The 54,174-nt window shown below is 61.7% G+C and carries 58 protein-coding genes (1 of these 58 cut by a window edge); 49 read left to right on the forward strand and 9 right to left on the reverse strand.

Going from position 1 to position 54,174, the window contains the following annotated elements:
* On the reverse strand, nucleotides 1-164 hold a 164-nt coding region (locus tag ACOVRJ_RS08875; protein WP_422043564.1), incomplete at its 3' end, for a deoxyribodipyrimidine photo-lyase.
* Nucleotides 165-245: 81 nt separating this feature from the next.
* Here ACOVRJ_RS08875 and ACOVRJ_RS08880 point away from each other — a divergent pair.
* From ACOVRJ_RS08880 to ACOVRJ_RS08920, 9 genes are all read left to right on the forward strand, one after another.
* Entirely contained in the window at nucleotides 246-824 is a 579-nt protein-coding gene (locus ACOVRJ_RS08880) for a YqgE/AlgH family protein (protein ID WP_263537830.1), read from the forward strand.
* Nucleotides 821-1,234 carry a Holliday junction resolvase RuvX gene (ruvX, locus tag ACOVRJ_RS08885; protein ID WP_422043496.1) on the forward strand — a complete coding sequence of 138 codons (414 nt, stop codon included), beginning with the start codon at nucleotides 821-823 and terminating at the stop codon, nucleotides 1,232-1,234. The genes ACOVRJ_RS08880 and ruvX overlap by 4 nt, the downstream gene beginning before the upstream one ends.
* Nucleotides 1,234-1,734 (forward strand): bifunctional pyr operon transcriptional regulator/uracil phosphoribosyltransferase PyrR, encoded by a 501-nt coding sequence (gene pyrR / locus ACOVRJ_RS08890; protein WP_339597443.1) that lies wholly within the window; start codon nucleotides 1,234-1,236, stop codon nucleotides 1,732-1,734. Before ruvX ends, pyrR begins: the two co-directional genes overlap by 1 nt.
* Nucleotides 1,735-1,737: 3 nt before the next feature.
* On the forward strand, nucleotides 1,738-2,700 hold the full coding sequence (locus ACOVRJ_RS08895; RefSeq protein WP_339597444.1) for an aspartate carbamoyltransferase catalytic subunit: 963 nt from the start codon (nucleotides 1,738-1,740) through the stop codon (nucleotides 2,698-2,700).
* Nucleotides 2,701-2,845: 145 nt separating this feature from the next.
* Nucleotides 2,846-4,174 (forward strand): dihydroorotase, encoded by a 1,329-nt coding sequence (locus ACOVRJ_RS08900; protein ID WP_422043497.1) that lies wholly within the window; start codon nucleotides 2,846-2,848, stop codon nucleotides 4,172-4,174.
* Complete coding sequence (locus ACOVRJ_RS08905) at nucleotides 4,174-4,920, forward strand: lysophospholipid acyltransferase family protein (protein ID WP_422043498.1); 747 nt, start codon at nucleotides 4,174-4,176, stop codon at nucleotides 4,918-4,920. The genes ACOVRJ_RS08900 and ACOVRJ_RS08905 overlap by 1 nt, the downstream gene beginning before the upstream one ends.
* A 171-nt stretch (nucleotides 4,921-5,091) precedes the next feature.
* Nucleotides 5,092-5,598, forward strand: coding sequence for a hypothetical protein (locus ACOVRJ_RS08910; RefSeq protein ID WP_422043499.1), 507 nt, complete (start codon nucleotides 5,092-5,094; stop codon nucleotides 5,596-5,598).
* Between the two features lie 105 nt (nucleotides 5,599-5,703).
* Entirely contained in the window at nucleotides 5,704-7,278 is a 1,575-nt protein-coding gene (locus ACOVRJ_RS08915; protein WP_422043500.1) for a thymidine phosphorylase family protein, read from the forward strand.
* Nucleotides 7,279-7,299: 21 nt separating this feature from the next.
* The gene (locus tag ACOVRJ_RS08920; RefSeq protein WP_422043501.1) at nucleotides 7,300-8,187 is read left to right on the forward strand and encodes a ribose-phosphate diphosphokinase; all 888 of its coding nucleotides are present in this window, start codon (nucleotides 7,300-7,302) and stop codon (nucleotides 8,185-8,187) included.
* A gap of 39 nt (nucleotides 8,188-8,226) precedes the next feature.
* On the opposite strand, the gene otnI is transcribed toward ACOVRJ_RS08920, so the two are convergent.
* Nucleotides 8,227-9,021 carry a 2-oxo-tetronate isomerase gene (gene otnI / locus ACOVRJ_RS08925; RefSeq protein WP_422043502.1) on the reverse strand — a complete coding sequence of 265 codons (795 nt, stop codon included), beginning with the start codon at nucleotides 9,019-9,021 and terminating at the stop codon, nucleotides 8,227-8,229.
* 94 nt (nucleotides 9,022-9,115) lie between these two features.
* Between otnI and ACOVRJ_RS08930 the strand changes: the two genes are divergently transcribed.
* From ACOVRJ_RS08930 to ACOVRJ_RS08970, 9 genes are all read left to right on the forward strand, one after another.
* A complete protein-coding gene (locus ACOVRJ_RS08930; RefSeq protein WP_422043503.1) occupies nucleotides 9,116-10,741 on the forward strand; it encodes a sensor histidine kinase in 1,626 nt (541 codons plus the stop codon).
* The gene (locus tag ACOVRJ_RS08935; RefSeq protein ID WP_422043504.1) at nucleotides 10,738-11,427 is read left to right on the forward strand and encodes a response regulator transcription factor; all 690 of its coding nucleotides are present in this window, start codon (nucleotides 10,738-10,740) and stop codon (nucleotides 11,425-11,427) included. Before ACOVRJ_RS08930 ends, ACOVRJ_RS08935 begins: the two co-directional genes overlap by 4 nt.
* Before the next feature lie 447 nt (nucleotides 11,428-11,874).
* On the forward strand, nucleotides 11,875-13,122 hold the full coding sequence (locus ACOVRJ_RS08940; RefSeq protein WP_422043505.1) for a porin: 1,248 nt from the start codon (nucleotides 11,875-11,877) through the stop codon (nucleotides 13,120-13,122).
* 14 nt (nucleotides 13,123-13,136) lie between these two features.
* Entirely contained in the window at nucleotides 13,137-13,571 is a 435-nt protein-coding gene (locus ACOVRJ_RS08945) for a hypothetical protein (protein WP_422043506.1), read from the forward strand.
* A 59-nt stretch (nucleotides 13,572-13,630) separates the two neighbouring features.
* The gene (locus ACOVRJ_RS08950; RefSeq protein WP_422043507.1) at nucleotides 13,631-15,142 is read left to right on the forward strand and encodes a methyl-accepting chemotaxis protein; all 1,512 of its coding nucleotides are present in this window, start codon (nucleotides 13,631-13,633) and stop codon (nucleotides 15,140-15,142) included.
* A 113-nt stretch (nucleotides 15,143-15,255) separates the two neighbouring features.
* The gene (locus ACOVRJ_RS08955) at nucleotides 15,256-15,669 is read left to right on the forward strand and encodes a rhodanese-like domain-containing protein (RefSeq protein WP_422043565.1); all 414 of its coding nucleotides are present in this window, start codon (nucleotides 15,256-15,258) and stop codon (nucleotides 15,667-15,669) included.
* A gap of 44 nt (nucleotides 15,670-15,713) precedes the next feature.
* The gene (gene grxC, locus ACOVRJ_RS08960) at nucleotides 15,714-15,974 is read left to right on the forward strand and encodes a glutaredoxin 3 (RefSeq protein WP_422043508.1); all 261 of its coding nucleotides are present in this window, start codon (nucleotides 15,714-15,716) and stop codon (nucleotides 15,972-15,974) included.
* Between the two features lie 121 nt (nucleotides 15,975-16,095).
* Nucleotides 16,096-16,563, forward strand: coding sequence for a protein-export chaperone SecB (gene secB, locus ACOVRJ_RS08965; protein WP_422043509.1), 468 nt, complete (start codon nucleotides 16,096-16,098; stop codon nucleotides 16,561-16,563).
* 73 nt (nucleotides 16,564-16,636) lie between these two features.
* On the forward strand, nucleotides 16,637-17,659 hold the full coding sequence (locus ACOVRJ_RS08970; protein WP_422043510.1) for an NAD(P)H-dependent glycerol-3-phosphate dehydrogenase: 1,023 nt from the start codon (nucleotides 16,637-16,639) through the stop codon (nucleotides 17,657-17,659).
* 40 nt (nucleotides 17,660-17,699) lie between these two features.
* Here the strand turns inward: ACOVRJ_RS08970 and ACOVRJ_RS08975 are convergent, their stop codons facing one another.
* Together ACOVRJ_RS08975 and ACOVRJ_RS08980 are read right to left on the reverse strand one after the other, a co-directional pair.
* Nucleotides 17,700-18,170 (reverse strand): tRNA (cytidine(34)-2'-O)-methyltransferase, encoded by a 471-nt coding sequence (locus ACOVRJ_RS08975; protein WP_422043511.1) that lies wholly within the window; start codon nucleotides 18,168-18,170, stop codon nucleotides 17,700-17,702.
* Between the two features lie 48 nt (nucleotides 18,171-18,218).
* Complete coding sequence (locus tag ACOVRJ_RS08980; RefSeq protein ID WP_422043512.1) at nucleotides 18,219-18,974, reverse strand: ComF family protein; 756 nt, start codon at nucleotides 18,972-18,974, stop codon at nucleotides 18,219-18,221.
* A 21-nt stretch (nucleotides 18,975-18,995) separates the two neighbouring features.
* Between ACOVRJ_RS08980 and ACOVRJ_RS08985 the strand changes: the two genes are divergently transcribed.
* The 7 genes from ACOVRJ_RS08985 (at nucleotide 18,996) to ACOVRJ_RS09015 (ending at nucleotide 25,005) form a co-directional block, all read left to right on the forward strand.
* A complete protein-coding gene (locus ACOVRJ_RS08985; protein WP_422043513.1) occupies nucleotides 18,996-19,943 on the forward strand; it encodes a biotin synthase in 948 nt (315 codons plus the stop codon).
* Nucleotides 19,944-20,214: 271 nt separating this feature from the next.
* Nucleotides 20,215-21,402: a cytochrome c oxidase subunit II gene (gene coxB / locus ACOVRJ_RS08990; RefSeq protein WP_422043514.1), complete on the forward strand. Its 1,188-nt coding sequence runs from the start codon at nucleotides 20,215-20,217 to the stop codon at nucleotides 21,400-21,402.
* A gap of 58 nt (nucleotides 21,403-21,460) precedes the next feature.
* Nucleotides 21,461-23,086, forward strand: a complete 1,626-nt coding sequence (gene ctaD / locus ACOVRJ_RS08995; protein ID WP_422043515.1) for a cytochrome c oxidase subunit I — start codon at nucleotides 21,461-21,463, stop codon at nucleotides 23,084-23,086.
* A 4-nt stretch (nucleotides 23,087-23,090) separates the two neighbouring features.
* Nucleotides 23,091-23,207: a cytochrome oxidase small assembly protein gene (locus tag ACOVRJ_RS09000; RefSeq protein WP_422043516.1), complete on the forward strand. Its 117-nt coding sequence runs from the start codon at nucleotides 23,091-23,093 to the stop codon at nucleotides 23,205-23,207.
* A 7-nt stretch (nucleotides 23,208-23,214) separates the two neighbouring features.
* Complete coding sequence (locus tag ACOVRJ_RS09005) at nucleotides 23,215-23,826, forward strand: cytochrome c oxidase assembly protein (RefSeq protein WP_422043517.1); 612 nt, start codon at nucleotides 23,215-23,217, stop codon at nucleotides 23,824-23,826.
* On the forward strand, nucleotides 23,823-24,062 hold the full coding sequence (locus ACOVRJ_RS09010; RefSeq protein WP_422043518.1) for a DUF2970 domain-containing protein: 240 nt from the start codon (nucleotides 23,823-23,825) through the stop codon (nucleotides 24,060-24,062). The genes ACOVRJ_RS09005 and ACOVRJ_RS09010 overlap by 4 nt, the downstream gene beginning before the upstream one ends.
* Nucleotides 24,063-24,120: 58 nt before the next feature.
* Entirely contained in the window at nucleotides 24,121-25,005 is an 885-nt protein-coding gene (locus ACOVRJ_RS09015; protein WP_422043519.1) for a cytochrome c oxidase subunit 3, read from the forward strand.
* 75 nt (nucleotides 25,006-25,080) lie between these two features.
* Here the strand turns inward: ACOVRJ_RS09015 and ACOVRJ_RS09020 are convergent, their stop codons facing one another.
* Nucleotides 25,081-25,305: a DUF2909 domain-containing protein gene (locus ACOVRJ_RS09020; protein WP_422043520.1), complete on the reverse strand. Its 225-nt coding sequence runs from the start codon at nucleotides 25,303-25,305 to the stop codon at nucleotides 25,081-25,083.
* A gap of 42 nt (nucleotides 25,306-25,347) precedes the next feature.
* On the opposite strand from ACOVRJ_RS09020, the gene ACOVRJ_RS09025 reads away from it, so the two are divergent.
* The 5 genes from ACOVRJ_RS09025 to ACOVRJ_RS09045 all read left to right on the forward strand — a co-directional run bounded on the left by ACOVRJ_RS09025 (nucleotide 25,348) and on the right by ACOVRJ_RS09045 (nucleotide 29,521).
* Nucleotides 25,348-26,103, forward strand: coding sequence for an SURF1 family protein (locus ACOVRJ_RS09025; RefSeq protein ID WP_422043521.1), 756 nt, complete (start codon nucleotides 25,348-25,350; stop codon nucleotides 26,101-26,103).
* Entirely contained in the window at nucleotides 26,096-26,815 is a 720-nt protein-coding gene (locus ACOVRJ_RS09030) for an SCO family protein (RefSeq protein WP_422043522.1), read from the forward strand. Before ACOVRJ_RS09025 ends, ACOVRJ_RS09030 begins: the two co-directional genes overlap by 8 nt.
* Nucleotides 26,816-26,820: 5 nt before the next feature.
* Nucleotides 26,821-27,951, forward strand: a complete 1,131-nt coding sequence (locus tag ACOVRJ_RS09035) for a COX15/CtaA family protein (RefSeq protein ID WP_422043523.1) — start codon at nucleotides 26,821-26,823, stop codon at nucleotides 27,949-27,951.
* A 28-nt stretch (nucleotides 27,952-27,979) separates the two neighbouring features.
* Nucleotides 27,980-28,900 carry a heme o synthase gene (gene cyoE, locus ACOVRJ_RS09040; RefSeq protein WP_422043524.1) on the forward strand — a complete coding sequence of 307 codons (921 nt, stop codon included), beginning with the start codon at nucleotides 27,980-27,982 and terminating at the stop codon, nucleotides 28,898-28,900.
* Nucleotides 28,901-28,984: 84 nt separating this feature from the next.
* The gene (locus ACOVRJ_RS09045; protein WP_422043525.1) at nucleotides 28,985-29,521 is read left to right on the forward strand and encodes an SCO family protein; all 537 of its coding nucleotides are present in this window, start codon (nucleotides 28,985-28,987) and stop codon (nucleotides 29,519-29,521) included.
* Nucleotides 29,522-29,631: 110 nt separating this feature from the next.
* On the opposite strand, the gene rpoH is transcribed toward ACOVRJ_RS09045, so the two are convergent.
* Both rpoH and ACOVRJ_RS09055 read right to left on the reverse strand, forming a co-directional pair.
* On the reverse strand, nucleotides 29,632-30,555 hold the full coding sequence (rpoH, locus tag ACOVRJ_RS09050) for an RNA polymerase sigma factor RpoH (RefSeq protein ID WP_422043526.1): 924 nt from the start codon (nucleotides 30,553-30,555) through the stop codon (nucleotides 29,632-29,634).
* A 154-nt stretch (nucleotides 30,556-30,709) separates the two neighbouring features.
* Entirely contained in the window at nucleotides 30,710-31,219 is a 510-nt protein-coding gene (locus ACOVRJ_RS09055) for a chemotaxis protein CheW (protein ID WP_422043527.1), read from the reverse strand.
* Nucleotides 31,220-31,557: 338 nt separating this feature from the next.
* Between ACOVRJ_RS09055 and ACOVRJ_RS09060 the strand changes: the two genes are divergently transcribed.
* Nucleotides 31,558-32,328, forward strand: a complete 771-nt coding sequence (locus ACOVRJ_RS09060; protein ID WP_422043528.1) for a DUF3047 domain-containing protein — start codon at nucleotides 31,558-31,560, stop codon at nucleotides 32,326-32,328.
* Nucleotides 32,328-33,878 carry a phospholipase D family protein gene (locus ACOVRJ_RS09065; RefSeq protein ID WP_422043529.1) on the forward strand — a complete coding sequence of 517 codons (1,551 nt, stop codon included), beginning with the start codon at nucleotides 32,328-32,330 and terminating at the stop codon, nucleotides 33,876-33,878. The genes ACOVRJ_RS09060 and ACOVRJ_RS09065 overlap by 1 nt, the downstream gene beginning before the upstream one ends.
* Nucleotides 33,879-33,984: 106 nt before the next feature.
* Here ACOVRJ_RS09065 and ychF read toward each other — a convergent pair whose 3' ends face one another.
* Nucleotides 33,985-35,076, reverse strand: coding sequence for a redox-regulated ATPase YchF (ychF, locus tag ACOVRJ_RS09070; protein WP_422043530.1), 1,092 nt, complete (start codon nucleotides 35,074-35,076; stop codon nucleotides 33,985-33,987).
* A 112-nt stretch (nucleotides 35,077-35,188) separates the two neighbouring features.
* On the opposite strand from ychF, the gene ACOVRJ_RS09075 reads away from it, so the two are divergent.
* The 6 genes from ACOVRJ_RS09075 to ACOVRJ_RS09100 all read left to right on the forward strand — a co-directional run bounded on the left by ACOVRJ_RS09075 (nucleotide 35,189) and on the right by ACOVRJ_RS09100 (nucleotide 41,499).
* Nucleotides 35,189-36,301 (forward strand): FAD-dependent monooxygenase, encoded by a 1,113-nt coding sequence (locus ACOVRJ_RS09075; protein ID WP_422043531.1) that lies wholly within the window; start codon nucleotides 35,189-35,191, stop codon nucleotides 36,299-36,301.
* Between the two features lie 21 nt (nucleotides 36,302-36,322).
* Nucleotides 36,323-37,054: a DsbC family protein gene (locus ACOVRJ_RS09080; protein WP_422043532.1), complete on the forward strand. Its 732-nt coding sequence runs from the start codon at nucleotides 36,323-36,325 to the stop codon at nucleotides 37,052-37,054.
* A 108-nt stretch (nucleotides 37,055-37,162) separates the two neighbouring features.
* Nucleotides 37,163-37,630, forward strand: coding sequence for a DUF3429 domain-containing protein (locus tag ACOVRJ_RS09085; RefSeq protein WP_422043533.1), 468 nt, complete (start codon nucleotides 37,163-37,165; stop codon nucleotides 37,628-37,630).
* 34 nt (nucleotides 37,631-37,664) lie between these two features.
* Nucleotides 37,665-39,461 (forward strand): M61 family metallopeptidase, encoded by a 1,797-nt coding sequence (locus tag ACOVRJ_RS09090; RefSeq protein ID WP_422043534.1) that lies wholly within the window; start codon nucleotides 37,665-37,667, stop codon nucleotides 39,459-39,461.
* Nucleotides 39,446-40,708 (forward strand): DUF3108 domain-containing protein, encoded by a 1,263-nt coding sequence (locus tag ACOVRJ_RS09095; protein WP_422043535.1) that lies wholly within the window; start codon nucleotides 39,446-39,448, stop codon nucleotides 40,706-40,708. The genes ACOVRJ_RS09090 and ACOVRJ_RS09095 overlap by 16 nt, the downstream gene beginning before the upstream one ends.
* Nucleotides 40,705-41,499 (forward strand): enoyl-CoA hydratase, encoded by a 795-nt coding sequence (locus ACOVRJ_RS09100; protein ID WP_422043536.1) that lies wholly within the window; start codon nucleotides 40,705-40,707, stop codon nucleotides 41,497-41,499. Before ACOVRJ_RS09095 ends, ACOVRJ_RS09100 begins: the two co-directional genes overlap by 4 nt.
* Nucleotides 41,500-41,567: 68 nt before the next feature.
* Here the strand turns inward: ACOVRJ_RS09100 and lysS are convergent, their stop codons facing one another.
* Nucleotides 41,568-43,094, reverse strand: coding sequence for a lysine--tRNA ligase (gene lysS, locus ACOVRJ_RS09105; protein WP_422043537.1), 1,527 nt, complete (start codon nucleotides 43,092-43,094; stop codon nucleotides 41,568-41,570).
* 107 nt (nucleotides 43,095-43,201) lie between these two features.
* Here lysS and ACOVRJ_RS09110 point away from each other — a divergent pair, with 107 nt between their 5' ends.
* The 11 genes in view from ACOVRJ_RS09110 to ACOVRJ_RS09160 are tightly spaced (at most 27 nt apart) and all read left to right on the forward strand, a layout consistent with a single transcriptional unit that may run on beyond the window.
* Nucleotides 43,202-44,275: a Gfo/Idh/MocA family protein gene (locus ACOVRJ_RS09110; protein WP_422043538.1), complete on the forward strand. Its 1,074-nt coding sequence runs from the start codon at nucleotides 43,202-43,204 to the stop codon at nucleotides 44,273-44,275.
* Between the two features lie 2 nt (nucleotides 44,276-44,277).
* The gene (locus ACOVRJ_RS09115; RefSeq protein ID WP_422043539.1) at nucleotides 44,278-44,871 is read left to right on the forward strand and encodes an acyltransferase; all 594 of its coding nucleotides are present in this window, start codon (nucleotides 44,278-44,280) and stop codon (nucleotides 44,869-44,871) included.
* A gap of 20 nt (nucleotides 44,872-44,891) precedes the next feature.
* A complete protein-coding gene (locus tag ACOVRJ_RS09120) occupies nucleotides 44,892-45,986 on the forward strand; it encodes a DegT/DnrJ/EryC1/StrS family aminotransferase (RefSeq protein ID WP_422043566.1) in 1,095 nt (364 codons plus the stop codon).
* Between the two features lie 24 nt (nucleotides 45,987-46,010).
* Nucleotides 46,011-47,270 carry a lipopolysaccharide biosynthesis protein gene (locus ACOVRJ_RS09125; RefSeq protein WP_422043540.1) on the forward strand — a complete coding sequence of 420 codons (1,260 nt, stop codon included), beginning with the start codon at nucleotides 46,011-46,013 and terminating at the stop codon, nucleotides 47,268-47,270.
* A 24-nt stretch (nucleotides 47,271-47,294) separates the two neighbouring features.
* Nucleotides 47,295-47,906 (forward strand): acyltransferase, encoded by a 612-nt coding sequence (locus ACOVRJ_RS09130; RefSeq protein WP_422043567.1) that lies wholly within the window; start codon nucleotides 47,295-47,297, stop codon nucleotides 47,904-47,906.
* Nucleotides 47,903-49,015 (forward strand): glycosyltransferase, encoded by a 1,113-nt coding sequence (locus ACOVRJ_RS09135; RefSeq protein WP_422043541.1) that lies wholly within the window; start codon nucleotides 47,903-47,905, stop codon nucleotides 49,013-49,015. Before ACOVRJ_RS09130 ends, ACOVRJ_RS09135 begins: the two co-directional genes overlap by 4 nt.
* A complete protein-coding gene (locus ACOVRJ_RS09140; RefSeq protein ID WP_422043542.1) occupies nucleotides 49,012-50,238 on the forward strand; it encodes a glycosyltransferase family 4 protein in 1,227 nt (408 codons plus the stop codon). Before ACOVRJ_RS09135 ends, ACOVRJ_RS09140 begins: the two co-directional genes overlap by 4 nt.
* A gap of 6 nt (nucleotides 50,239-50,244) precedes the next feature.
* Nucleotides 50,245-50,952, forward strand: a complete 708-nt coding sequence (locus tag ACOVRJ_RS09145; RefSeq protein WP_422043543.1) for a class I SAM-dependent methyltransferase — start codon at nucleotides 50,245-50,247, stop codon at nucleotides 50,950-50,952.
* Complete coding sequence (locus ACOVRJ_RS09150) at nucleotides 50,949-52,127, forward strand: DegT/DnrJ/EryC1/StrS family aminotransferase (RefSeq protein WP_422043544.1); 1,179 nt, start codon at nucleotides 50,949-50,951, stop codon at nucleotides 52,125-52,127. The genes ACOVRJ_RS09145 and ACOVRJ_RS09150 overlap by 4 nt, the downstream gene beginning before the upstream one ends.
* A 27-nt stretch (nucleotides 52,128-52,154) precedes the next feature.
* On the forward strand, nucleotides 52,155-52,781 hold the full coding sequence (locus tag ACOVRJ_RS09155) for a sugar transferase (protein ID WP_422043545.1): 627 nt from the start codon (nucleotides 52,155-52,157) through the stop codon (nucleotides 52,779-52,781).
* Nucleotides 52,782-52,790: 9 nt separating this feature from the next.
* On the forward strand, nucleotides 52,791-54,174 hold the 5' portion of the coding sequence (locus tag ACOVRJ_RS09160) for a polysaccharide biosynthesis protein (RefSeq protein ID WP_422043546.1). Its footprint extends 503 nt past the window's final position; only the first 1,384 of its 1,887 coding nucleotides appear in the window; it begins with the start codon at nucleotides 52,791-52,793; the stop codon falls past the right edge of the window.

A 54,174-nucleotide genomic window follows, 5' to 3' on the forward strand; every position in this document is an offset into this window, starting at 1 on the left:
TCGACGCGGCGGTCTTGGCGGGGCAGGGGGCTGAGGATGTCGCTGTCGAACACAAAGGCGCAAAACACCTGTTCGGACAGCTTCAGGGCCTGATACAGCGCCGCTTGATCTTGCACCCGCAGGTCGCGACGAAACCACAGCAGGGCGGACTTGTACTTCTTCATTCGCACAGTGTCGCAGCGCCGCGCTTTCTCTGTGAGTTGCAGGGGCATGGTGCCGGGCGCGGCCTCGCCTAAAATGCCGCCATGTCACAAGATCGGATCGTCCTCACCAACCAGTTTCTGATCGCCATGCCTGGCATGGCCGACGAGGCTTTCGCCGGCAGCGTGGTCTATATGTGCGAGCACAACGAAAAAGGCGCGCTCGGCCTGGTCATCAACAAACCGATCTCGATGACCTTGGGCAATTTGTTCGAGAAAGTCGAACTCAGCCCGCCCAAGGGCGAGGTGTCCAGCGGCCCGGTCTACTACGGCGGCCCGGTGCAGGCCGAACGCGGCTTCGTGCTGCATGAGCCTCTGGACGCCACCGGCGGCCACTACAACGCCACTCTGGTGGTGCCCGGCGGGCTGGAGATGACCACCAGCCGCGATGTGCTGGAAGCCCTGTCCAATGGCGCCGGCCCCAAGCGCGTGCTGGTCACGCTGGGCTATAGCGGCTGGGCGGCAGGTCAATTGGAAGAAGAAATTGGCCGCAATGGCTGGTTGACCGTGGACGCCGCGCCCGAGATCATTTTTGACACCCCGGTGGAGCAGCGCTACGAGCGCGCACTCGGCCTGCTGGGCGTCGACCCGCGCATGCTCAGCCAAGAGGCTGGCCACGCATGAGCCTGGCTGCTGACCCGCTCAAATTGCAAGCGCAATCTTTGTTGGCATTTGACTTCGGCACCAAGCGCGTGGGCGTGGCCAATGGCAGCCGCTTCACCGGCCGTGGCGAGCCGCTCAAAAGCATTGCGCTGGACGGCGAAGCGCGCTTTCAGGCGATCGCCAAGCTGATCAAAGACTGGCAGCCCGATGCCTTGGTGATCGGCGTGCCTTTCCATCCCGACGGCGCCGAGCATGAAATCACGCTGCGGGCACGCCGCTTTGGCCGCCAGCTGAAAAGCCGCTTCCGCCTGCCGGTGTTTGAAGTCGACGAGCGCTACACCAGCGTCGAGGCTGAAAGTTATGGCGTCCGTGACGTCGATTCCACCGCCGCCGCCCTGATTCTTGAACAATTCTTCCGTGAGAACCCTTGATGAGTACTCTCCTTCTTGACGCCGAGGCGATCTACGCCGACTTGCTGCAAGGCGTGCGCAAGCTGATGAGGCCCGACAGCGCGCTGGTGGGCATTTGGTCCGGCGGCGCTTGGCTGGCCGAGCGACTGCAGACCGATCTGGGCCTGAGCGGTGCGGCCGGCGTGATCTCCAGCTCCCTGCACCGGGATGACTTTGGCTCGCGCGGCATGTCGGCCAGCGCCGATCACACCAAGCTGCCTTTTGACGTCAACGGCCAGCACATCGTGCTGATCGACGATGTGCTCTACACCGGCCGCACCACCCGCGCCGTCATCAACGAGTTGTTCGATTTTGGTCGCCCGGCCAGCGTGACGCTGGCGGTGTTGGTGGACCGGGGCGGGCGCGAGTTGCCGATCGAGCCGGCTTTCTCGGCCGCCCGCATCCATCTGGCCGCCGCGCAGCGCCTGCGTTTGGCCAAGGATGACAACGGCCGATTCAGTTTTGACTTGAAAGGGGATTGATCGATGCTCTCCAAGCGCAATCCGCAACTGAACAAGCATGGTGAACTAGTTCACCTCTTGTCCATCGAAGGCCTGCCGCAGGCCAATATCCATCAGATCCTCGACACCGCCGGCAGCTTTCTCTCGGTCAATGACCGCGAGGTCAAGAAGGTGCCGCTCTTGCGCGGCAAGTCGGTCTTCAATCTGTTCTTCGAGAACAGCACCCGCACCCGCACCACCTTCGAGATCGCGGCCAAGCGCCTCTCGGCCGACGTGCTGAATCTGGACATCGCTCGCTCCAGCACCGCCAAGGGCGAGACCCTGCTCGACACGGTGGCCAACCTCAGTGCCATGCATGCCGATATGTTTGTGGTGCGCCACAGCGAATCCGGCGCGCCCTACCTGATCGCCCAGCACTGCGCGCCGCATGTGCATGTGGTCAATGCCGGCGACGGCCGCCACGCCCATCCGACGCAAGGCCTGCTGGACATGTACACGATCCGGCACTTCAAGAAAGACTTCCGCAATCTGACCGTGGCCATCGTCGGCGACATCGTGCATTCGCGGGTGGCCCGCTCGGACATCCATGCGCTGAACATCCTGGGCGTGCCCGAGATTCGCGCGGTTGGCCCCAAGACCTTGGTGCCTGGCGACTTGAAGGACATGGGCGTGCGCGTTTGCCACGACATGGCCGAGGGCGTGCGCGGCGCCGATGTCATCATCATGCTGCGCCTGCAAAACGAGCGCATGAGCGGTGGCATGCTGCCCAGCGCCGGTGAGTTCTTCAAGAACTTTGGTCTGACGCCGGAAAAGCTGGCGCTGGCCAAGCCCGACGCCATCGTCATGCACCCGGGCCCGATCAACCGCGGCGTGGAAATCGCCTCCACCGTGGCCGATGGCGCGCAAAGCGTGATCCTGCCTCAGGTGACCTTTGGTATTGCGGTGCGCATGGCCGTTATGTCCATCTTGGCTGGGAACGAAGCATGAAGATGAGCCCACCCCCGATGCGCTTCGCGCCTCCCCCTCAAGGGGGCAAGCCCAGTGGCCCGGCAAAGCCGGTTCCACGGGCTCTGCTGGATGAAGTCCGGCTAATCCAGGGCTTGGGTCATATTGCCGCACAGGAGTTCTGCAAGTGAAGATTCTGATAAAGAATGGGCGTTTGATCGACCCCGCCTCCGGACTTGACCGCGTGGGCGACCTGGCCATCGCCAATGGCCGCATCGTGGGCTTGGGCGAGGCGACTGAGTTCGCGGCCGACCGTGTCATCGACGCCACCGGACTGATCGTGGCTCCCGGTCTGGTCGATCTGGCCGCGCGCCTGCGCGAGCCGGGCCATGAGCATGAAGGCATGTTGGAGAGCGAACTGGCGGCGGCCGCCGCCGGTGGCGTGACCAGCCTGGTCTGCCCGCCCGATACCGACCCGGTCCTGGACGAACCCGGTCTGGTGGAGATGCTGAAGTTCCGCGCCCGCAAGCTGAGCCGCTGCCGCTTGTTCCCGCTGGGTGCCTTGACGCAAGGCCTGCAGGGTCAGGCCTTGACCGAGATGGCCGAGCTGACCGAGGCCGGCTGCATTGGCTTCTCGCAGGCCGAAGTGCCTGTGCGCGACACCCAGGTGCTGGCGCGCGCGCTGCTGTACGCGGCCACCTATGACTACACCGTCTGGCTGCGCCCGCAAGACGCCTACCTCGGCGGCGGTGTGGCCGCCAGCGGCGCGGTGGCGACTCGCCTGGGCCTGGCCGGCGTGCCGGTGACGGCCGAGACGGTAGCCCTGCACACGATTTTTGAGCTGATGCGCTCCACCGGCGCTCGCGTCCATCTGTGTCGCATCTCCAGCGCCGCCGGTGTGGAACTGGTGCGCGCCGCCAAGCGCGATGGCCTGCAGGTGACGGCCGATGTGTCCATCAACTCGCTGCACCTCACCGATGTGGATATCGGTTACTTCAACTCCGCCATGCGCCTGACGCCGCCGCTGCGCCAGGGCCGCGACCGCGACGCGCTGCGCGCTGGCCTGGCTGACGGCACGCTGGATGCGCTGGTGTCCGACCATATGCCGGTTGCACCGGACGAAAAGAACGTGCCCTTTGCCGAAGCCACGCCGGGCGCGACCGGCCTCGAGTTGCTCTTGAGCCTGGCTCTGCGTTGGGCCGAAGACTCGGGCTTGCCTTTGTCGCGCGCCTTGGCCGTGGTCACGGCCGAGCCGGTGCGGGTGCTGGGCTCCGCCCTGGGCTCTTTGTCGGCCAGCGCCGGGCGCTTGGTGCAAGGCGGTGTGGCCGATGTTTGCGTGTTCGATCCGAACGCCAGTTGGTCGGTCACGCCCCAAGCTTTGAGCAGCCAGGGCAAGCACACGCCTTTCGCCTACGAGATCAGCGGCTTTGAGCTGCCGGCCTCGGTGCGCTACACCTTGGTGGCGGGCCATGTGGCTTTTGAAGCCCAAGCACAACAAGAGATGGCCAGCGCCTGATGTTCAGAAACCTAATCGCCACAGGGCGCCTGCTTCGTTTCAGCCTTCATGTGATCTACGGCCTGCTGCTCATCAAGTTGAGATTCGGCCAACTCAATGAGAGCCAGCGACACGCCCAAATCCAGCGTTGGTCGCGCATGATGCTCAGCATCTTTGGCATCGAATTGCAGGTGTCCGGTCTTGCCGCAAGACCTGGCGCCAAGCTCTTGGTGGCCAATCATGTCTCCTGGCTGGACATTGCCGCGGTGCACTCGGTGGTGCCGGAAGCCCGTTTTGTCTCCAAGGCCGACGTCAAGCATTGGCCGCTGGTCGGCGGCTTGGTGACCGGCGTGGGCACTTTGTTCATCGAGCGCTCCAGCAAGCGCGACGCCCTGCGGGTGGTGCATCAGATGGCCGATGCCTTGAAGGCGGGAGACTCGGTGGCCGTATTCCCCGAGGGCACCACCGGCGCTGGGCCCGAGCTCTTGCCGTTTCATGGCAATTTGCTGCAAGCGGCCATCTCCACCGAAGTGCCGATCCAGCCTTTGGTGATTCGCTTCTCTGAGCCCGGCGAGCGTTTCAGCAGCTCGGCGCGCTTCATCGGGAACACCACCCTGGTGCAAAGTCTGTGGCGCGTGCTGACGGCAAAGGGTTTGAACGTGTCGGTGCAGGTCTTGCCGAGCATGGGCACCGCGCATGCCGACCGGCGCTTGCTGGCCGAGCATGTGCGTGAAGAAATTCAGCAAGGCTTGAGAGACGCCGGCTGAGGCAAGCGCGAGCTGCGTTTACAATTCGCTCCGACGTTTCGCGAAAGCGGGCGTCACCGCCGATTTACCAACTACTTGCGGGCGGGCTATCAAATGCGGCTAAAGCGTTGCGGCTCCAAGTTGCCCTGGGCCGGCAAACGCCGGTGTTAGGGCACTTGGAGTTTTTTCGTTATGCAGGAATTGGCTGTATTTGATCGTTGCTTGGTTCGTCGCTCGCGATCTTCGGCGTCGCACCATTTGTCGAACGGTATTCCCCGGCCACAGGCTGCGGGGCGCGCCCCTGCGGTGCCCGCCAGTTTGGCCCGAGCCGCTGAGCATCTGATCAGTCCCTGGGGTGAGGTCATCGCCGCCATGCCCAGGCGCGCTTCGGCTGCGAGCATTGTGCGTGCAGCCCATGGCGTGAAGCGCACCGACTGGCTCGCCGTGTTGGCCGATGACAGCTTGTCCCGCGGGACTCAAACGGCTTGGCGTTTGGCCTTGTGGCGTGCGCATGGCGCAGAGGGTTCAAGAAGTGTTGCCGCAAACGGACCAGGGCCACAATGGCTGAGTTCCGTGGTTTGGGCTCGGCCTGGGCAAAGTCCTGCTGATTTGCATCAGCGCGTGCTGGCAAAGGCTTTGGCGGCCTTGTGGCAAGAAGGCTGGCGATTGCACGAGGCCTTTTCGGCCGACCTGCACTGATCCGACACACTTTGGGCCTGAGTCCTCGCATCTCGGGGATGCGCGGCAGGTCTTTCTGTTCTTTTTGAGCACTGCCTGCATCGAGGGCTCCGCTACAGTCGGCGCATGAATGCTTTGTCGCCAAGTGAATTGCACATCCGCCGCGTCGGCATCGACACCTGGCGGGAAAACGTGGCCTACGTTCACCGCGACTGCCCGGTGGTGCGGGCGGCCGGTTTCCAGGCCTTGTCCAAGGTTGAGATTCGCGCCAATGGTCAGTTGATCCTGGCGGTCTTGAATGTGGTGGACGATGAACGCATCGTCAGTGCTTGTGAGTTGGGCGTTAGCGAAGATGCCTTCAGCCGCCTGGGTGTTGCCGAGGGTCATTCGGCCAGCATTGCACATGCCGAGCCGCCGGCCTCGATCGCGGCCTTGCACCGCAAGATCAATGGCGAGCGGCTTTCTAAAGATGAGTTGGCGGCCATCATCCGCGATGTGGCCGAGGCCCGCTATTCCAAGATCGAGTTGGCTGCTTTTGTGGTGGCGACCAACCAGTACGAGCTGGATCGCGAGGAAGTCCTGCACCTGACCGAGGCGATGATCGCCGTGGGCCGCAAGCTCGACTGGCACCACCAGGTCGGCGCGGGCCCGGTGGTCGACAAGCATTGCATCGGCGGCATTCCCGGCAATCGCACCTCGATGCTGGTGGTGCCCATCGTCAGTGCGCATGGCATGTTATGCCCCAAGACCAGCTCACGGGCGATCACCTCCCCTTCGGGCACGGCCGACACGATGGAGATGCTGGCGAAGGTGGAGCTCAGCTTTGAGCGCATGGTGCAAATCGTCAAGGACACCCACGCTTGCCTGGCCTGGGGTGGCACGGCCGACCTGTCGCCGGCCGATGACATCCTGATCTCGGTGGAGCGGCCCTTGTCGATCGATTCGCCGGGCCAGATGGTGGCGTCCATCCTGTCAAAGAAGATCGCCGCCGGCTCCACCCATCTGGTGTTGGATATTCCGGTCGGGCCGAGTGCCAAGGTGCGCTCAATGGTGGAGGCGCAGCGCCTGAAAAAGCTGTTCGAGTACGTGGCCGGCCATTTGCGCTTGCAACTCGATGTGGTGCTCAGCGATGGCCGCCAGCCAATCGGTCGTGGCATTGGCCCGGTGCTGGAGGCACGTGATGTGATGCAGGTGCTGCAGGGCGACCCGGCCGCGCCGCAGGACTTGCGCCAAAAAGCCTTGCGCTTGGCCGGCCGTATGATCGAATTCGACCCTGATGTGCGCGGCGGCGAGGGCTACACCATTGCCCGCGACATCCTCGAATCGGGCCGTGCGTTGTCGCAGATGAACGCCATCATCGATGCCCAGGGGCGTCGCGCCGATGTGCCCACGGTTGGGGCCTTGAGTGCCGAGGTCTTGGCGCCGCAGGAGGGCGTGGTGGTGGCCATCGACAATTTGCGCATTGCCCGCATTGCTCGCTTGGCCGGTGCACCACAGGTGGCAGGCGCAGGGATGGACTTGTTAAGGAAGCTGGGCGAACCGGTGCGAGCGGGTGAGCCGCTGTACCGGATCCACGCTCAATATGAGGCCGATCTGCAGTTTGCGCGCACGCTTGCCGAGAAGGATTCCGGTTACCGGGTCGGCAGCGCCGAGCAGCTGCCCCATGAGTTCGCCAGTGCCGGCGCCATGTTCTCTCTCTAAACACCGCTCCGAAGACTCTCGATGAATGCAAACACGATCTTGCTGGCTTTTGAGGATGAACGCGCCCTGGCGCAGGAGTTGGCCGAGGCGCTTGTGTTGCCGCTCTGTTTCATCAGCCGCCACCGTTTCCCCGACGGTGAAATGCGGCTGGTGCTGCCCAAGCCGCTGCCGCCCACGGTGCTCTTGCTGCGCGGCCTGCAGCAGCCGAACGACAAGTTGGTGGAGCTCATGATTGCCGCCCCGACCGCGCGTGAGCTGGGGGCTCAGCGCCTGGTGCTGATCTCGCCCTATTTGGCATATATGCGCCAGGATATGGAGTTCACCCCGGGTGAAGCGGTCAGCCAGCGCCATATTGCTCGGCTGCTGGCGAATCATTTTGATCATGTCATCACCATCGACCCGCATCTGCACCGCATCGCCAGTCTGGATGAGGTGATGCCGGTTGCTTGCGGCGTTGCGCTGTCTGCGGCTCGCTTGCTGGGCGAGTGGGTGGCAGCGCAGGTGCCCGGTGCGCTCTTGATCGGGCCCGATGAAGAATCGGCGCAATGGGTCAGTGAAGCGGCGCTGGCCGGTGGCTTGAGGCATGCGGTGGGCCGTAAGGTGAGGCATGGTGATCATCAGGTTACGCTGGCTCTGCCTGAGCTTGATGTGGCCGGTCAGGCGGTGGTCTTGCTGGACGATATGGCTTCCACCGGGCGCACCTTGATCGGCTCGGCGCAAGAGCTGCTGCGGCGCGGGGCCCAGTCGGTTGACGTGGCTGTCACCCACGCGCTTTTCAATGGGGATGCCTTGGCGGCGCTGACGGCGGCCGGCGTGCGACATGTCTGGAGCAGCAATGCGGTGGCTCACCCCAGCAATGCGGTCTCGGTCGCCCCCTTGTTGGTGCAGGCCTGGCGTGCTTTGAACTGAGCCGCTTCAGCTCGGCGGCGCTGAGGCGGTGTTGGGCCTTCAGCGTGGCTGGGCTTGCCAGCGCTTCAGCCAGCCCAGGCCCTCCCTCGTGCCGGCCCGCGGCCGGTACTCGCAGCCGACAAAGCCCGGGTAGGCCAGCTCGTCCAACAGCTTCAATAGGGTCTCGACGCGCAGCTCCCCTGCATCCGGTTCCTGCCGATCGGGCGCACCGGCGATCTGCACATGAGCCAAAACCCCCAAGCTCATCGCTTGGCGCAGCTTGTTGCTGACGTCGCCTTCGCTGACTTGGCAGTGATAGGCATCGAACTGCAGGCGCAGGTGCGGGGAGTCAACGGCGGCGATCAGCGCCAGAGCCTGCGTATGTCGGTTCAGAAAATAGCCCGGCATGTCGCGCAGGTTGATGGCTTCGATGCAGATCTGGCGGCCTTCTTGACCCGCCAAGGCGGCAGCCCAGCGGAGGTTGGCGACATAGGTTTGCGCGAGGCTTTCTGTGTTGCAATTTGCGGGGGCGATGCCTGCCATCACATGGATGCGCGGGCATTCCAGCGCGGCGGCGTAGCGCAAGGCTTGGCGGATGCTGGCTTGGAACTCGGCTTCTCGTCCGGGCAGGCAGGCCAGGCCCCGTTCGCCGGCGTCCCAGTCTCCAGGCGGGGCGTTGAACAAGGCTTGCTGGAGCTCATGGTTCTGCAAGCAGTGGCGCAACTCATGGGCATCGTGGGCATAGGGGAAAAGAAACTCCACCGCCTTGAAACCGTCGGCCGCTGCGGCGCCAAAGCGTTCCAAGAAGGGCAGTTCGTTGTACAGCAGGCTCAGATTGGCGGCGAATTGAGGCATGGCCTTGGGTGTCTGAAGTTTCTGGCTTGAATTTTCATGCAAGGCGCGGTTCGTATCGGGCTGTCGCTCCTGCCGCAGCCTTTAAAGTGCGGGCATGTTCAGAGCGCGTTTGCTGTTGGCGATTTCTCTATTGGGTTTTTTGGCCTTGACCGAGGGCGTCGTTGCGCTTTGGGCTCAGCACACCGCGCAGTTTCAAGTCCAGCGCGGGCGTTTGAACAGCGACATCTTGAAAGGCTTTGTTGAGCTTTCTGCCAGCAAGCAAAAGCTGCGCAGTTGGACCGCGCAACGCCTGCTGTCCGCGCAGGCCATTCCTGAGTCGCGTGATCGCTTGATCACCGAGATGCGGGCCGGCCTGAAGGAACTGAATGACCTGGCCCTGCGTTTGGATGCGCTGGAGCGCACCCAAGCAAGCAGCTCTCGGACCCAGGGCTTGCGCGAGCGATCGGTCGCGCGTTATCAATCCCTCGAGGTATTGGCGCGTCATCTGGATGAGTTGGAGCGAGCCTTGCTCACCGTGGAATCCTTGGAGGAGGGGGCCGAGGGCCGTCGGGCCTGGGATCGCTTGTCGGCCCTGTTTGACCGGTCCCAGGGACAGGACTTGCGCAGTTTGCTGAATGCGGAAATTGTGGCTGAGCAAGCGGCCACCGAGGCCTCCCGGGCTGCGGCCGATCAGGCGCTGACGACGATGCGCCGCACCGTGCTGGGGATCAGTGTGACTGCCTTGCTGGTTGCGGTGTGGCTGGCGTTCTACTTCATGCGTCGGCTGAAGCAGCCGATTGATGATCTGAGTCAGGGCGCCTTGGCGCTGCAAGGGGGGAATTTGAGTCATCGCATCCCAGAGCGTCAGCTGGATGAGTTTGGCTCGGTGGCGCGCAGCTTCAACACGATGGCGGCTGAGTTGCAATTGAGGCGCACCCAGGAACAGGCCGATCGGGAACGACTGGAAGAGATGGTGGAGGCCCGCACGGCCGAACTGCGCGAAGCGAACGACACCTTGTTGGCGCTCGACCAGCGGCGCCGACGCTTTTTTGCCGATGTCAGCCACGAGTTGCGTACTCCAGCCACGGCCATTCGCGGTGAAGCCGAGGTCGCCTTGCGTGGACGGGAGAAAACGGCGCAGGAGTATCAGCAAGCCTTGGCTCGAATCGTCAGTACGGTGGGCCAGTTTTCACATGTGGTGGAAGACTTGACGCTGCTGGCACGTAGCGATTTCGAGCAATTGGTCTGGCAGCAGCAGGTCTTGAATTGGCCTGAACTGCTGCAGTCCTTGTGCGAGCAGATGAGCGCGCAGGCTCAGTCGGCGCAAGTGCAGCTGAGTTGGCACCTGGAGGCGGCCGGCTTCGGCCGAGACATGATTCGCGGTGACGCCAAGCGGCTGCGGCAGATGTTTGTCATCGTGCTGGAGAATGCCTTGCGTTACTCGCATGCGGGCGGCCGCATCGAGGTGAATGCGAGGGCCGTCGGGGGTCTTTTGACGGTGCAGGTGCAGGACCAGGGCATTGGCATTTCGGAGGGGGATTTGCCGCATGTTTTTGAGCGGCATTACCGTGCGCAGGCGGCGCGTCTGCACCGGCCCGATGGCATCGGCCTGGGCTTGCCGATTGCGCAGATGATTGCTCAAGCGCATGCAGCGCAGATTCAACTGCGCAGTGTGCAAGGACAAGGCACTTGCGTCAGCATCGATCTGCCCTTGTGTTCAGCCGAAGTAGAAGAGGAATGATGAACAAACTCCTGATTGTTGAGGATGATGTCCGTGTGGCTGATTTCTTGGAGCGCGGCTTGCGGGCCGAGGGTTATGCCGTGAGCTTGGCGCGCACTGGGCCGGAGGGTCTGGCCGCGGCCCGTCAGGGCGACTGGGCCTTGATCGTGCTGGACGTCATGTTGCCCGGCATGAACGGCATGGATGTGTTGCAGACGCTGCGCAGCGAAGCTCAGTCCACACCGGTTCTGATGCTGACGGCCATGGACAGTTTGGAAGACAAGATTGGCGGCTTGCGCTTGGGTGCCGATGACTACTTGACCAAGCCTTTTGCCTTCGATGAGTTGGTGGCCCGACTGGAGGCGCTGCGGCGTCGCGGGCGCGATGTGCAGCAAACCAGCAATACCTTGGCGCTGGCCGATCTGCGCCTGGACCGAGAGCGTATGCGCGTGACCCGCGCAGATCAGGTGATTCTGCTGACTGCCAAGGAGTTGGCGTTTCTAGAACTGCTGATGAGCGCGCCGGGGCGGGTCTTCAGCCGCGAACGGATTTTGTCGAATGTCTGGGGCGCGAATGAAGATCCGCTCACCAATGTGGTGGATGTTTATGTGCGCCGTTTGCGTCAGAAGATCGATGAGGGGCACGCCTTGGCCCTGATCAAGACGGTACGCGGCGTGGGCTACAAGATCGACGCTGAAGCGGATTGAGTTTGATCGAAGTTGATCAAGCCGAATGAAGGGGGCTGAGCATTGCTCGGTGCAATGAAGCCCCTGTCGGAGGCGGTGTGCTGGCGAGCCAAACTCGGGCTTGATGGCCTGGACTCGAATCCCGTAGTGAACCACAGAGTGGCCACTTTGGGCGCGATCTGTCGGCAAGTTGCAACCCCGGCCGTTTGAGGCCTTACAAACTCCAGCAAGCCCCGCCATAGTCGTCACAATGTGGGCTTGCGCACGGGAGTTTGCCTTGCTGACCGATAGCTATTGCAAGCCCCTGTGATGCATTCCTCGTTTGGGTTGCCTACAGTTTTAGAGCTGTCAGCCGAAACAAGGAGTTCAGTTGACGTTCGATCTGCCGATATGGCTTCCCATGTGCTCGGCGATGAAGTGATTCCTTTCGTCTGTGCCGGGCGCGGTTTCAAAAACAAAGGAGACTTCATGAAGCAATTGAAATTGGGGCAACTCTCGGCCCTGGCCCTGGCTGTGCTGGCCTTGAGCGCCCAGGCGCAAGACACGGCATCTGCCGAGTCGATCTTCTCGTTCTCGGGCTTTAGCACCCTCGGTGTGGTGGGTAGCAATACCGATGAGGCGCGCTATGTCATTACGGGCCAGCCCAAGGGCGCGACCAAGTCCTGGAGCGGCGACGTCGACACCAAGCTGGGCGTGCAGGTCAATGCCAAGCTGAACAAAATGTTCTCGGCCACAGCGCAGGTTTTGACCAAACAAAACGGCGATGGCAATTACCGGCCCGAACTGGAGTGGGCCTTTGCAAAGGCGCAGTTCACGCCGGCCTTGTCGGCACGGCTCGGGCGCATGGGTGGCCCGTTCTTCGCCGTTTCGGATTTTCGCGATGTGGGCTATGCCAACACCTGGCTGCGCCCGCCGCAAGACGTCTATGGCCAGGTGCCGGTCAGCCACTTTGATGGCGGCGACATCAGCTATCAAGCCAGTCTGGGCTCCAGCACCTTGAATTTCCAGCTCTATGGTGGCAAGTCCAGTTCGGTCTTTGAAGGCGTGGACGTCAAGATGGACAACTTGGTCGGCTTCAGTGCCTCGGCCGAGTTGGATGGCGGCATCACTCTTCGGGCCGGCCATGTGCAGGGCAAGTTGACGGTAGACAGTAGTTCCTTGAAGCAATTGATCGGCATCTTGCGTTTGGTGGACGGCAGAGTGCCGGGTGCTGGCATTGCAGGCGTGGCCGATCAGATGGATGCGACCAAGAAGAAAGCCACTTTCACCGGCTTTGGCGTCACTTGGGATGCGGGTAATCTGATTGCCATGGCCGAATACACCATGCGGCGCACCGAGTCCTATGTCCCAGATACCGATGGCTGGTACACCACAGTGGGCTATCGCCTCGGTAAGTTCACACCCTATGTGACGGTCTCTGAGTTGAAGCAGAAGGACAGCAATGTCAACAACACCATCCCGCCCAGGATTCCCGTGGCTGGCGTGACGCCCGATCTGCGCGTCCTGGTGGGCAGCACCTTGCGCGCTCAAAGCAATCAGCAAAAGACCCAGGCCTTGGGCGTGCGTTGGGATGCCTATCGCAATATCGCGGTGAAGGGGCAGTTAGAGCGCATTAAGGCCAATGGGCCCGGGCTGTTCGCTTCGCCTTCCCCGTCCTTTACGGTCGGGCAGAGCACCGTCAATGTCTACAGCTTGGCTGTGGACTTTGTGTTCTGAGCGGGAGGCCAATAATGAATAAGCAAATGAAATCGATTCGCGCACTCGGCGTGCTGTCCACCATGTTGGTGATGGGCCTGGCTCATGCCCAGGTGGCCGTGATCGTGAACCCCAAGAGCGCCACGGCTTCGATGACGGCAGATCAGGTCTCGAACATTTTCTTGGGCAAGAGCAATTCGCTGCCCAGCGGTGCATCGGCGCTGGCGACCGATCTGCCCGAAAGCTCGGCCGTCCGTGATCAGTTCTATACCAAGGTCACGGGTAAACAGGCGGCGCAGGTGAAGGCGGCCTGGTCTCGGCTGGTGTTCTCTGGCAAGGCGACGCCACCGAAAGAGCTGGCCTCGGCAGCCGATGTGAAGAAATTTGTGGCGGCCAATGCGGACGCCATCGGCTACATCGAGAAGTCGGCGGTGGATGGCACCGTCAAGGTGGTCTTGAGCGTAGACTGAGTCGGGGTTTCTCTCATTGCAGCGCCGCCAAATGCGGCGCTGCTGCAACGGAGATGCGAATGAATGTGAAAACAAGAATCTGGCTTTTGCCAGTATTTGCCGCGGTGATTTTTGCGGTGGGTATTGCGGTGGTGTTGGTGTTTTCGGCTCGCACTTCCTCGGCCATCTCGGCGGTTGAGCGAGTGCACTACCCTTTTGTGGATGCCAGCACGCAGCTGGGTGCACAGATGGAATCGCTGGGCGCGACCATCCAAAGCGCCGTGGCTGAGGGCGAGAAGAAACGTCTCGATGAAGCCAACGAGAAGGCCGCCAGCATCCGCAAGTTGCTGGATGCGATCGGCCGTATTGAAGGCAAGGGCGAGACCGCGGCCAAGTTGAAAACCTCCTTTGAAGCTTATTTCGCGGCCTCGGTGGAAACGGCTCAGCTTTTCCTTGGTATCAAGCAGGGCGATCAGGCCGGCGCTATTTCCAAAATGCAGGCGGCCTTGAAGGTGTTTGAAGCCGATGTGGCCAAGGCCCGTACCGATGCCAGCGAGGGCTTTGACGGCGGTTTGAAAAACGCCAATACAGGCGTTGCATCCAGCTTGATGGCCATTGTCATCAGCGGCTTGGTGGTGGTGGCGGCGTTGGGCGTGGGCTCCTATTTGGTGATTGGCAGCGTCTGGCGCCAGCTGGGGGGCGAGCCTGAGTACGCCCGCGATGTGATGCGGCAAATTGCCGCCGGGGATTTGTCCCAGTCGATTGCTGTGGCGCCGGGGGCGGATGCCAGCCTGTTGGCCGCGGTGAGAGAGGTCTCGCAGGGTTTGGCGGCCATCGTGACCGATGTACGTTCGGGCACCGATTCGATGTCGGTTGCCTCGCGTGAGATTGCCGTTGGCAACCATGACTTGTCGGTCCGCACCGAGAAGCAGGCCACTTCTTTGGAGCAAACCTCCAGCAATATGCAGACCTTGACCGACACGGTCCGCCAGAGTGCCGAGGCCGCAGCCCAGGCGAATCAGCTGGCCGGCTCCGCTGCCGCCGTGGCACGCAAGGGTGGGGAGGTGGTCAATCAGGTCGTGACCACGATGGAAGAGATCAACACCAGCTCGAAGAAGATCAACGACATCATTGGCGTGATCGATGGCATTGCTTTCCAAACCAATATCCTGGCTCTGAATGCGGCCGTGGAAGCGGCGCGCGCCGGCGAGCAAGGCCGTGGTTTTGCGGTGGTGGCGAGCGAAGTGCGGTCCTTGGCGCAGCGGTCTGCCGAAGCGGCCAAGGAGATTAAATCCCTGATTGGCGCCAGCGTGGATCGGGTCGAGTCAGGCAGTCGCTTGGTCCGTGATGCCGGTGAGACCATGACCGAAATCGTGGCCAGCGTGCAGCGCGTGTCGGACATCATTGGCGAGGTCACCGCAGCGTCTGGCGAGCAAAGCCAGGGTATCGGCTTGGTCAACCAGTCTGTCAGTCAGTTGGATCAAATGACGCAGCAAAACGCGGCACTTGTGGAGCAAGCGGCGGCTGCGGCGACCAGCCTGGAGCAGCAAGCCCAGTCCTTGCAAACGGCAGTGGCGACTTTCAAGCTTTGAATTTGAAGTAAATCTGACGACTCCCGGGTCCAATCGGAGGCCCGTCGGCATGCCGGCGGGCCTCTTTCTATAATCGCGCTCCTTGTGCACTCAATAACCGGAAGACTGCTTTGCTGAACTTTTTGCTTGAAAACTGGATTCTGGTCTTGGCCGCCGTGAGCTCGGGCGCGATGTTGCTTTGGCCCGCCCTGGTGCGAAGCAGCCAAGGCGCTGCGCTTTCGCCCGCTCAGGCGGTGCAGCTGATCAACCGGGAGAAGGCCGTTTTGATCGATGTCTGTGAACCCAATGAATTTGCCGCAGCCCATGTGGCTGGTGCTCGCAATATCCCGCTGGCATCGCTGGAAGGGCACAAATCACTGCCCAGCAACAAGACCTTGCCCGTGGTGCTGATTTGCCAAAGCGGTGCGCGTGCGGGCCGTGCAGCCGCTACCCTGCGCAAGCTCGGTTACGAAAAGGCTCAGGTCCTGGGCGGTGGCATGAAGAGCTGGCGCGATGCCAATTTGCCGGTTGAAAAATCGGCGGCCTGAGGGGCTTGGCCCCTCGTCTCCAATACAGAATAGAAAGTCGCCTCATGGCTGTTGTGAAGATGTACACCACCCAGGTCTGCCCCTACTGTGTGCGGGCCAAGGCTCTGCTCAAGCAACGGGGTGTTGAGCACATCGAAGAAGTCCGCATCGACCTCGATCCAGCCGAGCGAGAGGCGATGATGACCTTGACTGGCCGCCGGACGGTGCCGCAAATCTTCATTGGCCAAACCCATGTGGGCGGCTGTGATGACTTGATGGCTCTGGATCAGCGCGGCGGCTTGCAAGCCTTGTTGCAAGCGGCTTGATCGGGGTGCGCAGATTTCAAGAGGGGGGAGACCCCCACGGAATCGTCACATGCGCTGAGTAATAATCAATAACGCCGCCCGCAGCATTGGCTGACGGGCTTCACTTTTTTTGGGATTTACCATGGCCGACGAGAACAATACCCCCGTGTTTCAGATTCAGCGCATGTATCTGAAGGATCTGTCGCTGGAGCAGCCGAACGCGCCGCAAATTCTGCTCGAGCAGACCCAGCCTCAGGTTGACATCAATCTGGCCCTGTCCGCCGAGCCCGTGGCTGAAGGCGTTTTCGAGGTCTGCGTGACCGCGACCGTCACCACCAAGGTCGGCGAGAAGACCTTGTTCCTGATCGAAGCCAAGCAAGCCGGTATCTTCGAGATCCGCAATGTGCCGCAAGAGCAGGTCGAGGGCATCCTCGGCATCGTCTGCCCTCAGATGATTTACCCGTATCTGCGCGCCATCGTGTCGGACGTTTGCACTCGCGCTGGCTTCCCGCCGGTGCTGTTGTCGGAAGTCAACTTCCAGGCCATGTTTGAAGCTCAGCAGGCTCAGCGCGAAGCAGCGGCCGCCGCTGCGGCTCCGACTCTCAACTGAGATTAGCCCTCATGACACGCGCCCCACGCTGCCAGCTGCAGCCGGGGCGCGTGGTTTTTTCTGGACCTCACTTATGAAAATCAGCGTTCTGGGGGCGGGTGCCTGGGGTACGGCCTTGGCGATTCAGGCCAGTGCTAGGCACGATGTGATGCTCTGGGGCCGTGACGCGGCGGCGGTTGCCTCCATGCATGCACAGCGGCGCAATCAGCAGTACCTGCCAGAGGCTGTGCTGCCGGCCGCGCTGCGTCTGGAGGCGAACAGAGATGTCGCCGTGAGTCATGCTTGCGGGGACGACGGTTTGATCATCGTGGCCACGCCGATGGCGGGTTTGCGCGGCATCTTGGCGGCTTTGCCGGATGGGGCGCGGGTGCTTTGGTTGTGCAAAGGCTTTGAGGCGGGTTCCGGGCTACTGGGCCACGAGATCGCCCGGGCGGTCCAGCCAAGGCTGCGCGCTGGCATTTTGTCGGGCCCCAGCTTCGCCCAGGAAGTGGCGCTGGGTCAGCCGACGGCGCTCGTCGCCGCAAGCGAGGATGCGGATCTGGCCCAGGCTGCAGTGGATGCATTTCATAGCGAACGACTGCGTATCTACACCTCGGCCGATCCGGTCGGCGTTGAAGTCGGGGGCGCGGTCAAGAATGTGATGGCCATTGCCGTCGGTGCGGCCGACGGCCTGCGCATGCGTGCGGAGCGTATCGGTCATGTGGCGGATGCCCCCGGCCTGAATGGTCGTGCCGCGCTGATCACACGGGGCTTGGCTGAAATGCTGCGCTTGGGCCTAGCTTTGGGCGCGCGCAGCGAGACTTTTATGGGTCTGTCCGGCATGGGTGACCTGGTGTTGACGGCCACCGGCGACTTGTCTCGCAATCGCCGTGTCGGTCTGCTGCTGGCCGAAGGCCTGGCGCTCCCCACAATCCTGCATGATCTGGGGCATGTGGCCGAAGGGGTCTACAGCGCTCCGACGGTTCTGGCGCGTGCGCGCCAGAAGGGCGTGGACATGCCCATCACCGAAGCGGTTGTGGCCGTGCTGGAGGGGCGCTTGAGCCCGGTTCAGGCCGTCGACCTCTTGATGGGGCGACAGTCGCGCTCAGAACATTGAAGTGGCGGGCAGCCGGAGCCGGCAGTTTTTTGACTCCGGCTTAGATGCCGTTTTGATAGCCGTTTTGGCGCCAGCCCTCGAACACAGCGACCGCAACGCTATTGCTCAGGTTGAGGCTGCGCTGCCCCTCCAACATGGGCAGGCGAACCCGCTGCTGCGGCGCAAACTGTTTCCGGATTTCTGGCGATAAACCGGCGGTCTCGGAGCCAAAGACCAAGAAGTCACCGGGCAGCCAACTCACTTGCGCAAAGGAGTGGCTGCCGCGCGTGGTGAACGCAAACATGCGCTCGGCCTTGGGTTGCATGGTGGCCAGAAAGCTGGCCCAGTCCTTGTGTCGCTGCACCGCGGTGTACTCGTGATAGTCGAGTCCGGCGCGCTGCAACAGACGGTCTTCCATGGAAAAACCCAAGGGTTCAACCAGGTGCAAGCTGCAGCCTGTATTGGCGGCCAGTCGAATCACGTTGCCGGTGTTCGGAGGGATTTCTGGTTGAACCAGCACGATATGAAACATGAGCAGACTTCAGGGTAAGGGTGGGGTGCCGCCGGCTAGCAACGGGTTTCAAGCCGTTTCGCCATCAGGCGTTCGCGCGATCACCCAGGCTTGAACATGGGCGGCGCCCGCTTGGCGCAGTACGCGGGCGAGCTCGAATAGCGTGGCTCCGCTGGTCATCACATCATCCAGCAAGGCCACATGGCGGCCCCGCAATTCTGCCTTGCGCAGCGGTTCGACGGCAAAAGCCTGCTTCACATTGGCGGCGCGGTCCTTCAGCGGGGTATGGGCTTGCTGCGCTGTGCTGCGAACCCGCAGCAGCAGGTTGCCATCGCAAGGAATCTGGCGCCGGCGCGCCAGGGTGCGGGCGAGCTCATGACTTTGGTTGTAGCCGCGCTCTTTCAGCCGCGCGGGGCTGAGTGGCACAGGCAGCAGCCAATCGGGCGCATCTGGCGCACTGCAGTCCAGTGCTTGCGAGAGGCGTTCAAGCAAGGTCTCGCGCAAGTCCACGGCCTGATGGAACTTGTAGAGTTGCAGCAGTCGGTCCCAAGGGAAGCTGTAATCCAATGCGGCAATCGTGCGATCGAGCGGTGGAGCGTGACGCAAACAGGCGCCACATTGGGCGCTTTCACGCCCGCCGAGCCCGACGGGCAAATGGGCGGCACAGGTCCAGCAGCGAGGCACCGGGCGGCCGTAGCGTTGCAGGCAGTCGCGGCAAACACGGCTATGGCTCCATGCTCGGCAGACCGCGCATTGGCCGGGACAGCGCATCAAGAGTCGCTCCATCCCATAGGGGCGTTCCGGTGGCAGCGGCCGCTTTTTCATCGCTTCAATATACTGCCGCCCATGCCCAACTCTCCCAGTTCCCCTTCTGCCCATGTCGACCTGGGGCTTGCCAAGCCGCCGGCGCCACAGCCCCGGGCACTGGACCCAGTGGCGGTCCTGCGGCAACAACGGCGAATGGCTGGCTTGGACGCGGTTCCTTGGCTGCATCAGGAGGTGGCCGAGCGCATGGCGGAGCGTCTGTCCATCATCAAGTTTCAACCCAAGCGGGTGTTGCAATGGCAAGGCTTGCTGGGCGGGGGCGGCAAGGCCTTGAGTGAAGCGTATCCGCAGGCCGAGCAATGCAGTGTGGAAGTCACGGCGGAGCTGCGGGCCCGTAGCCAACTTGCACACAAGCGCGTTTGGTGGAAGGCTTGGCGAGGCTCCTCAGCCCTGACGGTTGAGGCCCCGGAGAATCTGGCGCAGGGACGAGCCGAACTGGTTTGGGCCAATATGTGCTTGCATGCCAGTCCTGATCCTGTGGCGACCTTGCGCGCCTGGCATCAAGCCCTGGCAGTGGACGGTTTTGTGATGTTCTCTTGCCTCGGCCCGGATAGCTTCAAGGAGTTGCGCGCGATCTATCAGCAGCAAGCCTGGGGGCCAAGCTCACCGGAGTGGTGGGATATGCATGACATCGGCGATTTGATGGTCGAGGCCGGTTTCGCAGATCCTGTGATGGACCAGGAGCGTATTGGCCTGACCTGGGCCGATGGCGAGTCTTTGTTGATGGACCTGCGTGCCCTGGGGGGCAACTATGCGCCGACACGTTTTTCTGGGTGCCGAGGCCGACAATGGCGTGCCCGGTGGCTGGAGTCTTTGGAGCCGTTGCGTGGCCCGGATGGACGACTGAAATTGAGTTTGGAACTGGTTTACGGCCACGCGTTCAAGCCGCAGCCGCGCTTGTCGATCAGCTCTGAAACCCATGTATCGCTGGAACAAATGCGGGCGATGGTGCGTAAATCAAGCCCCTGAGGCCGCACTGAATAATCAATCAGCGGGTAATCAGGGATGATTCGGGGTGTCAAAGCCACAATCCCGCTGCGGGCATAAGCTAAACTTCCGAGTTAGTCGGAATATGCGCCTGAAGTCTAGGGTCAGGTCTTGCTCAATGATTTGAGATAGCTCAAACCTCTCTGGAATTGACAGCGGTCCCTGGCATTTTCGACTTCAGGTGGATGTCGTGGCGAGTCCAAGGCGCAAGCCCTGGCTTCCCGGAAATGAAATAGAAATAAGAGTGACGACCATGAAGATGATGAACGCACGAGTGCATCAGGCCGCGCGCCGCTTGGGACAGGTGGCGATTGCTGCGGGCGCCTCGCTGGCCACCCAAGTAGCCCTGGCAGTGAACGATCTCCCGGGTGGGCCGGCGGTCAATCAGATCAATCTGCATCCGCCGGTGACCAAGATCGCGGCCGACCAGATGTGGTTGCACAACTTCATGATGATCATTTGTGTGCTCATCTTCGTCGCTGTGTTCGGCGTGATGTTCTATTCGATCTTCAAGCACCGCAAGTCCAAGGGTGCGGTGTCCGCCAACTTCCACGAGAGCGTCAAGGTCGAGATCGCCTGGACCGTGGTGCCTTTCATCATCGTGATTTTGATGGCCTTGCCGGCCACCAAGGTGGTGGTGGCCATGAAGGACACCACCAACGCCGACCTGACCATCAAGGCCACCGGTTACCAGTGGAAATGGGGTTATGACTACCTGAAGGGCGAGGGCGAGGGTATTGGTTTCCTGGCGACTCTCGATGCCAAGCAGCGCGAGATGTCGGACTCCGGCAAGCCCGAATTGACCGATGACTACCTGCTGAAGGTCGACAACCCGCTGGTTGTGCCGGTGGGCAAAAAAGTTCGCATCATCACCACCGCCAATGACGTGATCCACGCTTGGATGGTGCCGGCCTTCGGCGTCAAGCAAGATGCCATCCCCGGCTTCGTGCGCGACACCTGGTTCAAGGCCGAAAAGACCGGCGACTTTTACGGCCAGTGCGCCGAGTTGTGCGGCAAAGAGCATGCCTATATGCCCATCCACGTGAAGGTGGTTTCGGCCGCTGAGTACACGGCGTGGGTCGATGGCAAGAAGAAGGAAATGGCCGCCAAGGCGGATGATCCAAGCAAGGTTTGGGAGTTGGCTGCGTTGATGGTTCGCGGCGAGAAGGTGTACGCCGCCAATTGCGCCGCCTGCCACAAGGCCGATGGCAAGGGTGCAGGTCCTATCAAGGCCTTGGATGGCTCCCCGATCGTTTTGGATGAGGATAAGCTCAAGCAAATCGCTGTGATGCTGAATGGCCAAAACAACGGCGCCATGCCAGCCTGGAAACAACTGAGCGATACCGAAATTGCGGCCGTGATCAGCTATACCAAGAACAGCTGGTCCAACAAGACGGGCCAAGTGGTCCAGCCGGCCGAAATCGTGGCCGCGCGCAAGTAAGCGGTAGAACGTCAAGAAGCATCAGACAAACGTCGAAAACGTCCAAAGAGGAATCAACATGAGTGCAGTGCTTGACCATCACGGTCACGACGTTCATGGCCACCACGATGACCACCACGCTCCTACGGGCTGGCGTCGCTGGGTGTTCGCCACCAATCACAAGGACATCGGTACTCTGTATCTGCTGTTCTCATTCACGATGCTGATCATTGGCGGCATCTTGGCGCTGTGTGTTCGCGCCGAGTTGTTCCAGCCCGGCTTGCAGTTCTTCAACCCCGAGTTGTTCAACCAGTTCACGACCATGCACGGTCTGATCATGGTGTTCGGCGCCATCATGCCGGCCTTCGTGGGCTTTGCGAACTGGATGATCCCGCTGCAAATCGGCGCCGGTGACATGGCTTTCGCCCGCATGAATAACTTCAGCTTCTGGCTGATGGTGCCCGCTGCGATCATGCTGGTGGGCTCGTTCTTCATGCCCGGCGGAGCGCCTGCCGCAGGCTGGACCTTGTATGCGCCGCTGACGCTGCAAATGGGCCCCTCCATGGATGCAGGCATCTTCGCGATGCACATCCTGGGTGCCTCGTCCATCATGGGTTCGATCAACATCATCGTCACTATTCTGAACATGCGCGCTCCTGGCATGACTCTGATGAAGATGCCGATGTTCTGCTGGACCTGGCTGATTACCGCTTATCTGCTGATCGCGGTGATGCCTGTGCTGGCTGGTGCGATCACGATGACGCTGACAGACCGCCACTTTGGCACCAGCTTCTTCAATCCCGCGGGCGGTGGTGATCCGGTGATGTATCAACACATCTTCTGGTTCTTCGGTCACCCCGAGGTGTACATCATGATCTTGCCGGCTTTCGGCATCGTCAGCCAGATCGTGCCCGCTTTTGCTCGTAAGCGTCTGTTCGGTTATGCCTCGATGGTGTACGCGACGGCTTCGATCGCCATCCTGTCCTTCATCGTCTGGGCTCACCACATGTTCGCGACCGGCATGCCGGTGACGGGTCAGCTCTTCTTCATGTATGCCACCATGCTGATCGCCGTGCCAACTGGCGTGAAGATCTTCAACTGGTTGGCGACGATGTGGCGCGGGTCCATGACCTTTGAAGTGCCGATGCTGTGGGCCGTGGGCTTTATCTTTGTGTTCACCATGGGTGGCTTTACCGGCCTGATCTGCGCGATGGCGCCGGTGGATATTCAGATCCAAGACACCTATTACGTCGTTGCGCACTTCCACTATGTGTTGGTTGCTGGTTCCTTGTACGCGCTGTTCGCTGGCGTTTACTACTGGGGTCCGAAGTGGACCGGTGTGATGTACAGCGAGACTCGCGGCAAGATCCACTTCTGGGGCTCGCTGATCAGCTTCAACATCACCTTCTTCCCCATGCACTTCCTGGGCTTGGCCGGCATGCCGCGTCGTTATGCGGACTACCCGATGCAGTTCGCTGACTTCAATGCGATTGCTTCGGTGGGAGCCTTCTGGTTCGGCTTGATGCAGGTGTACTTCTTCTTGTTCGTGGTCATCCCCATGATGCGCGGCAAGGGCGAAAAGGCCCCTCAGAAGCCTTGGGAAGCTGCTGAAGGCCTGGAGTGGGAAGTGCCGTCGCCGGCTCCCTTCCACACCTTCGACACCCCGCCCAAGCTGGATGCCACCGCAACCAAGGTGATCGGCTGAGACCATGACGCAGAGTCCTGAGCAGCGCAAGAACAACAAGCGCCTGGCCCTTATCTTGGTGAGTGTGGCGCTGGTGTTCGGCCTTGGTTTCGTGACCAAGATTGCCGTACTCGGCTTCTGAAACGAGTATGAGCGCCTCCTGGTCTTTTGCCGCCGCCTTGCGCAGGGATAACCTGCGTTTGGTGGGCAAGCTGGTGGTGGTCGTGGCCATGATGTTTGGCTTCGGCTACGCGCTGGTGCCCTTGTACACGGCCATTTGCAATGCCTTGGGCATCAATGTCTTGTCTTTGTCCGAGCGTCAGCATGCTGTGCGCGCGGAGGACGTCAAGAACACCCAGATTGATTACAGCCGCACGATTTCGATTGAGTTCGATGCCAATTCGCGGGGGCCGTGGGAGTTCGCTCCCGCGGTGAAGCATCTGACCGTGCACCCCGGGGAATTGACCACGGTGATGTACGAGTTTCGTAACGTACAGAACCGTGTGATGGCAGCGCAGGCCATTCCGAGTTACGCGCCAAAGCAAGCGACCTCGCATTTCAACAAGCTCGAGTGCTTTTGCTTTAACGAGTACACCTTGCAGCCCGGGGAAAAGAAGGCCTGGCCGGTCGTCTTTGTGATTGACCCCAAGTTGCCGAAAGATGTGAAGACGATCACCTTGTCCTACACCTTCTTTGAGGTGGCCGGCAAGGGCAATCAGCAGGCCGCGCTTCAAGTTCAGCCGGTCAACGGCGGCTCATGAGGGCCGGTGAAGAGTTGAAGCAGGCCGTGGCCCGGCCTGCGTCTTTTTTCCAGACGGTGCGGGCGGTGGCCTGGTCATTTTTCGGCGTGCGTCGTGGCGCAGACTATGAGAAAGATGCCGCTCAATTGAATCCGGTTCATGTGATCGTGGCCGGTGTGATCGGGGCTTTGTTGTTTGTATTGGCCTTGGTGTTGTTGATCCAGTGGGTCGTCGGCAGTGGTGTTGCCAGCGCCTGAGTTTTTGCAGAATTTAGCTAAGCGTTATCTGAACTGATTTAGTTCGAGGAGAAGAAACATGTCGGCAGCGACTACAGCGGGCAAAGCCCCTCATTACTTCATTCCCGGGCCATCGGCCTATCCGGTGCTTGGTTCGATCGGCCTGTTCTTCGTCATTCTTGGCGCTGGTCAGTGGATCAATGGTCACCAGTGGGGCGCTTACTCCGTGGCCTTTGGCTTGATTTGGTTCCTGTGGGTGTTGAAGAACTGGTTCGGTGCCGCCATCGCTGAAAGCGAAAGCGGTCAGTACAGCGATCGCATCGACATGTCCTTCCGCTGGAGCATGGGCTGGTTCATCTTCTCTGAAGTGATGTTCTTTGCAGCCTTCTTCGGTGCACTCTACTGGGCGCGTGTGCACTCGGTGCCGTCCCTGGGTAGCTTTGAAAACAATCTGCTCTGGCCCGACTTCAAGGCCTTGTGGCCAAGCGTCGCTGCTGGTGCGACAGCGGCGCCGGGCGGCACCGTGGAAGCCTTTAGCACCATGGGTCCATGGCCGCTGCCGACCATCAACACCGCGATTCTGTTGACCTCCGGTGTGACCCTGACCATTGCGCACCACGCGCTGATCGCCGGCAACCGTGCTAAGACCATTGCCTTTATGTGGCTGACCGTGCTGCTGGGTATCGCCTTCTTGTTCTTGCAAGGCTACGAATATGCCCATGCCTACAACGACCTGAACCTGAAGCTGAATTCGGGCATCTTTGGCTCGACCTTCTACATGCTGACCGGTTTCCACGGTTTCCATGTGTTTATTGGCATGCTGATGCTGCTCTTCATCACATTGCGCCTGCAAAAAGGTCATTTCACCAAGGACCGTCACTTCGGCTTTGAAGGCGCCGCTTGGTACTGGCACTTTGTCGACGTGGTTTGGCTGGGCCTCTACGTCATCGTGTACTGGATGTAAGGGGCAGTGGCGACCTGCGGGTCGCCGATTTGTCCTAGGCGCCGCTGTATGCGGCGCTTTTTCATTCCTTGCGAGCTATGAGCGCAAGGGCAAGCCGGTCGGCTCGATCCAGCCCAAGAGATAGCTCAGCCAAATGAACAAGAACAAGGCCACCGAAACTCCGACGCGAACCGCCAGCGCACGGGCCATGTTGTGGCTGCGTTTTTTGTCGGCGCCGGAGCCGTTCTTCAGCATGAACAGCCCAGCCGCAGCCAAGGCCAATAAGATGCCAATGAAGGCGATTGCAATAGCGGTTTTCATCATGGCCGATTATCTGTCGCGGAGCGTCTTGTGAGTCCCCGTTTGCGTTCACTCGTGGTGATGGTCGCCACCATAGCTGCGGTGTCTTTGACGCTGGGTTTAGGCTTTTGGCAACTCGACCGAGCCGAACAGAAACTCAAGCTGCAAGCCGGCATCGAGGCGAATGCACAGCTGCCGCCCCTGAATGGCGCGGCCTTGCACGCTCAGCCTGCTCAGGCCCAGGTGCAAGTTCATCGGCGGGTCAAGCTGCGCGGGCATTGGCTGCATGACAAGACCATTTTTCTTGACAACCGCCCGATGGCGGGGCGATTTGGTTTTTTGGTCTTGACGCCCTTGCAGATTGAGGGGCGTTCGGAAGCGGTATTGGTTCAAAGGGGCTGGACGCCCCGGGACGCGGCCGACCGCACGCGACTGCCGGTTTTGCCGCAGACAAGCGAAGCCGTGGAGGTTTTCGGTCGACTGGCCGCCACGCCCTCTAGGGTCTATCAACTGGCGGCAGCCGAAAGCGGCTCGGTCCGGCAGAATCTCGACGTTTCAGCCTACGGGCAGGAAATTGGGCAAGCATTGCTGCCCTTAACCGTCTTGCAACTCGAAGATTGGGCACCTTCAATTGGAGCCCAGGCCTCGAACTCGAAGCCGGCTGATGGGCTGTTACGTGATTGGCCCGCTCCCGATCTGGGTTTGCACAAACACTATGGCTATGCGTTTCAATGGTTCGCGCTCGCTGCGCTGCTGATAGGTCTTTATGTCTGGTTCCAAACAATCCGCCCCCGTCTCCGAGCCCGCAGCCGTGAATAACAAGAATCATGATCCAGCCTCGAGCGCCGCTGCGCCCACGGCCACTCCCGAAAGCGACCCCGTGGCGATGACGATTCATAGCCTGCCGGATCCGATGACGGCCAATGCTGCACAGCGCACCAAGGGAGGCCGCGTCCGTATGTTGCTGGTGCTCGCGGCTTGTGCGGCGCCGGTGATTGCCTCCTATTTCACCTTCTATGTGATTCAGCCGCGTGGTTCGGCCTACGGTGATTTGATCTTGCCCACCGTCGATGTGCCAGCGCAACTGAGCCTGAAGACCCTGGAAGGCAAGCCCGTCACGCCCGACTCCCTGAAAGGCCAGTGGTTGCTGACCCTGGTGCAAGGCAGTGCTTGTGATGCTGAATGCGAGAAAATGCTGTTCATGCAGCGGCAGTTGCGCGAGATGCTCGGCAAAGAGCGCGACAAAGTCGACAAGCTCTGGCTGATCCCTGACGACGAGGCCTTGCGCCCCGAGTTGCAGCAGGCCGTCTCCCAGGGCATTCCCGTCACCATCTTGCGCGCGCCGCGTGCGGAATTGGAGGCTTGGCTGAAGCCAGCCGATGGTCGAGCCCTGCGGGATCATCTTTTCGTCATTGACCCGCTGGGCCGTTGGATGCTGCGCAGCCCAGTGGCCCCCGATCCCGGCAAGGTCAAAGGTGATTTGAGCCGCCTCTTGAAGGCCAATGCGGGTTGGGACAAGGCTGGGCGTTGAATCCCATGAGCGTCGCTGCTTACGATCTCTCTCCGCTGGGGCAGTTGATGGGCTTGGGCGCATTGCTGGCGGCCGGCCCTTTGTTGTGGCTGCGTTTTCGCCAGAGGGACTCCAGTCCTCGTGCGCGTTTGCGTGCACTGACCTTGTTGACCCTGTTCTTGACCTTTGATCTGGTCTTGTTCGGTGCCTTTACCCGCCTGAGTGACTCGGGTTTGGGATGCCCCGATTGGCCGGGCTGTTATGGCAGCGCCAGCCCCTTGGGTGCCAGGGAGGAGATCCACGCGGCACAGACCGCCATGCCCACCGGGCCTGTCACGCACAGCAAGGCCTGGGTGGAGATGGTGCATCGCTATCTGGCCAGTGCGGTGGGGGTGTTGATCCTGGTGCTGTGCGTGCAGAGTTGGCGCTTGGCTCGCAAGGGCGGGGTCACGCTGTCGCCGTGGTGGTCCACGATTACCTTGGTCTGGGTCTGTATGCAGGGCGCTTTTGGCGCTTTGACGGTCACCATGAAACTGTTTCCCGCCATCGTGACCTTGCATCTTTTGGGTGGCATGGGCTTGTTGATGCTTTTGGCTTGGCAGGCGCAGGCCTATCAGCCGAATCCGCTGCGAAGCCACCGATGGGTCTTGTGGGGTGCCGCAGTGCTGACGGTGTTGTCACTCATGCAAGTGGGCTTGGGCGGATGGGTTAGCACCAACTATGCCGTCTTGGCTTGCTCGGAGTTTCCGCAATGCCTGCCGGGCAGTTGGTGGCCGGCGATGGATTTCAAACAAGGCTTTTCGTTCTGGCGGCCTTTGGGCCTCAATGCGGGAGGTGGTTGGTTGTCTTTTGAGGCCCTGACTGCCATCCATATGGTTCATCGGCTCGGCGCATTGGTGGTGTTCAGCGCCATTGTTTTGTTTGCTTGGACGCTGTGGCGCACTCGCGAGCCTCAAATGCGTGTTTGGGCACGGCGTTTGTTGCTCGTTGCAGCTTGGCAATTCCTGAGTGGCATCTCCAATGTGGTGTTGGACTGGCCCTTGCTGGCCGCCTTAGCTCATACAGGCGGGGCCGCCGCACTGTTGACGATGTTGAGCTTTTTGTTGGCCCGTTTGCAGCAAGGCCGTCCTTCGGCCACTGCGCTGGTCTCCCTCTGACACGGTTTTACCGATACGCTTCGCCCTTATGGCTTCATCTACTTCCGTCGCGGCCGCCGCTGGCCCGAGTTCGCGCTGGCAACAGTACTACCAACTGACCAAACCTCGGGTCGTTCAGTTGATCGTGTTCTGCGCCATCATCGGTATGGCGCTGGCGATTCCGGGTCTCCCAAGCAATGAGGAGTGGGTCAAGGTATTGGCGGCAACCGCTGGCATTTGGTTGGTGGCCGGCGCTGCCGCCGCCTTCAACTGTCTGGTGGAACAGCAGATCGACGCCAAGATGAAACGCACCTCTTGGCGTGCCACTGCCAAGGGCCAACTGAGTCGGGCGCAGACCCTGAGCTTCTCCGCCCTGCTCGGCGGCGTTGGGCTTGCCTTGCTCTGGTTCTGGGTCAACCCGCTGACCATGTGGCTGACCTTCGCGACCTTTGTGGGCTACGCCGTCATCTACACCGTCATCTTGAAGCCGATGACGCCGCAAAACATCGTCATCGGCGGCGCTTCAGGTGCCATGCCACCCGTGCTGGGTTGGGCCGCTTTGCGTGGCGAAGTGGGGCCTGAGGCTTTGCTGATGTGCTTGATCATCTTTTTGTGGACGCCGCCACACTTCTGGGCCTTGGCCCTTTACCGCACCGAGGACTACCGCAAGGCCGGCTTGCCCATGTTGCCGGTCACACATGGCTCTGAGTTCACCCGTTTGCAGGTCTTTCTCTACACCTGGATCTTGCTGGCCGCGACCATGTTGCCCTTCTTGACCGGCATGAGCGGATGGATTTATCTGGTGAGCGCAGTGATTTTGGGTCTGGGCTTTTGCGGTTACGCCTGGAAGCTGTGGCGCAGATATTCGGACGAGTTGGCTCGGGCGACCTTCCGTTTTTCCATCTGGCACCTGTCGCTCTTGTTTGCCGCGCTCTTGCTGGATCACTATTTGCAGCCTTTGATGGCTTGACTTGCTATGCGTCTGAACATGAGGTTTTGGGTGAAGACGGCCGCGATCGCCGTCATGGCGGCGAGCCTTGCTGCTTGCGATCAGATGGGTACTTCGAAAGCCAGCTTTCAGGGCGTTGATCTCACCGGCGCCGAGTACGCCCGAGGCCTGAGCTTGAGCGACCAGGACGGCCGCAGCCGCAGCCTCAGTGAGTTCAAAGGCAAGGTGGTGGTGGTCTTCTTTGGCTTTACCCAGTGCCCCGATGTCTGCCCGACGACCTTGGCCGAGTTGGCCGAGGTGAAACGCTCTTTGGGTGCGGAAGGCGAACGGGTGCAAGGCGTGTTCGTGACCGTCGATCCCGAGCGCGACACGACCACCTTGTTGAAGGCCTATGTCGACAGCTTTGACCCGTCTTTTGTGGCCTTGCGCGGTAGCGAGGAACAGACCAAGGCCGCGGCCAAAGAGTTCAAGGTTTACTACGCCAAGGTGCCGGGCAAGACGCCCGAGAGCTACACCATGGATCACACGGCAGCCAGCTTCATCTTTGACACCCAAGGACGGGTGCGGGTGTTCTCCCGGTACGGATCCGGGGCCAGTGCTCTGGCCAATGACATCAAGCTCTTGCTGGCCGAAAAGTCCTGAACTGGATTCGATCCGCCAGAAAGCAAAAAAGCCCCTAGGCGCTGAGCCTAGGGGCTTTTTCTCTTTGAGCGTGCATGCTGAGGGTGATGCCCCTCAGCCACGAAACTTCATCAGGCGGGAGTGAGCGCCTTGCGCATCTTCTTCATCGCCGCAACCTCGATCTGGCGAATCCGCTCGGCGCTGACGCCATATTCGGCCGCCAATTCATGCAGGGTCATGCCGCCGCTGGAGTCATCGTTGACCTTCAACCAACGCTCTTCCACGATCCGACGGCTGCGCTCGTCCAAAGCCTCAAGGGCGCGGGTGATGCCGTCACCGGCCAAAGCATCGCGTGCCTGAGCTTCTAGCACACGGGTGGGTTCCTGTGTCTCGTCGGCCAGATAGGCAATCGGTGAGAAGGTCTCGCCTTCGTCGTCGGTCTGCGGCTCCAGCGCCACATCGCCGCCGGACATGCGGGTCTCCATCTCCAGCACTTCCTCGCGCTTGACGTTGAGCTCCTTGGCCACATGCTCCAGCTGAGCTTCGCTCAAGCTGTTGCGGTGGCTCATATCGTCGCTCATGTCTTCCTTCATGCTGTGCTTCATCGAGCGCAGATTGAAGAACAGCTTGCGCTGCGCCTTGGTCGTGGCGACCTTGACCATGCGCCAATTGCGCAGCACGTATTCATGGATTTCGGCCTTGATCCAGTGCATGGCGTAGCTGACCAAGCGAACGCCTTGATCCGGGTCATAGCGTTTGACGGCCTTCATCAGACCGACATTGCCTTCCTGGATCAGATCGCCTTGGGGCAGGCCGTAGCCCATGTACTGGCGCGAAATCGACACGACCAGACGCAGGTGCGACAACACCAGCTTCCCGGCGGCCTCCACATCACCATGGTCGCGCAGTTTGCGAGCCGCCGCAATTTCCTCTTCGGGGCTCAGCAAGGGAAGACGGTTGATGGCAGAGATGTATGCGTCCAGATTGCCCAAAGAAGGCACCAGCGACCAAGGGTCACGCACCGTCAAAGCACTAGGGGTAGACATCGTCATCATCTTCTTTCGCAAAGCAAACCTTTCGGTTCGACAGGATCAATATTAGCACTCGCTGCGAATGAGTGCTAAGAGTCTGGGTTCTTTTCCAGAGGCCCCGTTTTTAGAGGGATTCCGGGAGGGCGTGTACTAACTTTTTGACTGCGAGCGGGGCTTGCTAGTCCATCAGGCCGAAATCCGGGCTGGCAACCATGGCCTCGATGTCGAGCAAAATCAACATGCGTTCGCCGATCTTGCCCAGGCCCGTGATGAAGCGTGAGTCGAGCGCGGCCGCCACCTCGGGCCGGGGCTTGATCTGCTCGGCATTGAGTTCCAGCACGTCGGACACCGCGTCGACCACCACGCCGACGACCCGCTGGCAGACATTCAACACGATTACCACGGTGAAGGCGTTGTACTCGCCGGACTGCCCCAAGCGCAGGCGCAAATCAACGATGGGCACGATGACCCCGCGCAGATTGACCACGCCTTTGACGAATGCAGGTGCATTGGCCACCCGGGTTGGCGCCTCGTAGGAGCGGATTTCCTGCACGCGCAGGATGTCCAGTCCGTACTCCTCGCCCCCGACATGGAAGGTCAAAAACTGGCGCGAATCAGCGCGCGAGGCATGGTCAGAAGTCAGCGCAGTCGATGAGCCTTGGCTGGCGATCAGTTCGTTGGAACTCATGGTTGATGTGCAACAGGGTTAGTCAGGGAGGGGTCAACTTTGCGGAAGATTCTGCCCCTTTTTTTGCCAAGCGGTCTTGAGATCAAGCGGACGTGGCGTCGCCTATTTTGAAACCGCTGCTGCGGATGATGAGGCTTGATTGAAGGCCGAGCCTTCTCTTTACCAAGCGATGAGCGGCGCACGGCTGAACTCGGCCTTCATGGCAAGAGAAACTGCTCTGAGGATCCGCTCCGCAGGAGCGGCAAAATGCAGTCGGGCAGCAGATGCTCTTCATGTGCACATCGGCAGCGCACGCCCTCGAACTTGGCGCATCTTTATTTGTCTGATTTCGAAGACCCATGTGGACCACTAACCTCAAGCCCTTCTGCGGCTTTTTGATCCTTGCATTCCTGACCTTGGCACCAGCCTCGGCACAGATTTCTTCAGGCGCGGGTGGCGACTTGCCTTGTGTACCGAGGGATCTTGGTTTCGCGGCAGACAAGGCGGTCTGGAGCGCCCATCCTTTGTCGAAACTGAAGCGTGACACCCAGTACAGTTTGGAGACCCAAGCGGGGCTGACGGGGCACACCGCGCTCTTGGCGCAGGCCGATGCATCGGCCTCTTTGTTTGTCAGCAAGCTCAATCCCGCCGCGATGCTGGCACCACCGCCTTGGCTGTCGTGGCAATGGAAGGCGGAAGCCCTGGTGCCGGGAGCGGACAATAAAGACAAGCGCCGGGAAGACGCGCCCCTGCGCGTGCTGCTGGCTTTTGACGGCGATGTGAAGAAGCTTCCAGCCAAGGAGCAGCGCCGGTTCAAGCTGGCCAAGGCCTTGTTGGGGGCGGCCCCGCCCTATGCCGTGTTGATGTACATCTGGAGCGAGCAATGGCCGGTTGGAACCTTGATTCCGTCCGCGCACAGCAGCCGCGTTCAGATGATGGTGGCCAGTTCCGGCAGTCAGGAATTGGGCCATTGGCAGCCCATGCAGCGCAATCTGCACGAGGACTACCGCAGGGCTTTCGGTGAGGCTCCCGGGGCGCTGCTCGCTTTGGCCGTGATGACGGACACCGACAACACCGGCCAAAAGGCGCGGGGCTGGTACGCCGACCTTCAGCTGAAGTGCCTGCCGTGATGGGCTTGACTGTTCGGGCCTTGCTGGCCTTGCTTTGTCTGCTGACGGTGGCTTGCAGCAGCTTGCCGCCTCAGCCCCCCGATGCCCCTCGGGCGGCCGCCGATGTCGCTGCGCGGCCCGGTCGTCTTCAGCAGGCCTTGGCAGAGGTTAGGCGCCAACAGCCGGATGCCCGCTTGAACGGTTTTCAAGGACTCGCAGAAAGCGAGGGTGCCCTGATTGCCCGGCTTGCCTTGATCGAGGCGGCCGATCACGCCTTGGACTTGCAGTACTACATCTGGCGCAATGACGCTTCGGGGCGGCTCATCCTGCACCGCTTGCTGCAAGCCGCCGACCGCGGCGTGAAGGTGCGTGTCTTGCTGGACGATCATGGCGTCGACGCCCGGGATGAGTTCTTGCTCGCCTTGGCTGCGCATCCGAATTTTGAGATTCGACTCTTCAATCCGACCGCCTATCGTGACTTGCAGTTGCTGGGCACCGCCCTGGAGTTCCAGCGCGTCAATCGGCGCATGCACAACAAGGCCTTGGTCGCGGATGGTCAGGTCGCCATACTTGGGGGGCGCAATATCGGCGATGAGTACTTCTCCGCCCGCAGCCACATTCAGTTCGGCGATATGGATGTGTTGGTCCATGGGCCGGTGCTGGCTGAGGTGGAGCAAGCTTTTGACCGGTACTGGCAAGACCCCGCCACATATGCCATTGAAACACTCAGGGGGCGATTGGCGGGTGCGGTGGAACTGGATCAACTTCGGCAGCAGTTGCAGCAATCCTTGCAGGCCGCCGAGGATTCGCCCTTTCTGCAACAGTTGCGGGAGCGAATGCAGCGCTTGGCGCAGCCCATGGCGACTGACTATGCCTGGGGGACAGCTCATCTATTGGTGGATGACCCGGCCAAGATCCGCCGCTCCGTTGAGGACACCCGTGGGCATTTGCTTGAGCAACTGCGACAGTTGCAAAGCATGACGCCTGGGCGGGAGTTGTTGATTGTTTCGCCCTATTTTGTTCCGGGAGTGCAGGGCAGCAGGGCCTTGGCTCGCTTGGTCGAATCAGGCGTCGCCGTGACGGTCCTGACCAACTCCTTGGCCGCCACCGATGTTGCGGCGGTGCATGCGGGCTATCAGTCGTACCGAGAAAGGCTGCTGGCCGCCGGCATCCGTTTGTACGAGCTCAAGCCCACGGCCCCTCAGGCCGGGCAGAAAAGACAGTCCGCCTTCATCGGGTCGTCCAGGGCCTCGCTGCATGCCAAGATCTTGGTGGTCGATCGGGCGCGCGTGTTCATCGGGTCACCGAACCTGGATCCGAGATCCATTCAGCTCAACACCGAGGTGGGCCTGGTGTGTGAGGCCCCGGCCTTGGCCAGGGAAGTGGCGCAAGGCTTACTCTCTCAACTCGATCAAGTCGCCTGGCAACTGGAGCTTGTGCAGGGCAAGCTCGTATGGGTCGACCGCAATCCCGCTGCGCCGCATACCTTGCACCAAGAGCCGGAGACCTCGTGGCTGAAACGAACTTTGATCCGGCTGCTGGGCCTCTTGCCGATCGAGTCTCAGCTGTAAACGACCCGCAAGCGCCGGCCGCCGGGGTCCAGGCAATAAAAAAGCCCCATCGCAATGGGGCTTACCAAGCAAGCGGCCCAGCAGAGGCTGCTGGTGTCGTGTTGAATCAGACGTTGAACAGGAAGTTCAGCACATCGCCGTCCTTGACGATGTACTCCTTGCCTTCGGCGCGCATCTTGCCGGCGTCCTTGGCACCTTGCTCACCCTTGTAGGTGATGAAGTCTTCATAGGCGATGGTTTGGGCGCGGATGTAGCCGCGCTCAAAGTCGGTGTGGATCACGCCGGCCGCTTGCGGGCCGGTGTCGCCCTTGTGGATGGTCCAAGCGCGCACTTCCTTCACGCCAGCGGTGAAGTAGGTCTGCAGGCCCAGCAGGCTGAAGCCGGCGCGGATCAGGCGGTTCAGGCCCGGCTCGTCCTGGCCCATCTCGGCCAGGAACATGGCGCGGTCTTCATCGCTCATTTCCGACAACTCGGCCTCGGTCTTGGCGCAGATGGCCACCACCGGGCCGTTTTGGGCGGCGGCGTATTCCTTCAGACGATCCAGGAAAGGGTTGTTCTCGAAACCATCTTCGGCCACGTTCGCCACAAACATGGCCGGCTTGGCGGTGATCAGGCACAGGGGCTTGAGCAGCACCAGTTCTTCCTTGCTGAAATCAATCGTGCGCACCGGCTTGGCTTCGTTCAGCGCAGCCTCGCACTTCTCCAGCACCTTGACCAGGGCGATGGCTTCCTTGTCGCCGGCGCGGGCCACCTTGTTGTAGCGGTGCAGGCTCTTCTCCACCGTGCCCATATCGGCCAGGCAGAGTTCGGTCTGGATCACTTCGATGTCGGAGATTGGGTCGACGCGGCCGTTGACGTGCACCACATTGCCGTCTTCAAAGCAGCGCACCACATTGACGATGGCGTCGGTCTCGCGGATGTGCGAGAGGAATTTATTGCCCAGACCTTCGCCCTTGGAGGCGCCAGCCACCAAGCCGGCGATGTCGACGAACTCGACCACGGCGGGGAGGATGCGCTCGGGCTTGACGATGTCGGCCAGCGCCTGCAGGCGCGGGTCGGGCAGTTCCACCACGCCTACATTGGGCTCGATGGTGCAGAAGGGATAGTTCTCGGCGGCAATGCCCGCCTTGGTCAGCGCATTGAAGAGGGTGGACTTGCCGACGTTGGGCAGGCCAACGATGCCGCATTTGAGGCTCATGAATGACTTTCTGGGTGGGGCGCCGGTCGCGTGTGCGGGGCAAAGATGGCATTTTAATCGTTCGGCGACCCTGCGTGCCTGAGGCCTTGTGTCGCCTGCCTACAATGCCGCCATGCAAAGCTATGAGGTCTTGATTCGTGGGAGTGGTTGCGTGGGCCGCAGTCTGGCCCTGGCCCTGGGTGCCCAGGGCCTGCGCGTGGCGCTGCTGGGCAGCGTGGAAGCCAGCCCGACGCAACGGGATGATGTACGCAGCTACGCCCTGAATGCCGCCTCGGTACGCCTGTTGACCGAGTTGAAGGTCTGGGATGCCCTGCCGGCCGATGCGGTCAGCCCGGTCTATGACATGAAGGTACGCGGCGACCAGGGCGGCGCCATGCTGGAGTTCTCGGCCTGGCAACAGGGTGTGGCCGAATTGGCCTTCATCGTCGATGCCGGCGCCTTGGAGCAGCAATTGGCGCAGGCGCTGCGCTACGCGCCTCATGTGCAAATTGTTGATGCGCCGGTGCCGGCCGATTTGGTGGCCCTGTGTGAAGGGCGTGATTCCGCGGGGCGAGCCGACTTGGGGCTGCGCTTTGACGTCCACAGCTATGGCCAGCGCGGCATTGCCGCTCGCCTGGTGGCCGATACCGAGCATCAGGGGGTAGCGCAGCAGTGGTTCCGCTCGCCCGATGTCTTGGCCTTGTTGCCGATCGCCAAGCCGCTGGCCGGCGCCTCCTATGGTTTGGTGTGGTCGGTGCCGGAGGCTCAAGCCGCCGAGCTCTTGGCGCTGAGTGATGAGGCCTTTGAGTCGGCATTGAATGCCGCCACCGGCGCTGAAGCGGGGCGCTTGCGCTTGGCCAGTGCCCGTTCCTCCTGGCCTTTGGCGCTGGCGCGTGCGGAAGCGGTTTCCGGACCGGGCTGGGCCCTGCTGGGCGATGCCGCCCATCTGGTGCATCCGCTCGCCGGCCAAGGCTTGAATCTGGGTTTTGCCGATGTGGCGGCGCTGGCCGAAGTCCTGGCGGCCAAGGAGACTTGGCGCCCCGCGGGTGACGAGCGCCTCTTGCGCCGCTATGCCCGCGCTCGCATGGCGCCCAACTGGGCCATGGGCGAATTGACCGATGGCTTGCTGAAGGTCTTTGCCAGCGACAAGCCGGCCCTGCGTGAGTTGCGAAATCGAGGCATGAATGCCTTGAATGCCGTTCCGACCTTGAAGCGCTGGCTAACGTCGCGCGCCCTGGGCTCTTGAACCCTTTCGACCCTGAAGATGATGCTGAAACTCAAGACTTGGACCGCCATGGCGGTGACCTTCCTTGCAAGCGCTTGGCCGCTGTTGACCCAGGCCAATGAAGCGGTGATCCGCAAGTCCTTGACCGAAAAGCTCAGTGGCCTGCCCAAGATCGAAGAAGTGAGGCAAAGCCCGATGGCGGGTTTGTGGGAGGTTCGCATTGGCAGTGAGATCCGCTACACCGATGCGAGTGGCAACTACCTGATCGAAGGCGAGTTGATCGACCTGCGCACCCGTCGCAATCTGACCGAAGACCGTGTCAACCGGCTGCTGACCCTGGATTTTTCGGCCCTGCCGATCAAGGACGCGGTGGTCTGGAAGTCGGGCAATGGCAAGCGCAAGATCGCCGTCTTTGCGGACCCCAATTGTGGTTACTGCAAGCGCTTCGAGCGTTCGCTGCAGGAGATGAAGGACCTCACCGTCTACACCTTCTTGATCCCCATCTTGGGCGGCGATTCGGCGGAGAAGTCGCGCGCGGTGTGGTGCGCCAAGGACTCCGGCGCCGCTTGGCAGGCTTTGATGCTCGAAGGCAAGGCCCCGCCCAGGCCGGCGGCGGCTTGCGATGATGCGGCCATCGAGCGCAATTTGGCCCTGTCCAGGCGTCACCACATCAATGGCACGCCGGCCATTATTTTTGAAGACGGCAGCCGAGCGCCCGGTGCCTTGAGCGCCGATCAACTGGAACGACGCTTGCAGAACCTGGGCAAGAATTGAGTTGAGTGAGTGGGCGAGGGTTCCAGCCCAGCGTTCCTCCCTTGCTTTCTGGCTGAACAGCCCTGTTTCAAACCGCTTTCCTCTGGAACCGACTCGGAGTCCTTTTTAATGCCTGCTGATGTCAGCCCCGCCGCACCGTCGCCCCTGCCTGTCCCGCCTTATGCCCAGCGCCTGGGTCTTTTGGGCTTGTTGCCCTTTGTGCTGGGTGCTTTGTTGGTCTGGTTGGTCGGCGGGCGCAATGCCGAGGCGCATGCCTGGGTCAGCTTTGGGCTGTCGGCCTATGCGGCGCTGATCATTTCCTTTCTGGGCGGTATCTATTGGGGGCTGGGCTTTCGGCAGGCCGAGCCGCATTTGCAACCCTTTGTCTGGGGTGTGGTGCCTTCGCTGGCGGCCTGGGTCGCCTTGGTGATGCCGGCCTATGCAGGCCTGGTCTTGCATGGGGTCATGCTGGTGGTTTGCTATCTGGTGGATCGGCGGCTGTATCCCGCGCTTGGCGCCTCGGCATGGTTGACCCTGCGCTTCAGGCTGAGTGCTGGTGCGGCGCTGTGCTGCTTCTTGGGTGCGGCGGGCAGCTGACCGGGTGTTTGAGTTGGCCAAACAAGGGCAAGACATGAGCGATATCAGCTACCGGATCGATCTGGACGAGCCCGCCCGGCATCTCTTTCACGTCACGCTGACCATTCCGGCCCCGGCGCCGCAGCAGCGCGTCAGCCTGCCGGCTTGGATACCGGGCAGTTATTTGCTGCGCGAATTCGCCCGGCATTTGAGTGCATTGCGCGCCCGGCAAGGCAGCCGAGAAGTGGCCTTTGAGCAGATCGACAAAGCCACTTGGCAGTTTGACTGTCAAGGGGCCTCGGCCCTGGTGCTGACCTATCGGGTCTATGCGTTTGATACCTCGGTGCGTGCCGCTTTCTTGGATGCGCAGCGAGGCTTCTTCAACGGAACCAGCTTGTGTTTGCGGGTGCATGGCCGTGAGTCGCAAACGCATCGCTTGGCGTTTGGCACGCTGCCCAAAGACTGGCGCATTGCGACCGCCATGCCGCGCCTGGGGGAGCCTGAGTCCTCGCAGTTTCACGCCAGTTGCTACGAAGAGTTGGTGGACCACCCGTTTGAGCTGGGAGCCTTCTGGCAGGGCCGCTTTGAGGCCGGCGGGCTTGAGCACCAGGTGGTGGTCAGTGGCGCTTTACCCGTCTTCGATGGCGAACGTTTGCTGCTGGACGCGCAGCGCATCTGCGAGGCCCAGATCGCTTTCTGGCACGGGCCGGCCAGCAAGCGGCGCAGCGCGCCTCCGTTTGCCTCATACACCTTCATGCTCAACGCAGTGGACGAGGGCTATGGCGGTCTGGAGCATCTGGCCAGCACCGCCCTGATCGCGCCGCGCCGTGACCTGCCGCGCATCGGCCAGACCGAGGCGTCAGAGGGTTATGTGCGCCTGCTGGGCTTGATCAGCCATGAGTACTTCCACACCTGGAACGTCAAGCGGCTCAAGCCTGCCGACTTTGCGAGCCTGGATTTCGGACAAGAGAACTACACCGAGTTGCTGTGGTTCTTTGAGGGCTTCACGTCTTATTACGACGACTTGTTCCTGGTACGTACCGGGCTGATCGATGAAGCGCGCTACCTGAAACTGCTGACGACCACGGTCAACGGCGTACTCGCCACGCCCGGCCGCAAGGAACAAAGCCTGGCGCAGGCGAGCTTCGATGCCTGGGTCAAATACTACCGGCCGGATGAGAACAGCCCCAACAGCACGATCAGCTACTACGGCAAAGGGGCTTTGCTCGCGCTTGCGCTGGATCTGAGCTTGCGCTTTTTGGGTGAGCCGCAGCAAAGCCTTGATGAACTGATGCGGGGTCTGTGGCAGCGCAGCCATGCGGGACTGAAGACCGGGGCACGTGGCGCCATCAGTGAAGCGGATATCTTGAATCTCATCGCGGAGTTGGGCGGTGAGGGCTTGGCGCAGGAATTCCGGCAGTGGGTGCATGGGGCGGCCGATTTGCCCTTGCCCAACCTGTTGGAAAAAGCCGGCGTGCAGCTGCGCACCGACAAAGCCTCCTTGGCCCAGCGCCTCGGCCTGCGGGTCAATGAAGTGGGCGGGGTGATCACGGTCAAGCATGTGTTGGCTGACTCGGCGGCGCAGGCGGGCGGCCTGTGCGCCGGCGATGAGGTGCTGGCCTGCAATGGCTGGCGTTTGCGCCGCATCGAGGATGCCGTGCTGACCCTGGCGGGCGGGCAGTCCAGCTTGAACTTCTTGTTGAGCCGAGACCAGCGCCTGCTTGAAGGCCGCGTGGACCTGCCGGGCTCGCGTGTCAGCGGAGTCAGCGGCGCTGAGCCTTTGCTGCTGAGCCTGGCCGAGAAAGCGCCCGCGCGTGTCGCCAGTTTGCGCAAGGCATGGCTGAGCGGCTGAAGTCAGGATCTTCGGGGCCAGGCCTTCGTATCTGGCTTCTCCTGCTCCTGCCGGTCTTGCTGCTGCATGCGGCCTTGCTTCAGTACTTGCAGCACCTGCAGCAAGACTGGGCGGATCTGGAGTCGCCGATGCCGCCGCGCATGCGTGTGGATTTCGTTCGCGAACTGAAGCCAATCGTTCGAGCGCCGAGCGCTGCCCAGTCACCGCGTGCCTTGGCGCCGCTCAAGTCGGCGCCATCGCCTCGGGTTCAAACACCTGCTGAGCCGACGGAGTCTGCTGAGTCCGTTGAGCCCGGCCCGGATACCGGTGTCCCGGCCTCTGCTGCCTCTGCAGCCCCCTTTGCGGATGCGCCAGCCTCAGCGCCGACCCAGGAGGCCGTGCCCTTGCCAGACGCCACCTCAGAGGGAATGCCAGCCTTGGCTCCGGCGCAAGCGGCCTCGCAGGGCGCTGTGGCAGTGGACCTTGCTCATGCGGACACAGCCTTTGAGCCCGGACCCGAGTGGCCCCCATCCACCCGCCTGAACTACGTGCTGACCGGCAATTACCGGGGCGCCATTCATGGCTCAGCGCAGGTCGAGTGGATTCGACAAGGCCCGCGCTACCAGATGCATCTGGACGTGGCCGTCGGGCCCCGGGTCGCGCCCTTGATCTGGCGCCGCATGAGCAGTGATGGTCAGCTGACGCCCGCCGGCATCGCGCCGATTCGTTATGACGAAGAGACGCGGGTTTTGCTGTCCGAGCGGCGCCGCTCAACACTGTGGTTAGGACCTCAAACGCTGACGCTGGCGAATGGCCGCGTCGAAGATTCCGCTCCCGGCACCCAAGACGCGGCCAGCCAGTTCGTGCAGCTGACTTGGCTGTTCTTGACCGGTCGGCAAAGCCTGCGACCCGGTCTGGTGATCGAGCTTCCCCTGGCCTTGCCCAGGCGGCAGTACCGCTGGCGCTATGAAGTGATGGGGGAAGAGCTGTTGCAAACGCCGATGGGCAGTTTGCCGACCTGGCATCTGAAGCCGACCAGCCTGGCCAGCGGGGGCGATCTCAGTGCCGAGGTCTGGCTGGCGCCGAGCCTGCAGTACCTGCCGGTGCGTTTGCGGATTCGACAGGATGACAAGACTTATGTGGATCTGCTGCTGGAATCGGCGCCGCTGCAAGAGGTCGAGCGGCCGATGGAAAGTCGGGTCGACACATCTCGGTCCCGGCAGCCCTCTATAGTTGCGCCACAAGTTTCAGACAAGGAGAAGCCATGAGCTACGAATGCATCTTGACCGCCGTGCACGGCGAGGGCCCACGCAAGACCGCCCTGATCACCCTGAACCGACCCAAGGCCCTGAACGCCTTGAGCGACCCGCTGTTCGATGAGTTGGGCGAAGCCTTGTTGGCCTTTGATGCTGACGACAGCATCGGCTGCATCGTGTTGACCGGCTCCGAGCGTGCTTTTGCCGCTGGCGCCGACATCCCGACCTTGGCCCAGCATGACTTCCAAAGCGCCGTGCGCACCGACATGATCACGCGCAACTGGGAGCACATCCTGCGCGTTAAGAAGCCGGTGATTGCGGCGGTGGCCGGCTTTGCTCTCGGCGGTGGTTGCGAGCTGGCCATGATGTGCGACTTCATCATCGCCGCCGACACCGCCAAGTTCGGTCAACCCGAGGTGAAGCTGGGCGTCACGCCCGGCGCCGGCGGCACCCAGCGCCTGCCGCGTGCCGTGGGCAAGGCCAAGGCCATGGATCTGCTGTTGACCGCCCGCATGATGGATGCGGCCGAGGCGGAGCGCAGCGGTTTGGTGTCCCGCGTGGTGCCGGCCGACAAGTTGATGGAAGAAACACTGGCCGCCGCTGAGCAGATCAACGGTTTCAGTGCCCCGGCACTGCAATTGATCAAGGAGTTGGTCAATCGCAGCTTCGAGAGCGGTCTGAAGGAGGGCGTGACCTCGGAGCGCCGCGTCTTCCATGCCGTGTTTGGCACGGATGACCAGCGCGAAGGCATGGATGCCTTTCTCAACAAGCGCGCGCCCGTCTTCAAACACGGCAAGCGTTGAAAGCTGGCCTTGAAATAAAAAAGGGAGGCCGCGGCCTCCCTTTTTCTTGATGCTCGCCGCTTGGGCGATCAGGCCTCGCGGCGCAGCGCCGGGAACAAGATGATGTCGCGAATGCTGGGCGAATCGGTGATCAACATCATCAGACGGTCGATGCCGATGCCGCAGCCGCCGGTCGGGGGCATGCCGTATTCCAGCGCGCGGATGAAGTCGGCGTCATAGAACATCGCTTCTTCGTCGCCTGCGTCCTTGTTGGCCACCTGGGCTTGGAAGCGGGCGGCTTGGTCTTCCGCGTCGTTCAGCTCGGAGAAGCCATTCGCGTACTCGCGGCCGGTGATGAAGAGCTCGAAACGCTCGGTGATCTTGGGGTTGCTGTCGGAGGCGCGGGCCAGCGGCGACACTTCGACGGGATAGTCGATGATGAAAGTCGGCTGCCAGAGCTTCTCTTCCACCACGGCTTCGAACATGCCGAACTGCAGCTCGGGCAGGGTCCAGTGCTTGGGTGCTTCTTCGCCCAGTTCCTTCAGCTTGGCGCGCAGCAGTTCGGCGTCGTCGGCCTCGGCCTCGCTCAGGCCGGCATGGGCCACTAGCGACTGGCGCACCGACAAGCGCGCGAAGGGCTCGTCCAAATGAACTTCCTTGCCGGCGTAGCTGACGCGAGCATTGCCGGTGGCGGCGCGGGCGGCGTGGCGCAGCACTTCCTCGGTGAAGTCCATCAAATCATGGTGCGTCCAGTAGGCCGCGTAGAACTCCATCATCGTGAATTCGGGGTTATGCCGAACCGAGATGCCTTCGTTGCGGAAGTTGCGGTTGATCTCGAACACGCGCTCGAAACCGCCCACGATCAGGCGCTTCAGATAGAGCTCGGGCGCGATGCGCAGGTACATCTCTTGGTCCAGCGCATTGTGGTGAGTGATGAAGGGCTTGGCGTTGGCACCACCCGGGATCGGGTGCAGCATCGGCGTTTCCACTTCCAGGAAGCTGTGCTCCACCATGAAGCTGCGGATCGAGGACACGGCCTTGGAGCGGGCGATGAAGCGGGCGCGGGCGTGTTCGTCGGTGATCAGATCCACATAGCGCTGGCGGTATTTTTGTTCCTGGTCGGCCATGCCGTGGAACTTGTCCGGCAGCGGCCGCAGGCTCTTTGTCAAGAGGCGCAAGTTGCTGACGCGCACCGACAACTCGCCGGTCTTGGTCTTGAACAACTGGCCTTCGGCGCCGACGATGTCGCCCAGGTCCAGATGCTTGAAGGCGTCATAGGCTTCTTCGCCGACACCATCTTTGGTGACGAAGAGCTGTATGCGGCCGGTCGCGTCCTGAAGCGTGCCGAACGAAGCCTTGCCCATCACGCGCTTGAGCATCAGGCGGCCGGCCACCGAGACGGCCACGGCCTGCGGCTCCAGCGTCTCGTTGTCCAGATCGCCATAGCGCTGCGTCAGCGGCAGGGCGCGGTGCTGGGGTTTGAAATCGTTGGGGAAGGGAACGGCGGTCTTGGCGCGCAGGGCGGCCAGTTTCTCGCGGCGTTCGGTGATCAGCTGGTTCTCGTCGACGGCGACGGGACTGTGGTGCGGGGCGGCGGGGGTGTGCTGGGTCATCATCAACTCATTGAATTTGCTGTGATTTTAGGCGCAGTGGCGCACCCCATCGGGTGCGGCTCTTAGAATCTGCGCTCTGAATCCCGGCCGGGATCTCTTTTTTTGCCCCCATGAGCTCGAACAATCCCCTGTTGGATCGCCCCGTCCGCTTTGCCTTGGTCGGTTGCGGTCGCATTGCCAAGAACCATATCGAAGCCATCCAGGCCCATGCCGGGCGTGCTGAGCTGGTGGCGGTTTGCGACACCAAGCCCGAGCATCTGGCGGCCGCAGTGGCTTTGACGGGCGCAACCGGCTATGCCTCTTTGGACGCTTTGTTGGCCGGCCACAGCGCCCCTGATGTGGTGGTTTTAGCCACGCCCAGCGGCTTGCATCCGCAGCAGGCGATTCAGGTGGCGCAGGCGGGCCTGCATGTGCTGAGTGAAAAGCCCATGGCCACCAAATTCGAAGAAGGCATGGCCATGGTGCGCGCCTGCCGGGATGCCGGGGTCAAGCTTTTTGTGGTCAAGCAAAACCGCTTGAATGCCACGGTGCAGCAGGTCAAACAGGCGATTGATCAAGGTCGTTTTGGCCGCATCTTCCTCAGCACCGTCAATGTGTTCTGGACCCGCCCGCAGAGCTACTACGACGCTGCCCCTTGGCGTGGCCGTTGGGATCTGGACGGCGGCGCGTTCATGAACCAAGCCAGCCATTACGTCGACTTGCTCGATTGGCTGGTCGGGCCGGTGGACAGCGTGCATGCCTACACCGCCACGCTGGACCGCGATATCGAAGCCGAAGACACCGGCGTGATGAGCGTGCGCCTGCGCCACGGCGGCCTGGGCTCCATCAATGTGACCATGTTGACCTATCCGCAGAATCTGGAAGGCTCCATCACCATCCTCGGCGAAAGAGGCACGGTCAAGATCGGCGGCACGGCGGTCAACAAGATCGAGCATTGGCAGTTTGCCGACACACGCCCCGAGGATGTGGCCGTACAAGCCGCCAGTTATGAGTTGGGGCAGGGCGGTGGCAGCATTTATGGCTTCGGTCACCCGCTCTACTACGACAACGTCATCAAGACCTTGCGCGGCGAAGCCAATGCCGAGGTCGATGGCTACGAAGGTCTGCGTTCTCTGGAGATCTTGATCGCAGCCTATCGCAGCGCTCGCGATGGCCAGCGTGTCGGCCTGCCGCTGGTGTTTTGAGCATGAGCTACTGGAAACACGAATCCGCCATCGTTGACGAAGGTGCGCAGCTGGGCGATGGCACCAAGGTCTGGCATTTCGCTCATATCAGCCCAGGCGCTCGCATCGGTGAGCGCTGCGCCTTCGGCCAAGGCGTTTATGTGGGCAATGACGTCCACATCGGCCACAACGTGCGGGTGCAGAACAATGTCTCGGTGTACGACGCGGTGACGCTGGAGGACGATGTGTTTTGCGGCCCCAGCATGGTGTTCACCAATGTCTACAACCCTCGCGCCGCCGTGGCGCGCAAGAACGAATATCGGCGCACGCTGGTGAAGCAGGGCGCCACGCTGGGCGCCAATTGCACGATCGTGTGTGGTCACACGATTGGGCGTTATGCCTTTGTCGGCGCCGGAGCGGTGGTGCAAAAAGACCTGCCGGACTTTGCCTTGGTGGTGGGTGTCCCGGCGCGTCAAATTGGCTGGATGAGCCGTTTTGGCGAGCGTTTGGCTTTGCCCTTGAAGGGCGAGGCCCAGGCCACCTGCCCGCACACCGGCGACGTCTATCGTCTCAGCGGCGATCGTCTGGCATTGATCTCGGAAGGAAAGCTCGCGTGAGCGTCAACAGCCCCCAGAACTTGCCCTTCATCGATTTGAAGGCCCAGTACGCCGCGCTCAAGACCGAGATCGATGCGCGCATCCAGCGCGTCTTGGACCATGGTCAGTACATCATGGGCCCCGAGGTCAAGGAGTTGGAAACGGCGCTGGCCGCCTATGTGGGCGTCAAGCATTGCATCACCGTCTCCAGCGGTACCGAAGCGCTCTTGATCGCGCTGATGGCGCTTGACCTGAAGCCCGGCGACGAGGTCATCACCACGCCCTTCACCTTTGCCGCCACGGCCGAGGTGATCGTCTTGTTGGGGGGCGTGCCGGTGTTTGTGGACATCGAGCCCGACACCTGCAATATCGACGCCCGCTTGATCGAAACCGCCATCACGCCGCGCACCCGCGCCATCATGCCGGTCAGCCTGTACGGTCAGGTTTGCGACATCGACGAGATCAACGCGATTGCAGCGCGTCACGGCGGCATCCCGGTGATCGAGGATGCGGCCCAGAGTTTTGGCGCCAGTTACAAAGGCAAGAAGAGCTGCGGCTTGAGTACATTCGGCGCGACCAGCTTCTTCCCCAGCAAGCCCTTGGGCTGCTATGGCGACGGTGGGGCCTTGTTCACCAATGACGACGCGTTGGCTCAGGCGGCGCGCGAGATCCGTGTGCATGGCCAGTGCCAGCGCTACACCCACACCCGACTGGGCGTGGGCGGCCGTATGGACACGCTGCAGTGCGCCGTCGTCTTGGCCAAATTGCCTCGATTTGATTGGGAGATTGAGCAGCGCCTTCGCCTTGGCGATCGTTATCAAGCAGGTTTGGCTGATCTGCCGGTGCAGCCCTTGGCCGTGCGCGACGATCGCAATTGCGTTTGGGCGCAGTTCACCTTGCAAGTGGACGACCGGCCGGCGCTGCAAGCGGCACTGACGGCCGCTGGCATCCCGACCGCCATCCATTACCCCAAGCCCATGCACCTGCAGCCGGCCTATGCACAGTTTGGCCAAGGGCGTAGTTTTCCAAGGGCAGAGGCCGCGGCGCAGCGTGTGATCAGCTTGCCCATGAGCCCTGATTTGAGTGAGGCGCAGCAAGACCAGGTCTTGGCTGCCTTGCGCTTGGCCCTCGCTTGAGCGGGCCGGGGCGTTCATTCCTGAATGAAAAGTAGCGGCCTGCTGCGTGCCACGCTCACCCTCTTGGCGGGGAGTGCTTTGGCGCAACTGCTGCCCTTGTTGCTGGGCCCCTGGCTGACGCGCATCTACACGCCGACCGAGTTTGGTCAGTTCGGCTTTATGTGGGCGCTGGCCAGCATTTTGGCCGTGGTTGGCTGCGCCCGTTATGAGTTTGCGCTGCCGATGGAAACGCAAGACTCCAAGGCCGCCGTTTTGTTGGCCCTGTGTGCTCGTGTCCTGGTCTGCGTGCTGGGTGTGGCGGTCTTGCTTAGTTTGGTGCTGTGGCGCTGGCAAGACCTGGCCCTGGCCTGGGGCTTGCCGCTGGCGGTCTTGGCCGCCGCTTTGACGCAAGCCCTGACCCTCTGGTCGACCCGGGCGCAGCGTTTTCAGGCCTTGGCAGTGGCGCGGGTGCTGCAGTATGGCGGTGGCGCGGTGCTGCAGTTGCTCTTGGGTTTGGCCGGCGTGGGGGTCGCGGGGCTTTTGCTGGGGCCGGTGCTTGCGGGCCTGTTGGCTGTGGTGTTGTTGGCCCGTCCGGCGCCGCTGGGCGGCTGGGTGGCCTTGTGGCGCGCGCCCAGGCCGGAGCTCAAGGCGATGGCGAGCAAGCACCGTGACTTCCCCTTGCTCAATACGCCGCACGCATTTGCCGGTGCCTTGCAAGACAGTCTAGCGATGGTGTTGATCGCCGCTTGGTCGGGTGATGCTTCCGCCGGCTATTGGGCATTGGCCCTGCGTTACTTGAAGGCGCCGGCCAGCCTGGTGGGCGGGGCCTTGTCGCAGGTTTTGTACCCGCGCTTGGTCCAATGCCAAGGAAACGCGGCGGAGTCGCTGCGCTTGGTGCGCCAGTGCATGGCCTTGTTGATGCTGCTGGCGCTGCCGATGATGGCGGGCTTGATGCTTTGGGGTCCGGCCCTGTTCGCGGCGGTGTTTGGTGAGCGGTGGCAGGATGCCGGCGAATTGGCGCGCGCCCTGGCACCCTATATCGCCCTGCATTTTGTGGCTTCGCCTTTGTCGGTGGCGATGATGGCTTGGGGCGCGCAAGCCTGGGGTTTGCGCTTGGCGCTGGTGGGGCAGCTGATGTTCGTCTTGGGCTTGGCCGCCGGTCTGGCTCTGGGCGGGTTGATCGGCGCGGCCTGGGGGGTCTCCGCCGCTATGCTTGCGTACTTTGCCTACTTCTTCTGGGCCTTGGCAAACTGGCACTCGTTTCCAGCGCCTCAGAGCTTGGCGCCAAACGAATCTCGGAACTGAAAGCAAGACTGCGTGCGTGCTTGGCTGAATCCCCTCATCAACCGCTGTCGGCGCCGATTGCAGCGCCTGATCAGCCATCGCATCCTCTTCGGTGAGCGAAGCTGGGACGGGCGTTACTTGCCCCACACCCGCATTGCGCCCAGCACCTGTATCGAGGGCGAAGCGGGCTTGCGCTTGGCGGACCATGTGTTCATCGGGCAGTTCAATTTCATAGAAGCGACGGCGGGCCTGCAGATTGATGAAGGCGTGCAGATCACCAATCACGTCAGCATCGTCACCCACAGCTCGCACCGTTCAATTCGCTTGCTGGGTGCCAGCTATGCGGCGCAGCGGCAAGGCGAATGTCCGGGCTATATCAAGGCACCGATTCGCATCGGCGCCTATACCTTTGTGGGCCCGCACAGCCTGATCGAGGCCGGCAGCGTGATTGGCAAAGGCGTGTTGATCTGCGCCTACGCCCAGGTGCGCGGCAAAGTGCCGGACTTTGCCATCATGGCCGGGCAACCGGCGGTGCAGGTGGGGGATGTGCGCGCCGCGGATGCCAAGCTCTTGGCTCAATACCCCGAATTGGCGCCGCACTACCAAGCCTGGGCGGGCGAGTTGCCCCGGGCGGAGCACTCAGGAGCCTTGCCTTGAATCCCTCCAAGCCCTTGCGATGGGTGCTGATCGGCGACGGCGAAAGCCCGCATCTGCTGAAGTGGGCGCGCGCCTTGGCGCAGCGTCCCGATATCGAGTTATGGGCCGCCTCCTCGCGCGGATTCTTGCCCGAGTTTGACTGGCTGATTCCGGCGGGCCGGCGCCATGCCATGAACACCCGGCCCGAGCATGCCGGCGGCAACCTTGGCGTGTTCAAACAGCTGCCGGGCCTGGGCGCCTGGTTGGCCGAGGTGGACGCCGACTGGCTGCATGCCCACTACTTGACCTCGCATGGCACCCTGGCCTGGGCGGCGCGTCGCGGCTGGCGGCTGCGGGCGGGCATCATCGGTTCGGCCTGGGGCAGCGATATCTTGGTGACGCCACAGCAGGGCTGGGCTTACCGCTGGTTGACCCGCAAGGTGCTGCAGGCCTGCGCCTTGAGCACCTCGGACTCTCAGCACATGAGCGGCGTGATGAAGACGCTAGGTGCGGGCGAGGTGATGACCTTCCCCTTCGGCCTGGAGGCCATGCCCAAGAGCAGCAATGCAGCAGCTTCGCGCAAGCAGCCATGGTTGTTCTTTGCCAATCGCGGTTTGGAGCCGATTTATCGGCCTGAGCGGGTGATTGCGGCTTTTGCGGCGGTGGCGGCTCAGGTGCCCGAGGCCCGGCTGGTGGTGGCCAATGACGGCTCGCTGCGCGAGCCCTTGCAGCAGCAGGTGAGGGATCTGGGGCTGGCCGAGCGTGTGCAATTTGTGGGTCGGCTCGACGCCACCACGCAAGCGAGCCATTACGCCAAGTCGACCTGGTACTTCAGCCTGCCGCAGAGCGATTCGGTGTCGGTGTCGGTGCTGGAGGCCATGGCCCATGGCTGCGTGCCCTTGCTCTCGGACCTGCCGGCCAACCATGAGCTTTTGGGTGAGCCGACGCAGCGCGGCCTCATTGTTGATGAGGCGGCTTTGCCTGGCTTGCCTGCGCAATTGCGGGCGCTGAGCGATCGTTTGCCCGCCATGGCCGCCGCCAACCGCGCCTGGGTGGCCGAGCACGGGCTCTTCGCCCCGGCGGTGGAGAAATTTTTGAAGCGTGTGAAAGAACTGGATTCGACGACGTGAAGCTGCTGCTGATCAACCATTACGCCGGCTCACCCGAGCATGGCATGGAGTACCGCCCTTACTACCTGGCGCGCGAGTGGGTGCGCCAGGGTCATCAGGTCTTGATCCTCGGCGCTTCGCAGTCGCATGTGCGCAGCACCCAGCCGCAGGTGGGCGTGCAAATCATCAATGGCGTGCATTACTGCTGGTACGACACGCCTGAGTACGCCGGCAACGGCTGGCAGCGCCTGCGCAATATCTGGAGTTTTTGCCGCCAGATTGCTGGCGATGCCAAACATCTGGCCGAGGGCTTTGCGCCCGATGCGGTGATCGCGTCCAGCACCTATCCCATGGACATCTGGGTGGCTCGCAAGATCGCCCGCCAAGCCAAGGCCAAACTTGTCTACGAGGTGCACGATCTGTGGCCCTTGTCGCCGATTGAACTTAGCGGCATGTCGCCCTTGCATCCCTTCGCGCTGCTCTGCCAAAAAGCCGAGAACGACGCCTACCGAGACGCCGATCGGGTCGTTTCCATGCTGCCCAAGGTTCACGAGCACATGGCGGCCCATGGTCTGGACCTGAACAAGCTGAGCATCGTGCCGAATGGCATCACCATCGATGAGTGGCAAGGCGAGCCCGAGCCATTGCAGGCGGACTTGGCGGCGCATTTGGCCTTGCTCAAAGCCAGCGGTCGTTTGGTCTTGGGCTATGCCGGCTCGCATGGTCTTCCCAATGCCTTGGACGTCTTGCTGGATGCGGCCAAACTGCTGAGTCAGACGGAGGCTGGACGCAGAATTGCCATCGTCATGGTCGGCGGCGGGCATGAGAAAGCCCGCTTGGCGGCGCGGGTGCAGGCCGAGGGGCTGAGCAATGTCAGCCTGTTTGACCTCATCCCGAAAGCGCAGATCCCGAGCTTGTTGACGTGTTTCGATCTGGCCTATATCGGTTGGCAGCGCACGCCGATTTATCGCTTTGGCATCGCACCGAACAAGCTGATGGATTACATGATGGCGCAAGTGCCGGTGCTGCATTCGGTGGAAGCGGGCAATGACCCGGTGGCCGAGGCGGGGGCGGGCCTGACCGTGGCGCCCGAGGACCCGGCCGCAGTGGCCCAAGGCGTTTTGCAACTGGCGCAGCGCAGCCCAGACGAGCGCGCCGATATGGGGCGAAAAGGTCGAGCTTTTGTGCTGGCGAACCACACCTATCCGGTGCTGGCCCAGCGCTTTATCGATGCCTTGAGTTGACTACGCATGAGCCAGCGCCAAGAAGAGCTTGAGGCCATTGCCGAGCGCTACCAACGCCGCGCCGACGCTGTGCCTGTCGACCGGTACAGCCTGCTGAGGCCCGAAGTCTGGCAGATGTGGCAGGAGCGGCAGCGGGCCTTGCTGCGCGTCTTGGCGCAAAAGCCGGGCTCGCCGGCGGACTGGCGCTTGGCCGAGGTTGGCTGCGGCGCCGGCGGCAATCTGCAAGAGATGCTGCGTTTTGGCTTTAAGCCCGAGCATTTGCAAGGTGTGGAGTTGTTGCCCGAGCGTCATGCAGCGGCCCGCGCGGTCTTGCCCGAGGCCGTACGCCTGAGCTTGGGCGACGCCTCGCAAGCCGAGATCGCGCCGGCCAGCCAAGACTTGGTTTTGCAATCGACGGTTTTTTCTTCCATCTTGAGCGACTCGGTGCAAGTCGCCCTGGCCCAGGCGATGTGGAACTGGCTTAAACCGGGTGGCGCCGTGCTTTGGTATGACTTCATCGTCGACAATCCACGCAATGCCGATGTGCGCGGCGTGCCGATTCAGCGGGTGAAGGCCTTGTTTCCGGATGCCCGCATCCGCTGGCAACGGGTGACGCTGGCCCCGCCGCTGGCCCGGCTCGTGTGTCGCCTGCATCCCAGTGCCTACACCGTGTTCAATAGCATTCCTTGGCTGCGCACTCATGTGCTGGCCGTGATCGAAAAGTCATCTTCATGAGTTCTGAGTTCTCGTCTCAAGCCCCGTTTCTGCCCTTTGCCTTGCCTGAGATTGGCGAGGATGAGATCAATGAGGTGGTGGACACGCTGCGCTCGGGCTGGGTGACGACCGGCCCCAAGGCCAAGCGCTTTGAGCAAGAGTTCGCTCAGTTTTTGGGCGAACCCGAGATTGAGTGCATCGCGGTGAATTCCGCCACGGCCGGCCTGCACTTGGCTTTGGAAGCATTGGGCATCGGCCCCGGCGACGAGGTCATCACCACCACGCACACCTTCACCGCCACCGCCGAGGTGGTGCGTTACCTGGGCGCGGATGTGGTCTTGGTGGACATCGACCCCAAGACCCTGAATATCGACCCCAAGCTGGTCGAGGCCGCCATTACTCCGCGCACCCGCTGCATCATCCCGGTGCACTACGCGGGCCTGGCGGTGGACATGATTGCCATCCTGGACATCGCCCGCAAGCACGGCCTGCGGGTGGTGGAAGACGCGGCCCACGCCTTGCCGACAACCCTGGAAAAAGAGCTGATCGGCACCATGGGCAGCGACGCTACCGTGTTCAGCTTCTACGCCAACAAGACCATGACCACTGGCGAGGGCGGCATGCTGGTGACGCGCAATGCTGAGTTGGCCAAGCGCGCCAAGGTGATGCGCTTGCACGGCATGAATCGCGATGCTTTTGATCGTTTCACCGCCAAGGTGCCGAGTTGGTATTACGAGATCGTGGCCCCGGGCTACAAATACAACTTGACCGATATCGGCGCCGCGCTGGGTATTCACCAACTCAAGCGCTTGCCGGCTTTTCAGCTGCGGCGCGAGAAGATCGCCCAAGCTTACAACGAGGCTTTTGCGGATCTGCCGCTGATCTTGCCGCCGGAAGCGATCGAGGGGGATGTGCATTCCTGGCATCTCTACGTGCTGCGCTTGAGCGATGCCGCTGACATCGACCGCGACGCCTTCATCGAAGCGATGTTCGCCGCCGGCATCGGCTGCAGCGTGCATTACATCCCTTTGCATCTGCAGCCCTATTGGCGCGATCGCTATGGCCTGACACCCGAGCAGTTTCCGCATTCGCAGAAGGCTTATGAGCGCAGCTTCAGCATCCCGCTCTACACGGCCATGACGGACGCCGATGTGGAGCGTGTGATAGCCGCTGTGCGCCGCATCGCGCGGGCTTGATTTCGCCATTGCAACGAGTTCTCCTTCATGGCCAAACGGCTTTTCGATCTATTCTGTGCCGGCCTGGGCCTCTTGCTTCTGTCGCCGCTGCTGCTTGTGGTGGCGATCTGGATCAAGCTCGACTCACCCGGCCCGGTCATGTTCCGGCAGGAACGGGTGGGTCGATTCGGCAAGCCTTTTCACATCCATAAGTTCCGCAGCATGCGCGTCGATGCTCCCGCCCTGGGGCCGCAAATCACGATTGGTCAAGACCCTCGCATCACGCGTAGTGGCCGCTGGCTGCGGGCTAGCAAGATCGATGAATTGCCGCAGTTGTGGGACGTGTTTCGTGGTGCCATGAGCTTGGTCGGCCCCCGGCCCGAGGTGCCGCGCTATGTGGCGCTTTACACGTCAGAGCAGCGCGAATTGGTCTTGTCGGTGCGGCCAGGCATCACCGATCCGGCCTCTTTGCAGTTCCGCAACGAGAGTGAGATTCTGGCCAGCGCTGCGGATCCTGAGCGTGAGTATGTCGACGTCATCATGCCGGCCAAGTTGCAGATTGCCGGCGACTATGTGCGACAGGCCAGTGTTTGGACTGATTTGCGCTTGATCTTGGTCACGCTGGGGGCCTTGGGTCACAAGGACTCATACTCTGTCTCGAACAATAAAAAATAGCAGTACGCAATGAACTGGTTGTCTCTCGACGCTTTCTTGACCCGCATCCGGCCGCAGCGCGAGGCGCTGGCCCTCGGGCTGGATCTGGCCGTGGTGGCTTTGGCCTGGCAAGCCACCTACTTGTTCCGCCTGGGTTTTGAGCGCTGGTTCAGTGCCCGACCTGCTTACGACCACTGGGTCTTGCTGGGCTTTGTGCTTTTGTATGCCTTGGTGCTGAAGGGGCTCAAGGTGCCCAAAGGCATGTGGCGCTTCTCGGGCTTTGGTGAGGTTCAGCGTCTGGCCCTGGTTTGCTTGATCGCCGGTTTGATCGGCGCCACCGTGGTGCTGATGGCGCATCTCAGCAAAGTGCCGCGCGCAGTCTTAGCCCTGCATCCTCTGTTCACCCTGATGGGTCTGGCCATGCTGCGCATGGGCTATCGCATGCTCTACGAGCACATGCGCAGCCGCATCAGCGGCAGCGCGCAGGAACAGCGTCGCGCCTTGGTGATGGGCGCAGGGGATGCGGGCCGCCTGCTGGTCGCTGGCATCCAGCACAGCCAGGGCTGGGTGGTGGTGGGCTATCTGGAAGACGCACCGAGCAAGCGCGGTGCTCGCGTAGGCGGTGTGCCGGTGCTGGGCGCTCTGGAGGACGCCAAACACTTTGCAACTCTCCACGGCATCACTCACCTGATCGTGGCCATGCCTGTGGCGACCGTCGCCCAACGTCGCCGCGCCCTCGACTTGGCCGGCCAAGTCGGCCTGCCGGTGTTGACCGTTCCCAGCGGCCAAGAATTGCTGGCCGGACGCCATGTCGATCAACTGCGCGACATCCAGCCTGAAGACTTGCTGGGCCGCGAACCGGTGCAACTAGACGAGGCTGGCATCAGCGAGTGCTTGAATGACAAAGTGGTGCTGATCACCGGTGCGGGCGGCAGCATTGGCAGTGAGCTGTGCCGGCAAGTGGCCCGTTATGGCCCGTCCAAGGTCGTGCTCTATGAACTTAGCGAGTTCGCGCTCTACACCATCGAGCAAGAACTGGGCGAGAAGTTCCCTCACATTCCCTTGGTGCGCCTGGTCGGCGATGTCAAAGACCTGGAGCATCTGCGCTATGTCTTTGGCAAATACAAACCGCAGATCGTCTTCCACGCTGCGGCTTACAAGCATGTGCCCTTGATGGAGGAGGAGAACGCCTGGGCCTGCCTGCGCAACAACACCCTCGGCACCTACAACGCTTGCCAAGCTGCTGCCGAGCATGGTGCCGAACGCTTTGTGCTCATCAGCACCGACAAGGCGGTCAATCCCACCAACGTCATGGGCGCCACCAAGCGAGCGGCCGAGCTGGTGATCAGCCATATGGCCGCTGAATCAGAGAAGAATGGCCAGTTAACCAAGTTCATGGCAGTGCGCTTCGGCA

This window comes from Roseateles sp., assembly GCF_049240545.1.
Taxonomy (GTDB): Bacteria; Pseudomonadota; Gammaproteobacteria; order Burkholderiales; family Burkholderiaceae_C; genus Paucibacter_A.

Excerpts from the sequence above, each read along its gene's own strand:
- secB (WP_422043509.1), top strand. The coding sequence starts at position 16,096 with ATGGCCGACGAGAACAATACCCCCGTGTTTCAGATTCAGCGCATGTAT.
- ACOVRJ_RS09110 (WP_422043538.1), top strand. The coding sequence starts at position 43,202 with ATGAGCTCGAACAATCCCCTGTTGGATCGCCCCGTCCGCTTTGCCTTG.
- ACOVRJ_RS09010 (WP_422043518.1), top strand. The coding sequence starts at position 23,823 with ATGAGGGCCGGTGAAGAGTTGAAGCAGGCCGTGGCCCGGCCTGCGTCT.
- ACOVRJ_RS09075 (WP_422043531.1), top strand. The coding sequence starts at position 35,189 with ATGCAAAGCTATGAGGTCTTGATTCGTGGGAGTGGTTGCGTGGGCCGC.
- ACOVRJ_RS08980 (WP_422043512.1), bottom strand. The coding sequence starts at position 18,974 with ATGAAAAAGCGGCCGCTGCCACCGGAACGCCCCTATGGGATGGAGCGA.
- ACOVRJ_RS09150 (WP_422043544.1), top strand. The coding sequence starts at position 50,949 with ATGAGTTCTGAGTTCTCGTCTCAAGCCCCGTTTCTGCCCTTTGCCTTG.
- ACOVRJ_RS09095 (WP_422043535.1), top strand. The coding sequence starts at position 39,446 with ATGGCTGAGCGGCTGAAGTCAGGATCTTCGGGGCCAGGCCTTCGTATC.
- coxB (WP_422043514.1), top strand. The coding sequence starts at position 20,215 with ATGAAGATGATGAACGCACGAGTGCATCAGGCCGCGCGCCGCTTGGGA.
- ACOVRJ_RS09125 (WP_422043540.1), top strand. The coding sequence starts at position 46,011 with ATGAAAAGTAGCGGCCTGCTGCGTGCCACGCTCACCCTCTTGGCGGGG.
- pyrR (WP_339597443.1), top strand. The coding sequence starts at position 1,234 with ATGAGTACTCTCCTTCTTGACGCCGAGGCGATCTACGCCGACTTGCTG.
- ACOVRJ_RS09000 (WP_422043516.1), top strand. The coding sequence starts at position 23,091 with ATGACGCAGAGTCCTGAGCAGCGCAAGAACAACAAGCGCCTGGCCCTT.
- ACOVRJ_RS08975 (WP_422043511.1), bottom strand. The coding sequence starts at position 18,170 with ATGTTTCATATCGTGCTGGTTCAACCAGAAATCCCTCCGAACACCGGC.
- ACOVRJ_RS08910 (WP_422043499.1), top strand. The coding sequence starts at position 5,092 with ATGCAGGAATTGGCTGTATTTGATCGTTGCTTGGTTCGTCGCTCGCGA.
- ACOVRJ_RS08985 (WP_422043513.1), top strand. The coding sequence starts at position 18,996 with ATGCCCAACTCTCCCAGTTCCCCTTCTGCCCATGTCGACCTGGGGCTT.
- ACOVRJ_RS08920 (WP_422043501.1), top strand. The coding sequence starts at position 7,300 with ATGAATGCAAACACGATCTTGCTGGCTTTTGAGGATGAACGCGCCCTG.
- ACOVRJ_RS08895 (WP_339597444.1), top strand. The coding sequence starts at position 1,738 with ATGCTCTCCAAGCGCAATCCGCAACTGAACAAGCATGGTGAACTAGTT.
- ACOVRJ_RS09080 (WP_422043532.1), top strand. The coding sequence starts at position 36,323 with ATGCTGAAACTCAAGACTTGGACCGCCATGGCGGTGACCTTCCTTGCA.
- cyoE (WP_422043524.1), top strand. The coding sequence starts at position 27,980 with ATGGCTTCATCTACTTCCGTCGCGGCCGCCGCTGGCCCGAGTTCGCGC.
- ctaD (WP_422043515.1), top strand. The coding sequence starts at position 21,461 with ATGAGTGCAGTGCTTGACCATCACGGTCACGACGTTCATGGCCACCAC.
- rpoH (WP_422043526.1), bottom strand. The coding sequence starts at position 30,555 with ATGATGACGATGTCTACCCCTAGTGCTTTGACGGTGCGTGACCCTTGG.
- ACOVRJ_RS09085 (WP_422043533.1), top strand. The coding sequence starts at position 37,163 with ATGCCTGCTGATGTCAGCCCCGCCGCACCGTCGCCCCTGCCTGTCCCG.
- ACOVRJ_RS08915 (WP_422043500.1), top strand. The coding sequence starts at position 5,704 with ATGAATGCTTTGTCGCCAAGTGAATTGCACATCCGCCGCGTCGGCATC.
- ACOVRJ_RS09145 (WP_422043543.1), top strand. The coding sequence starts at position 50,245 with ATGAGCCAGCGCCAAGAAGAGCTTGAGGCCATTGCCGAGCGCTACCAA.
- ACOVRJ_RS08935 (WP_422043504.1), top strand. The coding sequence starts at position 10,738 with ATGATGAACAAACTCCTGATTGTTGAGGATGATGTCCGTGTGGCTGAT.
- ACOVRJ_RS08930 (WP_422043503.1), top strand. The coding sequence starts at position 9,116 with ATGTTCAGAGCGCGTTTGCTGTTGGCGATTTCTCTATTGGGTTTTTTG.
- ACOVRJ_RS09045 (WP_422043525.1), top strand. The coding sequence starts at position 28,985 with ATGGGTACTTCGAAAGCCAGCTTTCAGGGCGTTGATCTCACCGGCGCC.
- ACOVRJ_RS09035 (WP_422043523.1), top strand. The coding sequence starts at position 26,821 with ATGAGCGTCGCTGCTTACGATCTCTCTCCGCTGGGGCAGTTGATGGGC.
- ACOVRJ_RS08950 (WP_422043507.1), top strand. The coding sequence starts at position 13,631 with ATGAATGTGAAAACAAGAATCTGGCTTTTGCCAGTATTTGCCGCGGTG.
- otnI (WP_422043502.1), bottom strand. The coding sequence starts at position 9,021 with ATGCCTCAATTCGCCGCCAATCTGAGCCTGCTGTACAACGAACTGCCC.
- ACOVRJ_RS08905 (WP_422043498.1), top strand. The coding sequence starts at position 4,174 with ATGTTCAGAAACCTAATCGCCACAGGGCGCCTGCTTCGTTTCAGCCTT.
- ACOVRJ_RS08970 (WP_422043510.1), top strand. The coding sequence starts at position 16,637 with ATGAAAATCAGCGTTCTGGGGGCGGGTGCCTGGGGTACGGCCTTGGCG.
- ACOVRJ_RS09155 (WP_422043545.1), top strand. The coding sequence starts at position 52,155 with ATGGCCAAACGGCTTTTCGATCTATTCTGTGCCGGCCTGGGCCTCTTG.
- lysS (WP_422043537.1), bottom strand. The coding sequence starts at position 43,094 with ATGATGACCCAGCACACCCCCGCCGCCCCGCACCACAGTCCCGTCGCC.
- ACOVRJ_RS09115 (WP_422043539.1), top strand. The coding sequence starts at position 44,278 with ATGAGCTACTGGAAACACGAATCCGCCATCGTTGACGAAGGTGCGCAG.
- ACOVRJ_RS09065 (WP_422043529.1), top strand. The coding sequence starts at position 32,328 with ATGGGCTTGACTGTTCGGGCCTTGCTGGCCTTGCTTTGTCTGCTGACG.
- ACOVRJ_RS09060 (WP_422043528.1), top strand. The coding sequence starts at position 31,558 with ATGTGGACCACTAACCTCAAGCCCTTCTGCGGCTTTTTGATCCTTGCA.
- ACOVRJ_RS09005 (WP_422043517.1), top strand. The coding sequence starts at position 23,215 with ATGAGCGCCTCCTGGTCTTTTGCCGCCGCCTTGCGCAGGGATAACCTG.
- ACOVRJ_RS09090 (WP_422043534.1), top strand. The coding sequence starts at position 37,665 with ATGAGCGATATCAGCTACCGGATCGATCTGGACGAGCCCGCCCGGCAT.
- ACOVRJ_RS09020 (WP_422043520.1), bottom strand. The coding sequence starts at position 25,305 with ATGAAAACCGCTATTGCAATCGCCTTCATTGGCATCTTATTGGCCTTG.
- ACOVRJ_RS08945 (WP_422043506.1), top strand. The coding sequence starts at position 13,137 with ATGAATAAGCAAATGAAATCGATTCGCGCACTCGGCGTGCTGTCCACC.
- ACOVRJ_RS08880 (WP_263537830.1), top strand. The coding sequence starts at position 246 with ATGTCACAAGATCGGATCGTCCTCACCAACCAGTTTCTGATCGCCATG.
- ACOVRJ_RS09055 (WP_422043527.1), bottom strand. The coding sequence starts at position 31,219 with ATGAGTTCCAACGAACTGATCGCCAGCCAAGGCTCATCGACTGCGCTG.
- ruvX (WP_422043496.1), top strand. The coding sequence starts at position 821 with ATGAGCCTGGCTGCTGACCCGCTCAAATTGCAAGCGCAATCTTTGTTG.
- ACOVRJ_RS08940 (WP_422043505.1), top strand. The coding sequence starts at position 11,875 with ATGAAGCAATTGAAATTGGGGCAACTCTCGGCCCTGGCCCTGGCTGTG.
- grxC (WP_422043508.1), top strand. The coding sequence starts at position 15,714 with ATGGCTGTTGTGAAGATGTACACCACCCAGGTCTGCCCCTACTGTGTG.
- ychF (WP_422043530.1), bottom strand. The coding sequence starts at position 35,076 with ATGAGCCTCAAATGCGGCATCGTTGGCCTGCCCAACGTCGGCAAGTCC.
- ACOVRJ_RS09015 (WP_422043519.1), top strand. The coding sequence starts at position 24,121 with ATGTCGGCAGCGACTACAGCGGGCAAAGCCCCTCATTACTTCATTCCC.
- ACOVRJ_RS09100 (WP_422043536.1), top strand. The coding sequence starts at position 40,705 with ATGAGCTACGAATGCATCTTGACCGCCGTGCACGGCGAGGGCCCACGC.